Source organism: Clostridium sp. DL1XJH146, assembly GCF_054819755.1.
In genome coordinates, this window is sequence record NZ_JBTVVN010000030.1 from 1 (window position 1) to 47,415 (window position 47,415).

General features: G+C 29.0%; 35 protein-coding genes and 1 pseudogene. 7 read left to right on the forward strand and 29 right to left on the reverse strand.

Features of this window, described 5'->3' with window-relative positions; all coding sequences use genetic code 11:
• Nucleotides 1-230: 230 nt before the first annotated feature.
• A complete protein-coding gene (locus ACVHXK_RS13605) occupies nucleotides 231-2,804 on the reverse strand; it encodes an ATP-binding protein (protein WP_461206953.1) in 2,574 nt (857 codons plus the stop codon).
• On the reverse strand, nucleotides 2,801-4,090 hold the full coding sequence (locus ACVHXK_RS13610) for a metallophosphoesterase family protein (RefSeq protein ID WP_461206954.1): 1,290 nt from the start codon (nucleotides 4,088-4,090) through the stop codon (nucleotides 2,801-2,803). The genes ACVHXK_RS13605 and ACVHXK_RS13610 overlap by 4 nt, the downstream gene beginning before the upstream one ends.
• A 338-nt stretch (nucleotides 4,091-4,428) precedes the next feature.
• Here ACVHXK_RS13610 and ACVHXK_RS13615 point away from each other — a divergent pair, with 338 nt between their 5' ends.
• Nucleotides 4,429-5,061: a DUF4397 domain-containing protein gene (locus tag ACVHXK_RS13615; protein ID WP_461206955.1), complete on the forward strand. Its 633-nt coding sequence runs from the start codon at nucleotides 4,429-4,431 to the stop codon at nucleotides 5,059-5,061.
• A 333-nt stretch (nucleotides 5,062-5,394) separates the two neighbouring features.
• Here ACVHXK_RS13615 and ACVHXK_RS13620 read toward each other — a convergent pair whose 3' ends face one another.
• Nucleotides 5,395-7,665 carry an alpha/beta hydrolase gene (locus ACVHXK_RS13620; protein ID WP_461206956.1) on the reverse strand — a complete coding sequence of 757 codons (2,271 nt, stop codon included), beginning with the start codon at nucleotides 7,663-7,665 and terminating at the stop codon, nucleotides 5,395-5,397.
• Nucleotides 7,666-7,874: 209 nt separating this feature from the next.
• Nucleotides 7,875-9,728 carry a methyl-accepting chemotaxis protein gene (locus ACVHXK_RS13625; RefSeq protein ID WP_461206957.1) on the reverse strand — a complete coding sequence of 618 codons (1,854 nt, stop codon included), beginning with the start codon at nucleotides 9,726-9,728 and terminating at the stop codon, nucleotides 7,875-7,877.
• Nucleotides 9,729-10,015: 287 nt separating this feature from the next.
• On the opposite strand from ACVHXK_RS13625, the gene gltX reads away from it, so the two are divergent.
• Nucleotides 10,016-11,488 (forward strand): glutamate--tRNA ligase, encoded by a 1,473-nt coding sequence (gltX, locus tag ACVHXK_RS13630; RefSeq protein WP_461206958.1) that lies wholly within the window; start codon nucleotides 10,016-10,018, stop codon nucleotides 11,486-11,488.
• Between the two features lie 251 nt (nucleotides 11,489-11,739).
• On the opposite strand, the gene ACVHXK_RS13635 is transcribed toward gltX, so the two are convergent.
• The 12 genes from ACVHXK_RS13635 to argS all read right to left on the reverse strand — a co-directional run bounded on the left by ACVHXK_RS13635 (nucleotide 11,740) and on the right by argS (nucleotide 24,978).
• Nucleotides 11,740-12,489: a prepilin peptidase gene (locus ACVHXK_RS13635; protein WP_461206959.1), complete on the reverse strand. Its 750-nt coding sequence runs from the start codon at nucleotides 12,487-12,489 to the stop codon at nucleotides 11,740-11,742.
• Nucleotides 12,490-12,677: 188 nt separating this feature from the next.
• Nucleotides 12,678-14,141: an O-antigen ligase family protein gene (locus tag ACVHXK_RS13640; RefSeq protein WP_461206960.1), complete on the reverse strand. Its 1,464-nt coding sequence runs from the start codon at nucleotides 14,139-14,141 to the stop codon at nucleotides 12,678-12,680.
• Nucleotides 14,142-14,331: 190 nt separating this feature from the next.
• The gene (locus ACVHXK_RS13645; protein WP_461206961.1) at nucleotides 14,332-15,153 is read right to left on the reverse strand and encodes a prepilin-type N-terminal cleavage/methylation domain-containing protein; all 822 of its coding nucleotides are present in this window, start codon (nucleotides 15,151-15,153) and stop codon (nucleotides 14,332-14,334) included.
• Between the two features lie 72 nt (nucleotides 15,154-15,225).
• Nucleotides 15,226-15,714, reverse strand: a complete 489-nt coding sequence (locus tag ACVHXK_RS13650) for a prepilin-type N-terminal cleavage/methylation domain-containing protein (protein ID WP_461206962.1) — start codon at nucleotides 15,712-15,714, stop codon at nucleotides 15,226-15,228.
• An 80-nt stretch (nucleotides 15,715-15,794) separates the two neighbouring features.
• Nucleotides 15,795-16,265 carry a pilus assembly PilX N-terminal domain-containing protein gene (locus tag ACVHXK_RS13655; protein WP_461206963.1) on the reverse strand — a complete coding sequence of 157 codons (471 nt, stop codon included), beginning with the start codon at nucleotides 16,263-16,265 and terminating at the stop codon, nucleotides 15,795-15,797.
• Nucleotides 16,266-16,499: 234 nt separating this feature from the next.
• Nucleotides 16,500-17,333, reverse strand: a complete 834-nt coding sequence (locus ACVHXK_RS13660) for a hypothetical protein (RefSeq protein WP_461206964.1) — start codon at nucleotides 17,331-17,333, stop codon at nucleotides 16,500-16,502.
• Nucleotides 17,317-17,883, reverse strand: a complete 567-nt coding sequence (locus ACVHXK_RS13665) for a PilN domain-containing protein (RefSeq protein ID WP_461206965.1) — start codon at nucleotides 17,881-17,883, stop codon at nucleotides 17,317-17,319. The genes ACVHXK_RS13660 and ACVHXK_RS13665 overlap by 17 nt, the downstream gene beginning before the upstream one ends.
• An 8-nt stretch (nucleotides 17,884-17,891) precedes the next feature.
• Nucleotides 17,892-18,959: a type IV pilus assembly protein PilM gene (pilM, locus tag ACVHXK_RS13670; protein WP_461206966.1), complete on the reverse strand. Its 1,068-nt coding sequence runs from the start codon at nucleotides 18,957-18,959 to the stop codon at nucleotides 17,892-17,894.
• 525 nt (nucleotides 18,960-19,484) lie between these two features.
• Complete coding sequence (locus ACVHXK_RS13675) at nucleotides 19,485-19,913, reverse strand: type II secretion system protein (RefSeq protein WP_461206967.1); 429 nt, start codon at nucleotides 19,911-19,913, stop codon at nucleotides 19,485-19,487.
• A 299-nt stretch (nucleotides 19,914-20,212) separates the two neighbouring features.
• Nucleotides 20,213-21,418 (reverse strand): type II secretion system F family protein, encoded by a 1,206-nt coding sequence (locus tag ACVHXK_RS13680; RefSeq protein WP_461206968.1) that lies wholly within the window; start codon nucleotides 21,416-21,418, stop codon nucleotides 20,213-20,215.
• Nucleotides 21,419-21,435: 17 nt separating this feature from the next.
• Nucleotides 21,436-23,121: a GspE/PulE family protein gene (locus ACVHXK_RS13685; protein WP_461206969.1), complete on the reverse strand. Its 1,686-nt coding sequence runs from the start codon at nucleotides 23,119-23,121 to the stop codon at nucleotides 21,436-21,438.
• A 165-nt stretch (nucleotides 23,122-23,286) separates the two neighbouring features.
• On the reverse strand, nucleotides 23,287-24,978 hold the full coding sequence (argS, locus tag ACVHXK_RS13690; protein ID WP_461206970.1) for an arginine--tRNA ligase: 1,692 nt from the start codon (nucleotides 24,976-24,978) through the stop codon (nucleotides 23,287-23,289).
• A gap of 1,047 nt (nucleotides 24,979-26,025) precedes the next feature.
• On the opposite strand from argS, the gene ACVHXK_RS13695 reads away from it, so the two are divergent.
• Nucleotides 26,026-26,634 carry a hypothetical protein gene (locus ACVHXK_RS13695; protein ID WP_461206971.1) on the forward strand — a complete coding sequence of 203 codons (609 nt, stop codon included), beginning with the start codon at nucleotides 26,026-26,028 and terminating at the stop codon, nucleotides 26,632-26,634.
• 128 nt (nucleotides 26,635-26,762) lie between these two features.
• Here ACVHXK_RS13695 and ACVHXK_RS13700 read toward each other — a convergent pair whose 3' ends face one another.
• The 3 genes from ACVHXK_RS13700 to ACVHXK_RS13710 form a co-directional block, all read right to left on the reverse strand.
• On the reverse strand, nucleotides 26,763-28,097 hold the full coding sequence (locus ACVHXK_RS13700; protein ID WP_461206972.1) for an aminotransferase class III-fold pyridoxal phosphate-dependent enzyme: 1,335 nt from the start codon (nucleotides 28,095-28,097) through the stop codon (nucleotides 26,763-26,765).
• Between the two features lie 294 nt (nucleotides 28,098-28,391).
• Nucleotides 28,392-29,570, reverse strand: a complete 1,179-nt coding sequence (locus ACVHXK_RS13705; RefSeq protein WP_461206973.1) for an ABC transporter substrate-binding protein — start codon at nucleotides 29,568-29,570, stop codon at nucleotides 28,392-28,394.
• Nucleotides 29,571-29,717: 147 nt separating this feature from the next.
• On the reverse strand, nucleotides 29,718-30,959 hold the full coding sequence (locus ACVHXK_RS13710; protein ID WP_461206974.1) for a PucR family transcriptional regulator: 1,242 nt from the start codon (nucleotides 30,957-30,959) through the stop codon (nucleotides 29,718-29,720).
• A 334-nt stretch (nucleotides 30,960-31,293) separates the two neighbouring features.
• Between ACVHXK_RS13710 and ACVHXK_RS13715 the strand changes: the two genes are divergently transcribed.
• A complete protein-coding gene (locus ACVHXK_RS13715; protein ID WP_461206975.1) occupies nucleotides 31,294-32,601 on the forward strand; it encodes an ATP-binding protein in 1,308 nt (435 codons plus the stop codon).
• A gap of 279 nt (nucleotides 32,602-32,880) precedes the next feature.
• Here the strand turns inward: ACVHXK_RS13715 and ACVHXK_RS13720 are convergent, their stop codons facing one another.
• The 6 genes from ACVHXK_RS13720 to rsxC are packed head-to-tail and all read right to left on the reverse strand — an operon-like array spanning nucleotide 32,881 to nucleotide 37,819.
• Complete coding sequence (locus ACVHXK_RS13720) at nucleotides 32,881-33,747, reverse strand: RnfABCDGE type electron transport complex subunit B (RefSeq protein ID WP_461206976.1); 867 nt, start codon at nucleotides 33,745-33,747, stop codon at nucleotides 32,881-32,883.
• Nucleotides 33,748-33,759: 12 nt separating this feature from the next.
• A complete protein-coding gene (locus ACVHXK_RS13725; protein ID WP_461206977.1) occupies nucleotides 33,760-34,335 on the reverse strand; it encodes an electron transport complex protein RnfA in 576 nt (191 codons plus the stop codon).
• A gap of 27 nt (nucleotides 34,336-34,362) precedes the next feature.
• The gene (gene rsxE, locus ACVHXK_RS13730; RefSeq protein ID WP_461206978.1) at nucleotides 34,363-34,968 is read right to left on the reverse strand and encodes an electron transport complex subunit RsxE; all 606 of its coding nucleotides are present in this window, start codon (nucleotides 34,966-34,968) and stop codon (nucleotides 34,363-34,365) included.
• A gap of 1 nt (nucleotide 34,969) precedes the next feature.
• A complete protein-coding gene (locus ACVHXK_RS13735) occupies nucleotides 34,970-35,548 on the reverse strand; it encodes an RnfABCDGE type electron transport complex subunit G (protein ID WP_461206979.1) in 579 nt (192 codons plus the stop codon).
• Nucleotides 35,549-36,481 carry an RnfABCDGE type electron transport complex subunit D gene (locus tag ACVHXK_RS13740; RefSeq protein WP_461206980.1) on the reverse strand — a complete coding sequence of 311 codons (933 nt, stop codon included), beginning with the start codon at nucleotides 36,479-36,481 and terminating at the stop codon, nucleotides 35,549-35,551.
• 15 nt (nucleotides 36,482-36,496) lie between these two features.
• On the reverse strand, nucleotides 36,497-37,819 hold the full coding sequence (gene rsxC / locus ACVHXK_RS13745; RefSeq protein WP_461206981.1) for an electron transport complex subunit RsxC: 1,323 nt from the start codon (nucleotides 37,817-37,819) through the stop codon (nucleotides 36,497-36,499).
• 915 nt (nucleotides 37,820-38,734) lie between these two features.
• Here rsxC and ACVHXK_RS13750 point away from each other — a divergent pair.
• Entirely contained in the window at nucleotides 38,735-39,604 is an 870-nt protein-coding gene (locus ACVHXK_RS13750; RefSeq protein ID WP_461206982.1) for a YitT family protein, read from the forward strand.
• A gap of 231 nt (nucleotides 39,605-39,835) precedes the next feature.
• Here ACVHXK_RS13750 and ACVHXK_RS13755 read toward each other — a convergent pair whose 3' ends face one another.
• The 3 genes from ACVHXK_RS13755 to ACVHXK_RS13765 all read right to left on the reverse strand — a co-directional run bounded on the left by ACVHXK_RS13755 (nucleotide 39,836) and on the right by ACVHXK_RS13765 (nucleotide 43,712).
• Complete coding sequence (locus ACVHXK_RS13755; protein WP_461206983.1) at nucleotides 39,836-40,552, reverse strand: DUF1287 domain-containing protein; 717 nt, start codon at nucleotides 40,550-40,552, stop codon at nucleotides 39,836-39,838.
• 119 nt (nucleotides 40,553-40,671) lie between these two features.
• Nucleotides 40,672-41,421 (reverse strand): YdcF family protein, encoded by a 750-nt coding sequence (locus tag ACVHXK_RS13760; RefSeq protein WP_461206984.1) that lies wholly within the window; start codon nucleotides 41,419-41,421, stop codon nucleotides 40,672-40,674.
• A gap of 548 nt (nucleotides 41,422-41,969) precedes the next feature.
• Nucleotides 41,970-43,712, reverse strand: coding sequence for a tetratricopeptide repeat protein (locus tag ACVHXK_RS13765; protein ID WP_461206985.1), 1,743 nt, complete (start codon nucleotides 43,710-43,712; stop codon nucleotides 41,970-41,972).
• Nucleotides 43,713-44,217: 505 nt separating this feature from the next.
• On the opposite strand from ACVHXK_RS13765, the gene ACVHXK_RS13770 reads away from it, so the two are divergent.
• Together ACVHXK_RS13770 and ACVHXK_RS13775 are read left to right on the forward strand one after the other, a co-directional pair.
• Nucleotides 44,218-45,552: a DUF1727 domain-containing protein gene (locus ACVHXK_RS13770; protein ID WP_461206986.1), complete on the forward strand. Its 1,335-nt coding sequence runs from the start codon at nucleotides 44,218-44,220 to the stop codon at nucleotides 45,550-45,552.
• A 571-nt stretch (nucleotides 45,553-46,123) separates the two neighbouring features.
• Nucleotides 46,124-46,849, forward strand: coding sequence for a type 1 glutamine amidotransferase (locus ACVHXK_RS13775; protein WP_461206987.1), 726 nt, complete (start codon nucleotides 46,124-46,126; stop codon nucleotides 46,847-46,849).
• 145 nt (nucleotides 46,850-46,994) lie between these two features.
• Here the strand turns inward: ACVHXK_RS13775 and ACVHXK_RS13780 are convergent.
• Nucleotides 46,995-47,415 (reverse strand): annotated as a pseudogene (locus tag ACVHXK_RS13780) (hypothetical protein); the annotation flags it as partial.

Below are 47,415 nucleotides of genomic sequence, written 5' to 3' on the forward strand. Positions count from 1 at the left end.
TTCTCTGTGTTTTAATTCTCTGTGTTTTAATTCTCTGTGTTTTAATTCTCTGTGTTTTAATTCTCTGTGTTTTAATTCTCTGTGTTTTAATTTTTTGTGCTTCTATTTATTATGTTTTTATTAATTAAAGATTTTGCGTAGCAAAATCATCCTAAATTGTGCATTGTGCATTGTGCATTGTCCATTGTCCATTGTCCATTGTCCATTGTCCATTGTGCATTGTAATTATCCTATGGTTTCAGCATGTCTACCAGTTCTCTGCTATTAGTTTCATTAAACTTCCCTTCATCTAGCCAAAAATACTGTGCCTCTCCTATTGTTTTTTCTATCTCTTCAACTAAATATGAATGGCAAGTCAAAATAAAGATTTGATGTTCTTTTGACAATTCTTTAATTATCTCTAAGGTGTTCTTAAAGCTAAATTCATCAAAGTTGACTAATGAATCATCAATTATAAGAGGTAACTTATTTTCTAGATTATTAATTCTATTAAATCGCACACTTAAGAAAAGTTGTTCTTTAAGGCCTCTACTTAGATTTTCACTTTTTTCTATTTTCGATCCATCATTTCTTAAAGTTTTAAAGTCTAAACTAGTCAGATCCTCAGAAGGTATTATTTCGCCGTATTTACCACTTGTTATTTTATCAAAGTAAATAGATGCCTTTCTAAGCATGGTTTCCTTCTTTTTTTCTAAAAAGTCTAATTGAAGTTTCTCAATAATAAATTCTGCTGCTTTATATTTGGCATATTCTTTTGCTAATGGAGAAAGTTCTCGTCTAGCTTTATCAATTTTTCTTTGCGCTTCTACTAACTTTTCAGTAGTTTGTAATTCTTCTAGTTTAATAGATAACTGAGCTTTTTTATTTATCAATTCTTTTTCTTCTTTTTTAAGCTCATCATAATTTCGCTCTTCTTCTAAAATTTTTCTTTCAATATCATCAATTGAATAGTATTTCAACATAAACTCTTCTAAATTCATCTCATAATTTGCAAATAGTTCTATTGCTCTTTTGCTAGATGTCATTTCTAATAATGCCCTGTTTTTTAGCTTATATTCATCTTCCTTTAGCTGTAATTGCTTTTTCAAGTTGCTAAATCCCTGAAATTCTTCATAAAGCAAACTAAAACTACTTATAATTTGGATGCTATTTTTTATAAACTCGTCCTTTATACTATTATTCTTAATTTCATTATTATATTCATTAAAGCATATTATAACAGAAAGCATTTTTTTAAGATCTTCTTCTACTTTCTCTTTTTCTAAATTTAGCTTCTGTTGTAATTTTTCATATAACTGAATTTTTGATTTTAAGTTTTTAAATGACGTAAAATAATCAGTTAATATATTATAATCCAATCCTTCATTTAATCCAAATTTACACTTAAAAATATTTAATCCAGATTCTATTTCTGTAATATTATTATCTAATAATTTAATAGCTTCCTTTTCTCGACTTATTATTAATTTAATTTCTTTATATTTTCTATCTTTCTCTTCAATATTAATATTTTTACTATCATTTAAAAACTTAAATAAATACACTAAAGAATAAATGATAGAAAAAATAATTACCAAAACACCGGTTATTTTATTAAAGAAAACAAGTGCTATCCCTAATAATAATATAATAATTGATATAAAGAAATTTTTATCTAAAGATATCTTATTCTTTCTTTTTTTTAATTTTTTTAAATCATCTTCTAGAAGCTTGTGTTCATCTCTACTCTTTATATATTCATTGTCCTTAAGTTGTCTCTCTCTTTTTAAATCCTTTATTTCTTCAACTAAATTTGATAATCTTTTGTACTCTACCATATCAGTCTTAACATCAATAATCTTTTCAAATTGGCCTACCCATTTAGGGTTTAAATACTCTATGTCTTTTTCAATTTCTATTTTTTCATTATTAAGTACCGCATATTCTTCATTGATACTATTGACTCTATCTTCTATACTTTTTGTACTTAACTCTATTTTCTTAATAGCTTCTTCTTTTTCTTCAAAAATTTCATTCAATGGATCATTTAATTTTCTATTTAAACTTCCTAAATTGTCTTGTATACTTTTCAAAGAAGAATAGAGTGGAAATATGCTCTTTATTAAATCCAATCTTTTAATTTCAATGTTTTTATCTTTAATATCTTTCTGCAATCTTTCATTTTCTTCTTCATTTTTACTTAATTCAATTTTCTTTTCATTATATTCTATTAACTTTTTCTCTTCTTTTTTCTTAATATCTAAACCACTTTTTATCTCACTATTATAGCTTCTAAACTTACCTGTAGTTACTCTCCCACTTTTACCACCTATAGCGCTACTTTCTTTTCTATAAAGTGACAAAGTCTTTGGAAGATATGCTATCTCTTTGTAACCTGCACCTAAGAGAATTGTTGTTAAAGAATCTAACTCCTCTTTATCTATATTAGAATTCTGAAGTTCATCTAAACTAATAGTATACAATTGTTTATACATAGTATAGTCAATATCACCAAAAACTTCAGTCTTTGAAGTTTCAGATACTGATTTCAAATCAGTAAAACTAGGTTTTCCATAACCTTTTAAATTAATATTATAAAACTTATCTTCTTTCTCTAACTCCCCCTCTAATTCATATTGTATATTTGCAGGAGGAACTGTATTTTTTTTAGGAATTCCAAAAGGAATATAACGAAGTATCTTCATAAATGTAGTTTTTCCTGAACCATTCCTAGCTCCTATTACTATAATATTCTTATTTAAATTATCCAGTTTTTCATTTCTAAATATCCCAAAATCCTTAATATATATTCTTTTAAACCTCAATCAACATCACCCCATTCCAATAATTGTTTTGTTATCATATCTTTAGCCTCATCAATTATCGCAATAGTTAATTCATCTGTTAATTTAAATTTCTCTTCATCAATAATCTCTTCATCGAGATTTCTATCATATATTGCGCCAAAATTTTCTTTTAAATCTTCTAAAAATACCATATCATTAATTATTAATTCAACTGTATCTTGCAGTTGGGAAAGCACTTCACTTTCTCTAACTAATTGCTCTTTATTAATAAAATCTTCTTTTGTCTTTATATCAATTTCATTAATTATAATAAATGAATCCCCATTGTTAAATTGTTTATTTATACTTTCTATTAAAACTTTAGTAATTTCTACGTTATCTTCTCTAAGTTTCTTATTTAAATTTGTTTCTCCGTTAATATTTAATTTCACTATAAAACTGTACTCATAATTATTTTTTTCTAAAATATCTTCAAAAACCTCTATTATTTTAAGTTCTATTTCATTTAAATTCCTTAACCCACTAATATCTACTTCAATCTTTTGCCAAATTATTTTTGAAGTTGTTAACATTTCCATTTTACAATTTTTATCTTTTTCCACAGAAACTAGATAACAACCCCCAACTCCTTGTTCTCCAATATCTCTTCCTTGTGGTATTCCCGGATATACAATATATGGCGCTTTATTTAATATTTTTCTCTTATGTATATGTCCTAGTGCCCAATAATCTATTTCTTGTATTTCCACAAGCTCATTTAGAGAACTTGGTACATATCTACCATCCTCTTCTAGCGAAGTATGTAAAACCCCTATATTAAATGCAGAGTTATCTTTAATTAAAAATTCTTTATGCATTTTTCTCTTATCCCATTTATTCTTATAGGATTGTCCAATTATCCTCGCAACGATTTTTCCGTCTTTTTCAATTTCATATTGTATCGCTTCTTTGGAACTAAAACAATGAACATTAGGAGGTAACTTAAATAGCTCAATCTCTTCTGAAAATGGGTCGTGATTACCACTAATATAGTACAAATTAATATTATTATTATAAAGTTTCAAAGCCTCTTCATAGAAAACCTTTCTTGCTTTTATTGGTTTAATATCAGAATCAAAAATATCTCCAGCTAAAATAAGAAAATCTACTTTTTTATCTAAAGCATACTGAATTATCCTTCTAAAACTACTGTAAACCTCTTCTACCAACCGTTCATTTATTCTTACATCATTTGTGTCACAATGTATTATACTGCCTAAATGAATATCAGCTGAATGTATAAATTTAAATTCGTTATCTATCAAAAAAACACCTCTTTCTTTCGCTATATTTTAAGGAATTGTTTATATATATACTATTATTTATGAAATAAAGGTTTGCTTTAATAATAGTGTGAAATGTGAAATGTGAAATTAAGGATGATTTTGCTACGCAAAATCAACTATTTAATTTAAAGATTTACGAAGAATGAGAAAATCATCCATCACTTCACATTCCACACTGCACACTTAACACTTAACTATTAACTATTAACTCTTCACACTATTGATTCTAAAATACATCTTATTGTTAAAAGCAGGAACCATTTCCACTACAAAACATATCATATTAAGGTAAAGTAATAATACGAAAGGAAACAAGTATGTTTTTTTATCCTTATTATCGAAATGAAGAGAAATCTTTTATAAGAGTTTTTCATGCTAGTCCAGATGCTCCTGCTGTAGATGTCTATGCTAATGGCGTCAAGATTGCTGGAAATTTAAAATACAGACAATTTACTGAGTATTTAAAGGTAACCCCAGGAATATATAATATCAAAGTATACCCTGCTGGCACTAAAACAAATCCAGTAATAGCAACAAAATATAAGATAGAACCTGAAACTATAACTACAATTGCAGCAATTGGTACACTGGATTCTATACATTTATTACCGATTGATGACCCAATTCTTGCAAAAGTACCAGATAAGGCTAGCGTAAGATTTTCACATCTTTCACCAAATACACCTTCAGTTGATGTAACATTGCCTGATGGAACAATAATTTTTGAAAATGTATCCTATGAAGAAACTAGCGACTATATAGAGGTTGATCCAGGGAAATACACTCTACAAGCAAGGCCAACAGGTACTGATAAAATTGCTTTAATAGTTCCAAATATACATTTAAAACCTAATAGATTTTATACAGTATATGCAATAGGCTTACTAGGTGGAAATCCTCCACTTCAAGTTGTAATACCACTTGATGGAAACACTTATATAGACTTTTAGAAAGATTCAATTTGCAATGTGCAGAGTGCAGAGTGCAGAGTGCAGTTAAGGTCAAATTCTTATAAAAGAATAATGCACAATGCACGATGCACAATGCACAATTTCGGATGATTTTCTTCGTTCCTCTGAAAATCTTTTTTTTATAAAACAATATTTAAAACTTGATAATATTAAATACTCTCTTTATATACCTAATCTCTCAATTTAATATATATATTAAATTAACAATAATTATCTTTCGTAAGATCTTTAATTAAGTTTAAGATTTTGCGTAGCAAAATTTACCTTAATTGTGCATTGTAAATTGTGCATCGCGCATTTGTTTTATATAGTTTATTTAAGTATTCCTACATCATCCAATACAATTTTCCCATTGCCTTTAAAGTTAAACTCAATTTTTGCTAAGTTATCTAAAGAAAGTGAATTATTATTTTCTTTAAAGTCCTTTAAAGGGATAGTATATGTTTGCAATATTTGATCTATATCCGTGCCATATTTTATTTCATCATAAAATTCTAGTTTAGTTACATTTAATCTAATTGGAGGTGTCATTAAATAGTAATCTGAAAATTCCACTTCCCCTGCATTTCCTTCTTTGTCAAATAGGCTTATAGTAAAGTCTGTCTGCTTAACTTCTTCTATATTTAAATTTAATTTACTATCATCTAAGTCACACGCTGAAAAAGTAAGATTATCTTCTTCTTCGATTCTATAAAAATCAATATTACTTTCACTAAAATCTATAGAATATTTAGCCTTATCACTATCCCATTCAAGAAAAACAGCATGATTACTCCTTTTATCTCCATCTTTAAAACTAAGGCTTTTTTCTTCACATTTAGTAAAATTAATATTTTTAATTTTACCTTCATTTATTGAAGCTGTAGTTTTATTGTAGTCTTCTTCAAAATCGCTGATAACTCTATATGTAGTATCTTCAAACTTACTGTAATAAAGAGTTTGTGGCAAAATATCTTGCGCAATTCTATAATCTTTAAATAGGTCTAAATACTTGTCTTCATCTTTTAGAGTACAATCTAAGAATGCATTTAAATAAATCTTTGCTATTTCTTCTTGGTCTTTTTCCTCTATTAAATTAGCCCTATTTATAAGTGCCTTAGCAGGTGTAGAAGAATCAAAGCTTCCCCAGCTGCTATTAAATTGACCGTGGTTTGCCCCGAGTATATATAAATAAGTTTTAAAGTGGTACTCTGCATCCTTAAATTCTAATCTATCATATATGTTACTTCCAACGAAATTAGACACATCTGCATCACTAGCTCCAGACAGAGCTAAAAAATCAACATTTCTTGGTACCACATATTTATTATTAGGTTTGTATTGACCATCACTTGGAGCTATTGTAGCTATTGATTTAATGTTAAAATTGAAATTAAACTGTATATCATCATTATATTTATATCCACTGGGATCATTAAAATAAGAGGCTAAAACAACCGCTTCTCCTCCTCTAGAGTGTCCTATTAGAGCTATATTATCCATATCAACTTTTTCAAAAAAAATAGAATTTTCATCTTCACTAAAATCACTCCATAATTCTAAATGCTTAAGTAACATCCACGCCCTAGCATCATTTTCTTTACTCATTCCTCCTGACCAAGAGCCATTTAGAAAATTTTCATCCACTGAAACCACAATATATCCTTTTGAAGCTAAGAATTCACCAAGATACTCGTATCCTAATTCTGAATAATCTTCCATAGAGTGATTCCCATGAAGTATAAAGGTAATAGGGTAATTACCCTCTTCCTCTGGATACCAAACTACAGCATTTAAGGGCATTTCCTTTTGAGAAAAGCCCCAGAATAATTCTCTTATCTTTGATTGTCTTCCTTTATAATCTTCAAGAAATGGATCTGCAGAAACAGTGGTCGTTATTATATCAACATTCTCCCCATAATAATCTCGTCTATCGTCTCCACTTCCATAAAAAACCTTATCAACTGTATAATCTCCTTCATCTACCAGTTCTGAATAATTACTATTATTCACTGATGAACTGTAAAAATCCATATATGTTTCACTATTTATATAATTACTAACAACATCATCTTTTTTACCAGGTCTAAGAATCCAATAAAAGCCAAAAATATCTATAGATAATGTCATGGTTAATATAATAACCGGTATCAACTTCAATTCTTTCTTTTTATATAATAAATAAATTGTCATACCTAAAACTACTTGTACAATAATAATAGAAATAGCTAAAATCCAATTCAAATAATCTGCAAATCTTGTATACTCATCTAGCAAATAGTAGACAAGAAAAATAGAAGCTAGTGAGGCTGCAATTATCTTTCCATCAATTATTTTTATAATCCAAATAATGAAATTTAATAAATAATAAGCTCCTAAAAATACTCCTAAAACTATCAAACATAAAATAACCATATCTAATGGCACTCCAAGACCTGTAGTAATGGTTGTTCCGCATAATGCAGCAATTATTATAAGAAAAGCACATAGAAAAACAAAACTTCCTTTACCATATTTCTCATAAATACTATTAGATTTATCCAAACTATTTTTAACTTTGCTTTTTATCACACTAAATTTATCTTTTATTACATTGTTTTTCATTATGTCACCTCTGTACAATTATAAACCATTTTTATGATTTTGAAAAATCATTTCTTAATAATTATTATCCCCATTGAAAAATAATTACTTATCTGGTTTATTATACAATAAAAAAGGCAGCAAAGCTGCCTTACTAAGTAACCTTCTGTTCCTTTTGACGACGCTAACGCGTCTTAGCACCATCCTGAAAGAAGCGGGGAATGCTACAATTAAATTCCTATATCTTTTAATTTGAATTTCGCTACTTCTTGCTTTAACAATTCTGCCTGACCTGATAACTCTTCACTAGCTGCTGCACTTTCTTCTGCTGTTGCAGAGTTTGTATGAACTACTTGTGCTACTTCATCAATAGCTTTATTTATTTGTTCGATCCCTACTGACTGTTCATTAGAAGCTATAGATATTCCTTCTATAAGCTGGGTAATTTTTATAATATCTTCTACTACAATCCCTAAATCATATGCCGTTTTATTAGCTTTTTCAGCTCCGATATTGGCTTTTTGTATTGATTTATCGATCATCGCTGCTGTTTCTTTTGCTGCCCCTGCACTTTTAGATGCTAAATTTTTCACTTCCTCTGCAACTACAGCAAATCCCTTTCCATACTGTCCAGCTCTTGCCGCTTCAACGGCTGCATTAAGTGCTAAAATATTTGTCTGAAAAGCAATTCCATCAATTAATTTTATAATTCTAGCTATATTTGTTGACGATTGATTTATATCATCCATTGCCTTTATCATTTCCTTCATTTGCTCATTGCTTAACATCGTTTTATTTTTCAATCCTACTGCAAGATTATTTACTTCATTAGAATTTACTGCATTATCCTTAGTTTGTGCAGCTAATTGAGTTACTGATGATGTTATCTCCTCTATAGCACTGGCTTGCTCTGTAGCCCCTTGTGATAGTGTTTGTCCCGCTAAAGATAATTGATTTGCCCCTATAGATACCTGCTCTGATGAAGAATTTATTCCTGTTATTGCTTTATTTATTCTATCAGACATAATTTTGAATGAATTTCCAAGAATAGCTACCTCATCTTTTGTATCATAATCAATATTAAAATCAAAATTTACTACATTCAAATCGCCTTCACTAATCTTATTTGCAGCTACAACAACCTTGTTTAAAGGATTTGAAATTATTTTTCTTATAACTATATAAAGTAACACTGATATTAATAATAATAATACTACTGAAATACTTATAATTATTAAAATTATTCTATTACTTGCCTCCATGGCACTCTCAATGTCTTGTCCTGCAAAAACTACCCCTATAGATTCTCCTTCTGTATTAGTAAGTGGCATATAGGCCGTTAAGTATGGAACCCCAAGAATTTCTGCATTTCCAGTATAAATTTCTTTCTCTACTAAAACTTTTTCAGATATTTCACTATCAAGTTTAGTTCCTATTAATCGTTGTCCATCTTGAATAATTGTAGTATTAAGGCGAACATCATCTAAGAAAATAGTTAACTCAGTTTTATATATTTCTTTTAACTTATCAAGAATTTCTATATCGTCTAGTGTATAACCTATAGATATAGCCCCCACAACATTTCCTTCTTCATCTACTATAGGAGCTGCCGCTACTGCCGCTAGATCAAATTGGTTGGTTGCTTCTAATGTAGAATAAAACTCACCAATTAATGCTCTTTTAATATTAGTTTGATTTGAAATATTATCATAGTTTATTTCCGAATCATTAACAAGAATTATTCCATCTTTATCCGTAATTGTTAAAAAATCTATATCGGCATCTTTTGTGATATACTGTTGTATTTTAGTTAATCCTTCAATATCATTATCTGTTATTGCTGCCGAAATATTACTATTAGTTGAAATTACTTTAACTAAATCTAAGGATTTGGCTTTATACACCTCAATATCCTTATTTAAAGCTTCCATACCTTTTATCGCTTGCTCTTCGTTTATATCTGAACTATAATTATTAAATTCAATATAATTCATAGTAATTATACTTACAATAGTAAAAATAAAAGCTATTACTACAAAAATCAATAATTTATTTCCAATACTACTTTTTTTAAGTATTATCATATTAACCTCTTTCTATATAATTTATTTTCTGCATTTTTTTTGCTATATGATTTATTTTCTACATTTTTTTTGCTATTTCTCAGAAATTTTGATTTTTTTCATATTATATTTAATAGTATATTAAATATAATTATATTACATATCTTGTTTTATTTCAATTTATATTATTATTATTATTACTAAGTAATTGTTTTCATAAAAGAATACTTCATATATTTCCCCTACTATTGACATAAAAATATGCTTAGTATATTATAAAAATAGCGTTTAAATAGGGAGTGAAAAAAATGGAATTTAATGAAATAAGAACTAGATTTGCACCTAGTCCAACTGGCTATATGCACATAGGAAATTTAAGAACAGCTTTGTATACATATTTAATAGCAAAGCACCAAGATGGAAAATTTATTTTGAGAATTGAAGATACCGATCAAGTGAGATTTGTAGAAGGTGCAACTGATGTTATATTTAAAACATTAGAAATGACTGGCCTTAAACACGACGAAGGTCCAGATGTTGGTGGCCCTGTTGGTCCTTACGTACAAAGCGAAAGAAAAGATATGTATATGGATTACGCAAAAGAATTAGTTGAGAAGGGTGAAGCTTACTACTGCTTCTGCACAAAAGAAAGATTAGATGAATTAAAAGCTAAATGTGAAGAAAATAATAAAGTTTTTAGATATGATGGTCATTGCAGAAATCTTTCAAAAGAAGAAATTGAGGAAAACCTAAAAAAAGGTCTTTCATTTATAATTAGACAAAAGAATCCTACTGAAGGTGAAACAATTTTCAAGGATGAAATTTATGGAGATATTAAAGTTGATAACTCTGAATTAGATGATATGATTCTTATGAAATCTGACGGTCTTCCTACATATAACTTTGCTAATGTTGTTGATGACCACTTAATGGGTATAACTCATGTAGTAAGAGGAAATGAATATTTATCTTCTGCTCCAAAATACAATAGATTATATGAAGCCTTTGGATGGAATGTACCTGTATACGTCCATTGTCCACCTATTATGAAGGATGCCCATAGCAAACTAAGTAAAAGAAATGGCGATGCTTCATTCCAAGACTTACTAGAAAAAGGTTATCTTAAAGAAGCTATAGTTAACTACATAGCTCTACTTGGGTGGAATGCTGGTACTGACCAAGAAATCTTTACACTAGAAGACCTTGTAGAACAATTTGATTATAAAAACATTAGCAAATCACCGGCTATATTTGACCCTGTTAAATTGACTTGGATGAATGGAGAATACATAAAAAAATTAGATGCAAATGTATTCCACAAAATAGCTCTTCCATACTACAATGACTTTTTTACAAAAGAACAACTAGAAACATTGGACATAAAATTTATTTCAGAATTAATTCAAGCACGATTAAGTGTTCTTTCTGAAATTCCTGAAATGATTGATTTCTTCAAAGAATTACCTGAATACGAAATAGACTTATATTATCACAAAAGAATGAAAACAAATTCAGTGAATTCTTTAGACGCCTTAGAAAAATCTGTTCCAGTTTTAGAAGCTATAGATGAATGGACATTAGAAAATATAGAAAAAGACATAATGGCTCTAATTGCAACTATGGAAACTAAAAATGGTAAAGTTTTATGGCCTCTAAGAACTGCCCTAACAGGTAAAAAATCTACACCAGGCGGAGCTTTTGAAATAGCTGAAATTATCGGAAAAGAAGAAACTCTTAGAAGACTTGCCGTTGGAATTGAAAAACTTCAAAAATCACTTTAAAAGATAATGCACAATGCACAGTTCACAATGCACAATTAATGATGATTTTATTCCCTTTGGTCATAAAATCTTTAATTCAATAAAAATAAACCCCCGTTAACATTTTGTTAGTGGGGATTTTTAATATACACTATTAATTTATAAATAGCACATGCTCTATAATCAAAATTCTTTAATTCTTTATAATAAAGATTTTCCGCAGGAAAATCCTCCTTAATTGTGCACTGTGCATTGTGCATTGTCCATTTCTCTTAAAATAAGTATCCCATATACCAATTAATCAATTCATTTCCTAAAAACATAGAAACAAACGCTGCTAAGGCTATATATGGTCCAAAAGGTATATAATCCTTTCTTCCCTTAACTTTAGTTGCTATTAAGATAACTCCAATGATTGCACCTAAAACAACTGATAAAAAGAAAGTTAAAATAGTAGCCTTAAGTCCTAAGAATATACCACAAACACCTAGTATCTCAGCATCTCCCCATCCCATTCCTTTAGTTACAAGTATTATAAAAGCTATAATTGCATAACCAAAAAAGGCTCCTATATAGTATGTTGTAATTAGTTGGTCATTGAAAAAATGAACACCAGTAAATAGTACCCCTATAATAAATGCCGGCAGCGTAGTTACTAAATAAACATCTGTAGTATTAAAATCAATAAACCCTATAACAATTAAAAAACAAGCTAAAATCAAATACTTTAATGTATCTACTGAATACCCATATTTAATAAATATCAGCATAAATAATATACCTGTAAACAGCTCAATCAGAGGGTATTTTACCGAAATTTTTTCTCCACAATACCTACATTTCCCCCTTAAAATAATCCAACTTAAAACTGGAATTAAATCATAAGGCTTAATCCTATTATCACAATTAGTACAATGTGATGGTGGAAAAGCAATAGATTCTTTATTTGGTATTCTATAAATACAAACATTTAGAAAACTTCCTATTAATAATCCTAAAACAAAAATAAATCCTATCTCCATAAAAACTCCTTCTTAGATTGATGCTATTTTAAAATAATATTGATATTTAAACTATTACTTAATAAATATATTTTACTTTAATAATAATTTGTAATTTTCATAATGCAATCAAGATTAACTTACTCATTCTTAGAAATTCATTAATTGCTAATTATGATTATATCACAATTTCGCCTATTTACATAAATCTAGTATCTATCAATGTATTCTCTACTCATTTTATATAAAAACCCTAGATTAATCCAAAATATAGGTGCACAAGAAACCACACTATCATTAAATAATCCTTGTACTAAATATCCTATTATGGATACAAACAAAGCAAAAATCCATATTCTTAATTTATCTTCATCATACCTCATTTTTCTTATAACTTTTTTTGATACTGACAAAACATATCCATTTATCCATAAAAATACAGTTAGAGCTAAAACACCAATATTTATTCCAATCTGAAGATACATCTGATGTGGCTTATCCACAAACTCTTTATATCCAGCCATTGCTGTTAATAGATGTGGAAAATAGAATACAAATGTATCCGGTCCATGGCCTATTAACAACGTATCCTTTAACATGGGAAGGGAATATTTCCATATCAAAAATCTTGATGTGCCTACGCCTTCTAAATCCTTAGCATAATTTCCATTATTAAAATTAACTAGTATCCCAATATCTTTTAGCATATCAATCATTCTGCTGAATACATACCCACCACTTCTTATATCCATAATAATAAATATAGCTATCAAAGAAATGAAAAGTATAATATATTCTATTTTTCTTTTAAATATGTTCTTCCTATCAATTATTATAATAACTACAAAAGCTATAAAACTGCCTACCATACCTGACCTTGAAACACTAGACAACATAAATGTGAACATTAAACATGTAGATAAGAAAAATATTATAACATTCCTTTTTTCTCTAGCGTACAAATAAAACACCATAAAAAAAGGAAATAAGAGCGATGTAAAAGTTCCTACATAATTTGGATTGTACAATGTAGAATACGCCCTGGTCTTAGTCTTAAATATTAATTCAGGCATTTTATTCCTTACAGAATTGGGCACCGTTAAATTATACAATAATTTTGTTTCCAAAAGGTTCATCCCGAAAAATTGAAAAACACCAATTAATCCAACTATTATAGAAGTAAAAATCAAAGCATTTCTGTATATTTTAAACTTATTTAAATCAATAGAGCAAGAAATAGCTCCTATAAATAGAACCATATACCCTAGATAAGTAAACATTCCCTCACACCTATCATAATACCCCCACAAAGAAACATATCTAAAGGGTGATAAGAAACTAGCCAATACTATAAATAATATAAACAACAATATAGGTAACCTTAATTTAATATCATCATTCATTTCAATTTGTTTTCTTATATACTGATAAACAACTAATATAAACATTACAGCAGCCATTATCCATATAATTAAAGCTTTATAATAATTAAAATATGTATACTTTGTTCCTGTGTTAATATGATCAATTATTGCTCCATCAATGCCAATAAAATCAATTTTCTTTACACCTATAATTATTGCTACAATAATTACAATTAAAGATAATAGATAAATTTTTACTTGCTCAATAAATGGTTTATCAAAATAATTTAAACTTCTTCCTCTGCTCATTAATATCCTCCATAGCTAACATTAGGTATACTTTAATTAATTTCCATAACTATGAAAATTATAACATTTTTCTTTATAATAATGCTAACAAAAATATTAAAATTTATAGAAAAAGGTTCGAATACTAAAAAATAGGCAAAAATAATAGCACATATTGATTATGTGCTATAGGTATAATGAAGAATAATTACTAGTTTGTTTTATATCCACTAAAAGTATAAATAGGTTTATCTAGCTCATCAGCTGAATATATCTCTACATCAATTTTATAGAGATAACTTTTATCAGATAAGCCTTCTTCTGAAGTTCCACCATTATACTCTGTATATGACTTAATATAATTTGAATCTGAATAGTGCCAATTAATTTTCCCCGAATATTCATAATATAATATATTTTCTTGTGTACTATATGGATAAATATTAATATTACTATTCAATGAATTATCCACCTTGACTAATATATCACCAGTGCTTATAGTTACTGTATTTCCAAAAATCTCTATATTATTAGAATCACTTCTATTTATTCTTAAGCTGTTTCCACTCACCCAACCGGTAGTTACGTCATTAATTGTATAATATAAACTGTTACCACTTTTAGCTATTATCGTTATATTGATAATATTTTTAATTTCGCTTTTATTATTTTCATTACTAACTGTTACATTATACTTTACAATTGAATTAACTTCTTCTTTTATAATAAAATCATTATTACCATCATTATTAGTATCATAATCAAATAATTTCTTTCCATCATCTATTTTTTTATAAGTATCATTAATATCTAGATATTCTTTATTGTTTGTATCTATAACACATTCTTTTGATTTCAAATACTCAAAATGCTTCTGTGCAAGAGCCATAGCTTGTATATCTTCTTCTGATTTAGCATTTATCTTGTTTGATGTCAAACTCAAAGAAAGCATAGGGGTTACTATAATACCCAAAATTGCTATACTAATTATTACTTCTAATAAAGTCATTCCCTTTTTACTAGAATATTTCATAAAAACCCTCCATTTGGAACAGTTCTAATTTACCAATCAAATAATAATAACTAAGCAAGATTATTTTCACAACTAATTTCTAAAATATACGCCTGTATTTAAAACTACCTCATCATCATCTTTTTTAAGCTTTATTTCAATATTTATTCCCTTACAATTTATAAACTCTCCACTTATAGGCTCTATTTTTAAATATTCTACATTCTCTGCAATCACAGTCCCTTTTGGATTTGTAAGAGAACCATTTGACAACGTATATGTTTTATCTATTCCATTATTGGTAAATGTAATAATTGATATACTTTGATTTGTTGTTTCATTAATTTTACTACTACCATCACTTCCGACCAAGACTTTTATCCCGCTACTTTCTCTTCCTGTATTAGAAATATCCACTATGGATTTTTGAGCCATTCCTTGTAAGTCTGCCTTGTTCTCTGCAAAATTTAACTGCTTATAGTTTGTTACGAAAAAATTTGAAATTACCCCTAAAATAATAGTTAATATTGCTAAAGTAATGATTAGTTCTATAAGTGTAAGCCCTTGTTTTTTTATTCTCATATTTTTCACCCTGCTTATAGAATTTTTGTAAATTTAATAAACTTACATTCCATCAAAATTTATATTTAACTAAAAACAACTCAAAAATCTTTACTATCTAGAATTATATTAAAATCAGAGTCCACTATATATAGACCTGAAACTGTCTTCCTTTCAAATTGAGCTTCTACACGGATAGTGATTTCGTCATCATCAAAATTCAAATCGGATGCTACTTCATCAAGTCTAATTTTCAAATTCCCATCTTTAAGATCATCATAATCTCCACTTTCATCATCTGAATTGCTCTCACTATTTATTCTAGATTTAATTTCTTGAACAATAGTATCCTTATCTCCATTTGATTCTGATATGATTTTTGCAAGAACTCCATAGACTTGATCTACTCCACCCTCCGCAATATATTGATTTTCTTCAACATGGCCTATTGTTTTTCTTAGTTTATAATTGGAAGTTGTATAAGCTATTACAGCAGTTCCTATTATACTTAAAACTACTAATGAAATAAGTATCATAAGTAATGCTGCTCCTTTTTTCCTTATATATCTCATAAAATCACCAACCTATTTTCAGCACTCTGTTCTTAATTCTTGGTTAAATTATGATTCTGCCCCGCAAAATCGAATACTAAATTAAAGATTTTCTGAATAATTTAAAGCTCCTCTACTGCTGTACTCCGTGAACTGTAAACTTTCATCAACTGTTCACCGTTAGCTGTGAACAGTTATCTATATTCTTTATCTTTTCCACTGCACTCTTCACTCTAAAAACTTCACACTTCTTTATCATTGAAACGGGTTAGTCTTTCCATAAGTATCACTATAATCCCATTGCAAATAATCACTATCATCAATCATAAGTTTAGGTACAGAATAAAAATCAACATTCATAGAAGCTGTAACAGCTTCTCCTCCGTCTGCTGATATAGAAACATTATTAATTACTATTCTGTGATCATATGCTTTTAATGTTGAAATAAAGCTTGTTAAATTTGAATAAGTACCTGAGAGTTGAAGAGAAACATTCATTTTTTCAACCTCAAATATAGACTCTGTATCAGTATTTTCAGTATCTTCAGTTATATCAGTAGTCTCTTCTTCTATGCTTGTTTCTGTTTCATCTATATTATCCACTTCTTCAGATTCATTAGTATCTTGCTGCTCATTATCTTCAATAGTTTCTGTTTCTTTTAATTCATTATATTCTTCAACCAGTTCATTCAGTGTAAATATAGTATCCTCTGATACACCTTCTTCTAATGAAAGTTGCTCTATGGTACTAGGTGTAAAACTCATATTTGTGCAAGAAAGTACTGAGCTGTTAACCATAGAATCTAAAATAACAATTATTTTTTCCTGTATAACACTTGGAAAAAAATCCTCTACTTTAGTAGTAACCTTTTCTGCATATTCTTCTATATCGCTATCTAACTGTTTATCATATTCTTGATTTATATTATAACTATCCAATTTTTCATCATACATACTTAATTCATTTTGAAGTGCACTAATATTTTTTTGCTGATATTTCAAAACTAATTGGTAGTAACCAGCAAATACTAATATCCCTAATAAGACATAAATAATTATTTTATTTCTCCTATTAATTGTTATCTTCACTGCTTACTTCCTCCTCCATAATACAACTTACATCAAATGAATAACTTGTCCCATCAAATGATATATTACCAATATGAACATAGCTAATGGAATCAATTTCTTTAAGATTATGTTCTAATTCACCAATAGAAATTCTAGATGAAGCTGTACCTGTAATCGATAAAAATTCACCACTTATATTTATAGAAGCAAATTTCACTTCTTGTGGCATTGTAGAAGAAACCTTTGAAAATATCATTGAATTAATACTATCATTATCATCTAAAATCGCAGTTACTCCAGTGACAATAGTATCATATTGTCTTAATATCTGAAGTTCTCTTTCTTTTGCAGCTACAGTATTTTCTATTTCTTCACTAGCTTTATAATCAATAGATTTTTCTCTATCTTCAATGTCATATTTTAATTTTTGTATTATTCCAAAATTAATTAAGTAAACAACTATCATAGCAATCATAAAGCCACCGATAATTATAATTAAATTCATATATTTTAAATTTTTGTTTTTCTTTTTCTTTATCAGATAATTAAAAAAGTTAAAGTCTCTCATATTTCCACCTACTTCAGTCTTATTGTTGCGCCTATTGTATTTAAATATCTCTCTGAATTCTTATTAAATCTTATATCATAAGATTTAATATTTCGAATCTCATGTACTTTCTTTATAGGTAAATTCATTAAAACTTCCATATACTCCTCTAATCCATTAATATTTGAACATCCACCGTGCAAATAAACCCTGCTAAGCATTTTATCTCTATTTTCATTCCTGTAATAATCAAGCACCCTATCTATATCTCTTATCCAAGTATCCACTACCGACTTGGCTAGATTATTAACCATTTCTTTTTTAGTTGATGCTTCACCATTTTCTTTCATAAGGTCTATGAAGTTTACTTTTACATCCTCTATTTTGTCATCTTCAACAAATATTTGACCCAATATGGCTTCATCAATACTCTGACCACCATTTTGAATTATTCTTGAAAAAACTACTTTTTTATTTTGAATAATATTAATCTCAATATTAGAATATCCTAAATCTACAACTGCAAAGGCATCTTCTTGCCCATAAATTTCATCTTTAAATTTAATATGTCTACTATTAAATAATTTTTCAATGCAATTATAATTAAGGTCAAGGGCTATAGGCTTTAGCTTAAGCTGTTTAAACAATTCCCAATAACCTTCTGCTAATTTTTTAGGATATAAAATTACGTTTACTTTATAATAAGTTTCTTCTGCTTGCTTAATCTCTCCTAGTATTTTGTAATCCAAAATATATTCTGCAAGATTTATAGGAAGTTGCTCTTGTATTTCAAAACTTAAAATATTTTCTAATTCCTTCTCTTTTGCCATAGGTACATTTAATATTCTAGAAATAACCGTAGTACTCTTAGTAGTACAAATAACTTTTCGACACGAAAAAGTCCCTTTATTAATTACTTTTTCAAAAATCTTTTTTACTTTTTCACTATCAACTATGTAACCATCTTTAAAAATATCGTCTCCAACTTCTACATTTTCAATTTTCTCTATAACTATTTGTTTATTGCTCAATTTTGATTGCATTATTTTTATGTACTTACTTCCAAATTCAATTGATAAAATACTTTTGCCTAACAAAGGGAACACCTCTCTTTAGTTCAATGCACAATGCACAATTTACAATGCACAATTGAGGATGATTTTCCTCATTCTTCGGAAAATCTTTATTTAGATTAATAATCGATTTTGCTTTGCAAAATCATCTTACTAGAAAATTAAATTTCTTTATTATAAATCTTAATAACAGCTTAAAAATTATATTATTCGACAATTTTATTATAACATAATTTAGGGGTTTTTAATTAGTTTAAGTTTATTTTTAATGTAGTTTTTACTATAATATCATTTTAAATATAGCCTTGAATTATAGTCTTGATGTATATTTTTATATATTCTAAACAAATCATTCTACTATACCTTTTGTATATTAAAAAAAGCAGCTCATAATTGAGCTACTTTTTATAAACTTTTTATTTGGTAATTCTTAGACCACTGAAGTTTTCCAGAGGGCTTATATGCATTTATTTCTTGGTGTTTTATTGTTCATAAAATATTCATAACCCTCGAGGATCTTAGCAATGGTTCGAAGGTACTATTTTCCCTTTAATATGCTGAATTATCCGGATATACTTCATGACTAGCATCATCACTGTCAATCACATTAATAGTTACGTTTTTACTATCTATTACAACCTGGAAACTTCCTCCATCATGAAATTGAGGACTAGGTGTTTCATTAAGTGTTGATAACATTTCAGTTTCGTCTTCAATTGAATCTGAATCTAAATCTGTTGTATCAACAGCTCCACCTAATGTTATACTAACATCATCCGAAGAAATTGTACCATCTGCCATTAAAATCGCTACGGTATTGGCAATAGTCTTACCAGTAGCAATATCTGCACTTTTAGCTGCACTCTCTCTATAATTAGAGAACCTCGGAATAGCTATAGCTGCCAAAATACCTAAAATAGCGATAACGATAATTAATTCAATAAGAGTAAATCCTTTCTTCTTTGTGTTCTTTTTCATTGTGTTTCCTCCCTTATGATAAATTATTTTTTTATATTTTTGCAGCTAACTCAGTGCTTTTGTTATAAAACCTGTAATCTGGTCAGCTGTAAATTACTTTTAATAGTGCACAGTTATTAATAATGTGAAGTGTGAAGTTAAGGATGATTTTGCTACGCAAAATCGACTATCCAATTCAAAGATTTTCTGAAAGAAAATCCTCCACAATTACAAATTGCAAATTGCAAATTGCAAATTTCCCTTATCATTTTTCTTTTATCTTTTAATTGTGCATTGTGCATTGTTCATTGTGCATTGCCCTAAATAGTGCTATACATATCAAACATAGGAAGTGCAATTCCAAGTACTATAGTTCCAACAACTAGTCCCATTATTAAAATCATTATAGGTTCTATCATTGTTACCATTTTACTAAGTCCTTCGTCTACTTCTCTGTCATAAAATTCTGCTGTCTTTTCAAGTATTCCGTCTAGGTCTCCTGATTCTTCTCCTATTTTCACCATTGAAACAACCATTGGTGGGAATACCTTTATCTTCTCCATAGCATCTGATAGGGCTACTCCTCTTATGACTTCTTCTCTGGCACTTAGCAATTCTTTCTTCACTAATCTGTTTCCTACTAGGCCTGAGACAATTTCTAGAGCATTTATTATTGTAATACCACTATACAAGATTATTGATAAATTTTGAGTAAATCTTGCAGTGATTATTTTTCTATTTACACTTTTAAATAAAGGAAAATTTAATTTTAGTGTTTCAATTATTGTCTCACCTTTATCTGTTTTTGAAGCATATCTATATCCTATTATTAAAGCGATTATTCCTATTATAAATAAATACCAATACCCTGTTATTGCATTAGATAAAGCAATTATTCCTTTAGTAATAGTAGGTAACTCTACCCCACTTCCTTCAAACATACCTACAAAGGTTGGAAGTACAAAAGTTACTAAGAATAGTATTACTCCAATAGATGCTATTGAAAGTACAATTGGGTAAACCATTGCTCCTCTAATTTTGGCAGATAATTTCGCTTCATTTTCATAGTGATCAGTCATTTTCTGAAGTATTCTAGTGAGATTTCCTGTCTCTTCTCCAGATTCAATCATATTTACTAACAATTCTGGAAATACTTTTGGATATTCTTTCATTGAAGCGGATACTGTTGATCCTTTTTGGATTTCCTCATAAACACCATTGAGACTTTCTTTTAATGCTTTATTCTCTGATTGAAGTCTTATAATATTGACTGAATTTAATATATCAGACCCTGCGTTAAGCAAAGTAAAAAACTGCCTACAAAATACTGAAATCTCTTTAGAATTAACTTTATTAAAAATAGCTGGTAATTCAATATCTTTCTCAAGTATAGCTTCTTTAACAGAAACAGGATATAAATTATTTTGTCTTAGTATATTTAATACTTCTCCACTTGAAGAAGCTTCTACCTTGCCATCAATCTTTTTCCCATCCTTCTGCACAGCTTTATATCTAAATAACGGCATCTATATCACTCTTCCTATTACTCTTTAAGAAATGCTACTTTGGCTAATTCTTTTATTGTAGTTTCGCCTTCTAAAACAAGTCTTGTGCAAGCTTTCTTCAAGGTAGTAATTTCATTCTTTTCGTTTATCTTTTTAATTTCTTCCATGTCGGCACCGTTTTGCAAGGATTCTCTTATTTCCTTTGTTATTTCCATGATTTCATAGATACCTTTTCTACCACTATAACCAGTATCGTTACAATGAGAACAACCTTTTCCTCTATACAACTTAACTTGTCTAGTTTCTTCAACACCTAATATTCGTTTTTCATAGTCAGAAGCTAAATATTCTTCTTTGCACTTAGGACATATTTTTTTAACAAGTCTTTGTGCTATTACACCAGACATTGATGCTGCTATCAAATATGAATCAATACCCATGTCCATAAGCCTTACAACGGCTGAAGGTGCATCATTTGTATGTATTGTACTTAAAACCAAGTGTCCAGTAATAGCCGCTCGTACAGCTATTTCTGCTGTTTCATTATCTCTAATTTCACCAATCATAACTATATCAGGGTCTTGTCTTAAAATAGATCTTAATCCTGATGCAAAGGTCAATCCTGCTTTTTTATTTACATTTACTTGATTTACACCCTCCATCATATACTCAACAGGGTCTTCGACAGTAACAATATTCCTATCTTGTTTGTTAAGTTCATTCAAAATTGTATATAAAGTAGTAGATTTACCACTACCTGTTGGTCCTGTAACTAATATAATTCCATATGGACTCTTAACAACTGAATCCAACTTTTCAACATCTTCTTTTTGCATGCCTAATTTTTCTTTGCTAATTAAAAAGCTATTCCTAAAAAGTATTCTAATAACTATTTTTTCTCCATGTATAGTAGGTAAAACAGAAACTCTAAGGTCAACAGTAACACCTTCAACAGTAGTTATTATCCTACCATCTTGCGGAATTCTCTTCTCAGCTATATTTAAATTTGCAAGAATTTTAATTCTAGTTGTCAATGATGCTAAGTTTTCTATAGGTGTCCTTAAAACTTCTTGCAGTGTTCCATCTATTCTATATCTAATTCTTATGTATCGTTCAAATGGTTCTACATGTATATCTGACGTTTTTGATTTTACTGCATTCTTTATAATAGAGTCAACCAGTTTTACAACTGGTGCATTTTTTACATCTTCATTTTCTTCAATTAAAATATCTTGTACAGCTGCATTTCTACTTTTTGACAATTCTTCTGCAGCACTTTCTACATATTGTGATGAATAATACCTGTCTATAGCTACTTCAATCTCATTTTCACTAGCAATAACAGCTTGTACATCAAGTCCTGATACTATATTTACGTCGTCGATTGCAAATATATTTAAGGGATCTGCCATAGCAACTACTAACTGATTTTTATCAAATGCAATTGGTATCAAATTATATTTTTTTGCGAGACTTTCTGAAATTAATCTTACAGCTCTTTTATCTATTTCAACATCTTCAATATATACTCTTTCAAGATTAAGCTGAACTTTCAATATATCAATTATTTCGTCTTCTGTCAATATTCCATCTTGTATTATTACTTGTCCAAGTTTTAATCCTAAAGTTTTCTGTTTCTTTAATGATTCTAAGAGTTGTTTTTCAGTTATTTTACCACTTTCAACTAACAAATCTCCCAATCTACGTTTTCTTAGACTCTTCATTATAATTCTCCTACTTTTTATAACTTTTATAATTACAATTAAATACCAACAAAAATATATAATTTAATTATAACTCACTCTTACATTATTTTCAATAAATAATAAAACACTTAAAAGTAAAATTCAAGAAAATAATAAACCACCGAATAAATCGGTGGTTTATTACTACATTTTTTCTACAACTTCTATCCCCAATAAACCTAATCCATTTTTTATAACTTGGCAAGTTGCTTCTACTAGTTTTAATCTAGCTATTTTTACCATTTCATCTTCTGTATTCATTATATTATGTGCATTATAGAATTTATTAAATGCCTTTGCAACATCTACTACATATCTTGTTACTATAAAAGGCTCCAATTTATCTATTGAATCTAATACGTTATCACCAAATTTTGAAATAATTTTTGCAAGCTCAAATTCTTCTTTTGATGTTAGTCTTGTTAAATCGAATTCTCCATTTACTTCTCCAGCTTTTCTTAAAATACTCTTTCCTCTTGCATAAGTATATTGTACATATGGACCTGTTTCTCCTTCAAAGTTTAGCATTTCTTCCCAATTAAATACTATATCTTTACCTCTTTTAGTTTTAAGATAAGTAAATACTACTGCTCCTATACCAACTTTCTTTGCAACGTCATCTTTATTTTCAAGGTCAGGATTTTTTTCTTCAATAACTTCTGCAACTTTATTGATTGATTCATTTAAAAGCTCTTCTAAAAATACAACTCTACCTTTTCTAGTAGAAAGCTTTCTATCTGCAAATTTCACCATTCCAAAACTTATATGTTGACAATCTTTTGCCCAGTCATATCCCATTAACTCAAGTGTTTTAAATAATTGTGTAAAATGAAGTTTTTGATCTTGACCTACCACATATATATTCTTATAAAAATCATAAGTATCTTTTCTGTATAAAGCTGCTGCTAAATCACGCGTAGCATAAATTGTAGCACCATCTGCTTTCTTAATTATACATGGTGGCATATTATAATCTTCGAGCATTACTACTTTAGCTCCTTGTGAATCAACTAGCAGATTTTTTTGAGTTAGTTCATCAACAACTCTATCCATTTTATCATTATAGAAACTTTCACCTGCAAATGAATCAAATTCAACTCCAAGCATTTCATATATTTTCTTAAACTCTTCTAAACTTAGATTCTTAAATCTCTCCCAAAGCTTAACCTCAAATTCATTACCATCTTCTAGATTTTTAAAATGTAGTCTTCCTTCATCTATTAATGATGGGTCTTTTTCAGCTTCCTCGTGAAACATAACATAAATTCTAAGTAGCTCTTTTATAGGATCTTTAATTAAATCATCTTCATTTATCCATCTTTTGTATGCAGCGATTAATTTGCCGAATTGAGTTCCCCAATCCCCTAAATGATTAATTCCTATAACATTATATCCCGCAAATTTCATTGATTTATAAAGCGCATTACCAATTGATGTACTACATAAATGTCCTACATGGAATGGCTTTGCAATATTAGGAGATGAAAAATCTATAGTTACATTTTTTCCTTCTCCATCTTTAGATGACCCATAATTTTCTTTTAAATCTAATACCTCTTCAATTGCAGCTTTTACGAAACTCCCTTTATCCATAAAGAAATTAACATAAGGACCTGCTGTCTCAATTTTTTCGAACCCCTCTTTGTTTATATTCTTACTTAAATCTTGAGCTATAAGATTTGGAGCCTTCCTCAAAGTCTTCGCTAACTGAAAACAAGGAAAAGCAAAATCTCCCATCTCTGGTTTAGGTGGAATTTCAACCAACTTATCCACAAATTCTCTTTCAAGTTCAACTTGCTCAATTATTTTTTCCACAACTAACTCTTTATAATCCACTATTCTCTCACCTCTTAATTTATTTTAACTATTGTTTAACTATTGTTTAACTATTGTTTAACCACTATTTAACTATCGTTTAACTATCGTTTAACTATTGTTTAACCATTGTTTAACCATTGTTTAACCATCGTTAAACTATTGTTCAGCTATAGGTTAACGATCATTTACCAATGCCATCCCGAAGGCAAACCAAGTATTAGCCCAAAGATTTTGTGACTGCAAAGAACAAAATATCCCTCTTTACTAATTGCACATAATCCTTTAATCTTTTAACTGCACTCTGCAAATTGCACTCTTCTTTTCAAAAAAGTATTCCAAAAAAACAAAAAACGCCCTGTATTAAAACAGAGACGGTTGTCCGCGGTACCACTCTTATTGAATAAATCCACTCAAAACCCTAACGCGGTTAACGACTTACCTCATCTTTCTTTATAGGCTATATTCTAAAATATTGTTATTATTAATATTATTATTTCAAAATAAAATTTTTATTCTAATACAAATAAAAACTTATTAATATAACAATACTTTATAAATCAACAATGCTTTATAATATAACTTTTTCAAAAATAAAAAAGACTTAGTAGCTTCTCCTAGGTTCTTTTCACATTAATCTATTTATAGAGCTCACACCTTCCTCTACTCGCTTAAAAATAAAATCATGCTACTCTCCTATTCACTGAATCATTATTTAAATATATAATACTATTAGTATACTCATAGTATTATATATTTAAATAATTTTATTTGTCAAGAAAAATTCTCATAATTAATTGACATAAAATATAATGTGATACATCATTTCCATTAGTAAATTTTGGTATAGTCGTATGGTTTTCTTCAATAACCCATAAAGCCCATCTATCATTACAATTAGTTACTTTTTAATTCAAAATGTTTCACAATTCTGTATTAATTATTATTTAATAATAATTCTTGACATTTTTCTCTTTACCCATCATAATATAATTACAATAATAGTAATTAACACAAATTTCCATACAAAAGGTTATTTATTAATTTATAAAGAGGGAAGGTGTTTCAATGAAAAAGTACTATGATATTATTAAAGAATCCGAAAAGGAGCTAGATTTACCTGTTTTAGAAAAAACTTATATTGGCTGGCATAAAAACACAAAAGAAATGATAGATAGAACATGGGAAGAACTAGCAAATTATCAACTAATGAAATTTGCATCAGATATTCATTTAGATTTATTGGGCAAAGATTATCAAAGACAAATGCTTTACCTTGCATTTTTGAGAACTTATATGAAAGATCTAATTAATCATAGTGAAGACACCTTACTTGCAAACGATAAAACTTTTAGTGAAATAGAAAACTTAATGATTGAAAAAAATATAGTCATTGAGTTCCCTCTTCTTACTATAAATAAATTAGATCTATTTTTATACTTAGATAACTATTTCATCGAAGCTTGCTCTGGTAAAAAATTAAACTTACCCTTTATGCTGTGTATAAATTATTCCGACGAATTGCCCGATGACCATTTCTTTGAATTTAGAAAATATAGAAATCTAAATTTACTTACACTTAATAAGAATAAGAATGGCGAAGAGATTTCCTTTGCGCTAAAAAAAGCAGATGAAGAACTATCTGCTCATTGCTATACTAATAATGAATTTGTTTAGTAAGGCGATATTTTATATGTGAATATTCCATATTTATAAATCCTATATTCTTGAATATTGACTAAAATAAAAGTAAAAGCTCTCAACAATTAAGTTTTGTTGATCTTTTACTTTATAAGAGGAAATACTTATATTAACTTGTCAACATAACATAATACTTCATCTAATATGACCATAGCTTCTTTTAATTCTTCTTCTTTAATTATTAGAGGAGGTGCTACTATTATAATATTTTCATGAGAATAAGTAGAAAAGCCTTGTTTCTTTAACATTCCTATTATTTTACCCATTAATCCTTCTTTATCGTTACCATAAGGTATTAAAGGTTCAGCTGTATATTTATCCTTAACTAATTCTAATGATGAAAATAGGCCTATATATCTAACTTCTCCAACAGATTTATGATTTTCTCTTAATTTCTCTAATTCTTGACCTAATATTAAACCCATTTCTTTGCAATTTTGCAGTAAATTTTCTTCTTTATATACATCAATAGCTGCTATTCCTGCTGCACAACCAACTGGATGTCCACTATATGTGAGTCCGCACATTAATGCTTTGTCATCAAAATATTCAGCTATTTCTTTTGAAACTATGTCTCCACCTAAAGGAACATAGCCACATGTAATTCCTTTAGCAAATGTAATAATATCTGGTTTAACCCCCCAGTTATTACAGGCGAACCATTCTCCTGTCCTTCCAAACCCAGCCATAACTTCATCACATACCATCATTATTCCAAATTCATCACAGATATCTCTTACTCCTTGTAGATACCCATCAGGTGGTATTATAACTCCATTACTTCCAGTTACAGTTTCTAAAAATATCGCAGCGACACTTTCTCTTCCTTCATAAGTAATCTGTTCTCTTAATTTACTAAGATAAAAATCTGCTGCCACTTTTTCACTTTCAAATTTTATAGGTTCTCTATAAATGTAAGGATCAAAGAACTTAATAAATCCTGGTATGCCTGGTTCTGACGGAAATCTTCTTGGCTCTCCTGATAGGTTTGCAGCTCCGTAAGTAGCTCCATGATAGGATCTATATCTTGAAAATATTTTATTTCTACCTGTATACATCTTAGCCATTTTTATAGCATTTTCATTTGCATCTGCTCCACCTAATGTAAAAAAAACTTTACCCATATTATCTGGTGCTATTTCAATTATTTTAGATGCAAGTTCTGACCTAACATCAAGAGCATATCCAGGTCCTATAAAAGGAACTGTGTCTAATTGTTCTTTAATTGCAGCAATTACTTTTTTATTACCATGACCAAAATTAGAATTTACTAATTGTGAAGACATATCAAAATACTTATTTCCTTTATCATCCCAAAAGTAAATACCCTCAGCTTTTGTAACTACAATAGGATCTAATTTACCTTGAGCACTCCATGAATGAAGATTATATTTTTTGTCTAATTCCTTTATTTTTTCACCCGAAATTGAAGTAATCATTTTATCCCTCTTCTCATATATTTTGCAAATCTTATTACTAGATTATTTTTTAAGATATTATTGATATATATCTTTCAATTGCATGTGTTAGCGCATCCATACCCGTAGCCCACGTAACAGCAGGAGGGGCCGTTACAGTAAGCTGCGGGTATTGAATTGCTCCACTTAGTATAATATATTCACTACCAATTAGCATTTTTATTTTTATTTCTTCATCTGTAATAATAGAATATTTATTATCTTCATTACCAGTACCTGCATTATTAGGTATGGCTTTTTTCTTAATTTTTATTATTATGGTTCAACTTTTGTAACAAATTCTTGCTTTCCATTTTCTACTTTCATAATAACAGCCTCTTTAATAGGGTCGCCATTTTCATCATATTTTACATTTCCTGAAACTACTTGTATCTCAATAGCTTGTATAGCATCTTTTATTTTCTCTGTATCTGTTGTCCCTGCTTCTTCTATAGCTGTTAGTAGAATTACGGCTGCATCATAAGATAAAGTAGCACTAACATCTGGAATTTCGCCATAAGCCTCTTTATAAGCCTCTACAAATGTAGCAACATTTTCAGCAGTATCATCAGGTGAAAAGTGAGTAGAGAAATAACTACCATCAATAGCATCTCCACCTATTTCAAATAAGTCAGGAGAATCCCATCCATCTCCACCAAGTAAAGGAACATCATAGCCTAACGCTTTAGCTTGTTTTGCGATTAATCCAACTGAATTGTACATATTAGGTAAGAATAAAACATCTGCATCTAATGCTTTAAGCATAGTAAGCTGTGCATTAAAATCTTGATCACCTTCGTTGAAAGTTTCAACACCAACTATTTCTCCTCCCATATTTGCAAATTCTTCTATGAATACTTCTGCAAGTCCTTTTGCATAATCATTTGAAACATTGTAGAGAACAGCTGCTTTTTTTGCTCCTAATTCTTCTGTAGCAAATTTAGAAATTACCACTCCTTGGAACGGATCTATAAAACATGCTCTAAATACGTAATCTCCTCCTTCAACAGTTACTTTTGCATTTGTTGCATAAGGTGATATTATAGGTATTTTATTATCACTTGCAACAGGACCATCAGCTAGCGAGCATGGACTTGTAAGTGCCCCAACAATACCTATTACTTTATCGTTATTGATTAGTTTTTGTGTAACAGAAGCTGAGTTTGCTGGTTTGTTTTCATCATCTTCATAAGCTACGCTGATTTGTTTATCTAACACTCCACCTTTTTCATTAAATTCTTTTACGGCTAGATCGACACCATTTTTTGCAGTTTGTCCAATAGCTGCAAGCGGACCAGTCAAAGGAAGGACAGCACCAATTTTTATTTCTTCAACAACTTCCTCGCCCGTTCCACTTCCACTTGCTCCATTATTGGAATTATTTCCACACCCAGTTGTTAAAGTCATGATCATCATAGTCCCTAGTATAATTGCTAACATTTTTTTTGATTTCATTAGAATAAACACCCCTTTGCTTTTTATAATCCTTAATAAATACTCTAAATTTTATTAAATCAATAATTATTATATATATAATTTATCATATTATCAATAATAAAGCATTGTTTACTCTGCACATAATTATACCTACTTTGTTGTGCACTATTTTTCTTCTAAGAATTTCTTTATCTTTATAGCCATAAGAATATTGAATCTATTACTCGTTTCTTTGATATCTAAATTCAAAATCTCTTCTATCTTTGCAAGTCTATAATTCAAAGTATTTCTATGCAAATATAACTTAGCAGCTGTTTGAGTTATATTACCTCCCTCATATAAATAAACTTCCAGCGTTTCCATCAAGTTCTGCTCATTAACTTCATCGTATATCAACAATTCCTTCAAATACTCATAGTAAAGAGCTTTTAATTCTTGTTTGTTCTCAACATTAAAAAATAATCTATAAATACCTAAATCTTTATAACTTCTTATGCAATCTATTTTCTTACACATTTTAAGGATTTGTAATACATTTTCTGAATTAATAAAATTAGTTTTTATATCTTTTATCCCATAGCTTACTCCACTGATACCAATACTAACTGTCATTCCTTCAATCCTTTTCATAATATCATTTTGAATATTTGAAAGTATTACTTTAATTTCTTCTTCTTTTATATTAAGATTTCTTTTATCTTCATCATCGTTCTTATCATCTATTTGTATTATTAAATAAAAATCATCACTTTGATTCAAAATCATATATTTCAATAATTTTCCTTCAATATTATTTTTAATAATTCTATTTATAATGTACTTAAATTGAATTATCTCATCTTCTTTATTTATATTTTTCATTTTAATAAATTCCGAAAACCCATCAATATCTATAATTGCTGTGAAATACTTTTTCTTAAGACTAAATCCGTGAAATTCAGCTCTTTTATCCATTTCTTCCCTATAATCTTGAAAAATTAGTTCTCTTAAAAATTCTTCTTTGGATTTGCTCTCAAGCTGTCTTTTAATGATTGTTTTGCTAATATACTCAGTTAACTGAACTAATCTGACATCAAAAGGTACCTCGAATATAGGGAAATGGAGTTTATTTCCTAAATCAACTACTTCATTAGGTATCTTTTTAATATATGGGCCAACATTAACAACAATTCCTGCTAAATTTTTGTTATTAATATCTTGAATAAGCTTTAAAAAAGCTTCATTATCATCTTTTATACTTATTCCTGTAATAAATAGAAGAACTCCTTCACCTACCCACTCGCTTCCTTCCGGAATATCAACTATATGAACCCATCTAATTAATCTATCTAATCCATTCTCACCTGCAACAACTTTCATAGCTTTCAATTTTTCATATTTTAATAACTCTCTACAACTTAAAAACATAGATATTCCCCCTTTAATTCAATGCACAATCATTGTAATTTCTCTTGTGTTGAAAATACTACAATTTGTTTTTTTATTAAACTCAATTAATTATACTATATATTTTGTTAAATTATCAATTTTAAGTCTCATTATTTCGTAATATGTTATAAATCCTGGCGACTCTTTTCTTTATAGATAATCAAATTTATGTTTTTAAATTTGTTATTAATACTTTTTACTTTTTACTTTTAATTTAAACTGTTGACTATAAACTTTTCACTGTAACTATACTGTATTTCCGGCTCTATGTATGATATAATTACGGAATAATTTGTATTATAGGAGGTATAAAATGTCAAAGTTCAGTAAAAAAGAACTCTATCTAGAAGTTCTAAATAATTTAGATAGTCTAATAGTTTATAGAAATATTTTATCTGACAAACTTATCATTGCTTTAAAAGAAATCATTGAAAATATTGATAAAAACGAATTCAAATCAAAAGTTATAAATAATATAAATGAAATAAATTATTTACTTATAACCAATGCCGAAAATAAGAGTCATGATGGTAATATATTTAAAAAATATATAATTGACCTTATTTTAGAAGATGAAAATACTTTTTCTTTAAGCTGTGAGAATTCAAATCATGAATTTGGAACTTCAATTTTCGATATAGGTAAGAAAGATCTATCTTTACTATTTAAATTAACTAAATTAGATTTAAACAGCTTATACTTATATTTAGATTGCAATTGTGATTACATATTCAAATATAAACATTCATCGTATATAGAAAAAAATATAATATTTAAAAACAAAAAAGAATCTATATATAAAGCTAAAAATTCATCTCAATTCCAAACCTCAACAATTTATTTTTATCATAAATGTGGAAGTGGAATTTTATCAAATTCAATAGCTTTTGGTTGGGATAACGAAAAAGGACTTTCCCCTATTGATAATTATCATAAAATATACCTAAAAGATATTGTTGGTTATGAAAGTCAAAAAAATTCACTAGTTAATAATACTATTTCATTTATTGAGGGTAAAAAAACAAATAATTTACTTTTAGAAGGTGCACGTGGTACAGGTAAATCCTCTCTTGTAAAAGCTCTTGTAAATGAATATTATAAAGACGCCCTCTCCATCATTGAAATCGAAAAAAGCCAACTTTTAAGCCTTAATAAAGTAATCGACAGCGTGAAAAACAGAGGCAAGAAATTCATTATATATATAGATGATTTATCCTTCGAAGAAACTGAAATAGAATACAAACAATTAAAATCAATATTAGAAGGTGGCCTTTACGCAAAACCTGATAATATTATCTTCTATGCTACTTCAAACAGAAGGCATTTAGTAAAGGAAAAAATGAGTGATAATGATACTATAGATCCTGAAATCCATACTTCAGACACTATAAATGAAAAACTTTCACTAAAAGATAGATTTGGAATAACACTTACTTTCCTTCCTCCAAATCAAAAAGAATACCTTGAAATAGTTCACGAAATAGCTACTAAAAGAGCATTAAATATAGATAAAGAAACACTCGAAAAAGAAGCTATCACTTGGGAACTTAAACAGAATGGAAGATCTGGAAGGACTGCTGAACAATTCGTGAACTACTTTCAAAACATAATTAACAATTAGCAATTAGCAATTAGCAATTAGCAATTAGCAATTGATGATGATTCTCTGCTTGCGCCGAGAATCTTTTATTTTATTAAACATAATAATTAAAATACATATAACTAACATACCAATATAAAATTGACTCTCACTGAAAAAATAATGTTTTAGCAACGCTAAAACGAATGCTTAATTCAAAGATTTTGTGACGTAAGGAACAAAATCCTCCTTAATTGCAAATTGATAATTGCTAATTGCAAATTTAAAAAGACTATCCCCTTAAAGGGCATAGTCTTTAAATTAAGCTTCAGTTTTTTCTTCAGATACTGCAGTTTCAGCCTTCTTAGCTGGTGCAGCTTTTTTAGCTTTTGGCTTTCTTAAATTAATAATTGCACCTGTTGGACATTTTTTCTCACATAATCCACAGTTTTTGCAAGTTTCATCGTTGATAACTGGTAAGTTACCTTTCATTTCAATTGAATCAAAAGGACATGCTTTAACGCATAATGTACATCCGATACATCCAACTTCACAAGCTTTTTTAACTTCTGCACCTTTGTTTTGAGAAGTACAAGAAACTCTCACTAATTGTTTCTTTGGTAATAAATCGATTAAATTCTTAGGACATGCAGTTACACAAGCACCACAAGCTACACAATTATCTTCATTTACTACTGCAACTCCATCAATAACATCAATTGCATCAAACTTACAAGCTTTAACACATGAACCGAAACCAAGACATCCATATTCGCAAGCTTTATTTCCTCCACCTGGCACAACCATAGCTTGTGAACAATCTTCAACTCCGTAATAATCAGCTTTATCTTTAGCCTTAGATTTACTTCCCTTACATCTTACAAAAGCAACCTTTGGCTCTTCTGCTGATACTTCAACACCCATAACTGCTGCTACTTTTTCAGCACATTCCGCACCACCAATAGGACATCCATTAGCTGGTGCTGCTCCATTTGCAACAGCTTCAGCAAATGCATCACATCCAGCAAATCCACATCCACCACAGTTAGCTCCAGGTAAACATTCCCTAACTAAAGGTACTAGAGGATCAACTTCTACAGCAAACTTTTTTGAAGAAAACCCCAAAACTAGACCAAACAAAAGTCCAAGTCCACCTAAACAAAGAACCGGTAATAGTATCTCGCTCAATTTAAATCCTCCTTAAACAATACCTGAGAAGCCAAGGAATGCAATAGCCATTAATCCTGCTGTGATTAATGAAATAGGTAATCCCTTAACTGCTTCTGGCATATCTGTATTTTCTTCCATTCTTTCTCTTAAACCAGCAAGTAAAACAATTGCTAATAAAAATCCTAAACCTGTAGCAATACCGTAGATTAAAGAGTATATTAAATTAAATTCTGATTGCATATTGATAATAACAGCACCTAAAATAGCGCAGTTTGTTGTAATAAGTGGTAAATAAATACCTAATGCTTTGTGTAAATCCGGGCTTAATTTCTTTAAAGCCATTTCTACGAATTGTACTAAAGCTGCAATAACAAGAATAAATGCTATTGTGTATAAGTATTCAATACCAAGTGGAACTAATAAAAATTGATATACAAAATATGATATAAAGGATGCTAAGCCCATAACGAATGTAACAGCAGCTCCCATACCTGCAGCTGTATCAATTTTCTTAGAAACTCCTAAGAAACCACAGATGCCTAAGAACTTTGATAACACAACGTTATTTACGAGCAAAGCAGATATAACCAATGCGAATATATTCATTTATCTTCTACCTTCTTTCTCGTATTATTAGTTTGCTTTTTTCTTTTTAGCATTATAAACATTTAAACCTGCAAGCATTAATCCTAGTGTTATAAAAGCACCAGGTGCAAGTACAAATATTAATATTGGCTTATAAGATGCAGGCATTACTTGCATATTGAAGAATGTTCCTGCTCCTAAAATTTCTCTTACAACACCTATTACTGTTAAAGCTAATGTAAATCCAAGACCTACTCCTAAACCATCAAACAAAGATGCTATAGGACCATTTTTTGAAGCAAAAGATTCTGCTCTTCCTAAGATTACACAGTTAACAACTATAAGAGGAATAAATATTCCTAATGATTTGTATAAATCAATTAAGTATGCTTGCATGAAAAGTTGTAATACAGTAACAAAACTAGCTATTATTACGATAAATGCAGGTATACGAATTTTATCTGGTATTAGTTTTCTAACTAATGATACAAATATGTTCGATCCAATTAATACAACTGTTGTTGCCATACCCATACCGAAACCATTCTCAGCACTTGATGTTACCGCAAGTGTAGGGCACATTCCAAGAGCTTGCACAAATATAGCATTTTCAGAAAAAATTCCATTTTTTAATCTTGACAAAGCTTCCTTCATGCTATTTTCCTCCCTTCAATTCAGAATTATAAAATTCAATTGCAGCATTTACACCGGTTGTTACTGCTTTCGAAGTAATTGTAGCTCCAGTTAAAGCCTGTATTTCATTGTCATTTACTGGTTCTGTTTTAACAACAGTAAGTTCTTCTTCTACAGATTTATCATTGTATTGAACTCTAAATTCATCTTTTTCAGCATTAGCTCCTAGACCTGGAGTTTCAGAATGCTCTAATATTTTCATACCTTGTATAGTTCCCTCTGCTGATATACCAACTATCAAAGTAACATCCCCACCATAACCAGCGGTTATTACTTTAATACTATATCCAGCTATTTCTCCAGCAGCTTGTCCTTCATTTACTTCTTGTATCATACTATCTTCAGGAATTTCTATATCTAAAAGTGAAAATTCTTCTGCTGAAGGAAGTACTTCTTGCATTGCTTCATTATTAGTTTTTATAGCTTGAATAGCAATTGGCTCGGCAGTTATTTTGTGAACACCGCCTAAAACAGTCCCTGCTACTGCAGTTACTATAAAAAGTATCAATCCTAATCTTAAAATACTATCTTGTTTTTCCAACTACTTCACCTCCCCAAATACTCTAGGAGTTATATATCTATCAATTATAGGTACAAATAAGTTCATTATTAATATTGAATAAGATACACCTTCTGGAAATCCTCCAAATAATCTAATAACAGTTGTTAAAAGACCACACATAACAGCGTAAAGTATCTTACCATTTTTAGTCATTGGAGAAGTTGTATAGTCAGTTGCCATAAATATAGCTCCTATCATAAGTCCACCAAAAACTATTTCATATAATCCATTTCCAGTCATAAATCCATCTCTACCAATAACTGTAGTTAAAACAAGTACAGTACCGATATAAAATACAGGAATATGCCAAGAAATAACTCTTCTATAAAGCAAGTAAGCAAATCCAATTAGTAATGCAAGTGCTGAAGTTTCTCCTATACATCCACCAACATTTCCTATGAAGCCTGTCATAATACTTGGTAGTTCTGCTCCACCTTCTTTTAATATTCCAAGTGGTGTTGCCCCTGCTATTCCATCTAATGTCCAAGTCGTCATATCACCTGGGAATGATGAAACCAAGAAAGCACGCGCTGCTAGAGCTGGGTTAACAACATTTTGTCCAAGACCTCCAAATAACGCTTTTACAATAACTATTGCAAAAAATGATCCAATAACAACCATATATACCGGAAGAGATGGTGGTACGTTCATAGCAATAAGTAAACCAGTTACTACTGCACTTAAATCAAATATTCTTACAGGTTTTTTAGTAATCTTTTGCCATAAATATTCAAATAAAACACAAGAGATTACAGCGGTAAGCATTAAAACTAATGCTTGAATTTTGAAGAAGTATACACCAGCTATAGCTGCTGGCAATAATGCTATTACAACATCTCTCATAATAGTTTGTACTGAGTCGTTTGATCTAATATGAGGAGATGAAGATACGGCAAACATCTTATCAGCCATTTATTTCACTCCTTATTATTTTTTCTTTCTTTTTTCTGCTATTACTGCTCTTTTTGTAGTTCTTATAGATTGTATTATATGTCTCTTTGCAGGACATACAAAAGAACAAGACCCACATTCTATACAAGCAAGTCCATTATTAGCTTCAAAACTACCAAGTTCATTTCTTCTTGATAATGAATCAAGTTTTGATGGAATTAAATTCATAGGACATGCATCAACGCATTTACCACATCTAATACATCCTAATTCTTCTGGAAGTACTGCTTGTTTTTCTGTAAGCGCTAGAATACCTGAAGCCCCTGCTACAGCTGGAACATCTAAAGATGGTATAGTCATACCCATCATAGGTCCACCTGAAATTACTTTTGCTGGCTCTTCACTAAAGCCTTCACATTCTTCTACTAATTCTCTAAAAGACATACCCATTCTAATTCTCATGTTTTTAGGGTTTTTAACTGCCTCTCCAGTTACTGTAACAATATTGAATATAGCTGGAATACCTTCAACTACTGCTCTATAAACATCTAAAGCCGTGTGTACATTTTGTACTATACAACCAGCATCAGCAGGTAATTTACCTGTTGGAACTTCTCTTTTAGTGATTGAATAGATTAATTGCTTTTCAGCACCTTGAGGGTACTTAGTTTTTAATACTTTAACTTCGATATTTGGAATATCTTTAACTTTTTCTTTTAAAACTTGTATTGCGTCCATCTTGTTGTTTTCTACTCCTATATATCCCATTGCTTCAGGATACATATGAAGAATAATTTTCAAACCTTCGATTATTTTCTCAGGCTCTTCTAGCATAAGTCTGTGGTCACAAGTTAGATATGGCTCACATTCTGCTGCGTTTAATAGAATAGAATCAATCTTCTTGTCCGGTGGTGGTGATAACTTAACATTAGTTGGGAAACATGCTCCACCAACTCCTACAACACCAGCTTCTTTTACAATTTCAACTATTTCTTCTTTAGTCATTTCTGTATAAGCTTTGTGTTTTGGAAACTCAACAGTTTCATACTGGTAATCGTTTTCCACTATCACTGCTAGCGAAGTCCCACCTGAAGGTAGTTTAACCTTCTCTAATTTTTTTACTGTTCCTGAAACACTACAATGGATGTTTGCAGAAATAAAACCCTTTGCTTGTCCAATCTTTTGACCTACAAGAACCTTGTCACCTTTTTTAACAAGTGGTTCTGCAGGTGCACCAATATGTTGTGACATCGGATATGTCAAAATATCCTTAGGTTCAACATCCTCAATCGGCTTACTTTCTGTAAAATGTTTGCCGTGAGGAGGATGAATGCCTTTTTTAAATGTTAACAGTTCCATATAGCTCCTCCTATCTATTTTTGAATTGCCTTTTGGTTGGCATAAACAAGGTAAAATAAATTAATAATTATTAATTGCACACTTTTATCTTATCTAAGTAAAATAAAAAGTTCAAAGGAAATTTGTTTGATTCAAGGGATAAATTAACAAATTTCATAATTTATTCACCATCATCATTCCAAATTAATAATACCACAAAATTTTAAGATTTAAACAATATATTCATAATTATCTTTAATTTTTTCTATGAATATTTTTTTAAATAATTAAAAAATATTATAGTATATAAATCCTCACGTATTATAATATCACATTTCCATAGATTTTTGCATGTTTACACAATAAAAAGATTTTTCTGACAATTTAATGTAGAGATTGATACTATATTCACAATTTATTCATTATCCACTCTATAATATTCAATATTTAGGTATATATGTACTTTTTATTATTTATATAAATTTTAATTTAATTAGAATATTCTCTATAATATTACCATCAACTTTTTTAATAAAAAAGATGCTAATTTTAATATTTTTTATTATTAATGTATTTTTTCTATTTTTTTCTGAAATATTTCGCAAGCTAAAAATCATCGGATAATTATTTTTGCAAGTTTACCATTCATTTTTAGCGTTTTTATGCTACTTTTCAATAAAAACATGGCCATTTTATATAAATATATTTTTAAACATTTAATAATATATTTATTTTGCAAGTACTTTCTTTCGATATTTCAACATTATATAAACAAAGAGGATTCTAGACTATACTTGTCCATTTGATTACTAACCTCGCTACATCTTAGATACATTAAGAAATCAGCAAATTACAGAGATTTTCAAACAATGCTCAATAGAAAAAAACATGCTAATATATTCCCGAAATAAAAAAATACAATCTGAGGAGATTCAAATGGATAAGAAATCAAATAAATTAGATATATTAAAAAATATTGGAATGTTTTTAGTAGGCTGTTTACTTTACTCTTTTTATATGTCAGCTCTTTTAATTCCAAATAATGTAGGCACAGGTGGACTAGCAGGTATAGCTCTAACCTTAAATCATTTATTCAATTTTCCAGTAGGATCACTTTTAATTATTCTAAATATTCCTTTATTCATCTTTGGATATAAATTAATAGGAAAAAAATTCATACTAAAAAGTTCAATCTTTGTTATTTTATCTTCAATATTAATAGATTTATCTAATAAATTTATGTACTTTCCTGCTACTGATGAAAAAATAATTGCAACAATCTTTGCTGGTGTAATTTCCGGAATAGCTATGTCCTTACTTTTTATGTCAGGTGCAAGTACTGGTGGCCTAGATATTTCAGCAAAAATGATAAAAAACAAAGCCCGTAACCTAGACCTTACAAAAATACTTTTAACTCAAGATATAATTGTTTATATTTTAGTTGCCTTTACTATGGGAATAGATTCCGTTTTATATGCCGTAATTATGAGTTTTATAAGAACAAAAACTATAGATGCAATTCAAGAAGGAATGGCCTCCTCAAGACAATGTATAATAATAAGCAATAAAGCTGATGACTTAGTTCATGCTATACAAATAAAATTAGGTAGAGGAGTAACTTTACTAAATGCTGAAGGCTGCTATACACATTCAACTAAAAAATTTATCTATGTAGTAGTTCAAAAACACCAATTAATGCCCCTTAGAAAAATAGTAAGCTCTATAGATGAAACAGCCTTTGTAACAGTATCTCCCGTTAATGATATACTTGGTAACTTTAAGCAAAAGAGCTATTCGGTGCAGTAAGAGCAATGCACAATGCACAATGCACAATGCACAATCAAGTTCAAAAGATAAAATCAGTTTCAAAAGGAGCTCAACACTAAGTTAAGCTCCCTTATTACCATATCAAAATTTATTGAACAATTACTAGTTATTAAGTTCTAATCTTTTAATCTTTTAATCTTTTAATCTTTTAATCTTTTAATTGCAAATTGCAAATTGCACATTGCAAATTGCACATTGCAAATTATTCTTTTAAAAAGAGCTCCATCTAAAGTGATAACTTATGTCCGAAATATACTCATCCCATGAAATTAGTGCATCTTCTTCTTTTGTATATGGGCCTGCATTATGAATTATGTATGGCACGCCATCTTTAGTTCTTTTGTCTGATACTATAGCTATGTGGTCATATGGATTTGTGAAAATCACAATATCTCCACCCTGCCATTCTTTTAAATTATCAATATCTCCAGGAATTATTTCCGTTGTTAATGATTCTGCGTATTTTTCAAAAAAGGGGATAAGATTCTTTACTCTTCTAAAATCTATATTTGGGTCTGGATTTCCTTCTACTCTTGGATAATCATCTGTAAAATTTGCTATATCCTCGTCTACTAGGTCTTTTAAATTATATCCTGCATTTTCAAAAGCTCTCCATATAACATCAGTACAAACCCCTTCATTATCTGGTGGATATCCCCCATTATAATATGCACTTTTATATTTTGGCTTATTTTCTGCATCTATTCTAGCCCCTTGCAGAATATCCTCCATATCATTAATGCCATCTCCATCTTCATCGGAATTAATTGATATTTTAGGGACTTCTATCTTTTCTTCTAAAGTTATATCTGGCAGTTTTTTATCAATTTTATACTTTACCCATTTGCTAGAATTATTAAAAAATAAAAAGAAAGCCGATATAGCTATTATACTTAATAAAAATACAATTGGAATAATTTTTTTCATTCTACATAATCCACCTCTCTCATTAGAAAATGCACAATTCTAAATTTAATCAACGATTTTCTTCCACAGGAAGAAAATCATCATCAATTGTGCATTGTGCATTGTGCATTGCTCTAAAACTATTTATCAAATATAAAAGATTTAACAAAAGCAAAGTATTCTCTGACATAAAAATTAGGAACAGCAGGAAGATATGATTTTGCAGGCATGGAGCTAACCTCTAGTCCAACTCTTTTAGCAAGAAATTTAGCTCTATACATATGGAAACCATTTGTTATTAATGAAATAGTAGAGTCTGTGCTTCCCCCATCCTCAATAATTTTTTCCTTTGAAAACTGTAGATTCTCCATAGTACTTGTAGATTTATCTTCCATTATAATTTTTTCTTCATCAACTCCATTGTTAACTAAAAATTCTTTCATGGCAGCCGCTTCTGAAACAAGTTCATCTGGTCCTTGTCCACCAGATACAATAATAGTAGTATTTGGATATTCCTCTACATATTCCACACATTTTTCTAACCTATATTGCAAAGATGCTAGTATAATATTACCTCGTAATCCTGCCCCTAAAACTATGACATAATCACTTTCACTCATTTCCTTTTGACGCCCTTCATGGATTATTATCCCTTCAAATATCAAAAAAGAAGCCAAAACAATTGTAACGACTGTTGTAAATAAAATTTTTATGTTTCTATTTTGAAATATTATTAGCTCAACACCAAAAATTCTTAAAATACCAATAGCAATCAATACTATACCTAGTACAAGCCAAATCTTAGCAAAACTCATCCAATTGATTGCAATATAATATACTAAACTTATAATTCCGATTACTATACAAAGTTTTGAAATAAATCTATCCATAGTACTATCACCACTTCCTTTTTTATTTTATTTTATTTTTTAATCTTTGTTTTAGAGTATTATTGATATTCATACTATTATTTACAGGATAAAGTTTTTTACTTTAATACTAATGTGAATGTTGAAATGTGCAGTGCACAACTAAGGATGATTATTAGATACAGAGCTTTATAATAATTTTATCAATATATCAATCTTTATTAATTACTAAAGAGTAACAAAAACTCAATGCACAATGCATAATTAAGTTCAAAATATAAAACCAAATTCAAAACCAAAAATTAAGAAAAATAGAAAATGAAGAACTCAACTGCCACTTCACACTCCACACCATCACAAATAAAATGTTATCACTGAAACAACACCTTATAAATCAACTATCCTTAATAGATAGACTAATTATAAAGAACCGCTAACATAAATGCTAACGGTTCTTGTTATTATAATTAAATTCAAAGATTTTGCTACGTAAAATCTTCCTTAATTGCAAATTGCAAATTGCTCATTGCTCATTGCTCATTGCTCATTGCTCATTGCTCATTATTATTCTAAAAAAGAAGTACAAAGTCGGGAACTTCCACTTTAGTATTAGCAGCTCCATTCTCAATTTGATCTATTACTCCTTTTGCTTTCTCATAGTTTTCAGTTATTACTTGCCTATAATATTCATCAACATCATCATTTAATCCATCATAAGCTTTCATTAGATTATAATACCCTCTATATATATCGTCTGTAAATGTAATATAATAACATGCAGCATTATTAAGTGTAAGTATATCCTCTTCATCTAATTTATAGGCTGTTCTAAGAGATTCAATACCTTCATCATTCATACCAGCTAAAAGGTATAGTGACCCTAACATTCTGTGATAATTACCATTATTTTCGTCAAGAGTAATAGCTTCTTTCAATAGCTCAATTGCTTTATCTTGTTCTCCATTATTAGCGTCTAATATTGCTAAGCTATACAATATTTCCGCTTCTTCTGGATTCATTTTATTTGCATCTAAATAATATTTTTCAGCAACTTCTAATCCACCATCTATCATTATATAGTAGCTTGCTATTCTGTCTAAAATAAAATAGTTATAAGGTTCTTTCATTTTAGCTATTAAGAAATTAGCATCTATTGCAACAGTGTTTTCTTGTGCTATCAAAATTTCTGGCATTAAATATGCATAGTTGTCTGAATAATCCTTGTTTTCTTCTATTGACTTTTCGCAATACTCTAAAGCCTTTTCGAAATCATTATTTGAATAATAGTACCACGCTGCTATATGATTCACTATATAATTATCTTTTTCAGTAACTAGTTCTTCAATTATACTGCTCCCTTGCTCTTTCTCTCCTAAATTATTTAAAGCTGTAGCTTCTATAGATTTCAATATAAAATTACCAGTGTTTTGGTCCTTTATCTCATTTACTAAGTCAATTGCTTTAGATGAATTATTTATACTACCAGAATATATCTTAGCTAACCACATTTTATATGCAATCTCGTCAGGATTTTCTTCTATCTTTTTATTTAATGTATCTATTACATCTTTTTCATGAAATAAAGCCAATTGAACTAATGCGTCATATATTTTTATCTCATCTTTATCAATATTCCACGCATCATATAGATACTTATATCCATCCTCATCTTTATTCATCACAAAATTAATCAAAGCAAACTGTGCTAAATCTGTTGCTGATGTTGTATCTAATGGATAAGAGCCCAACAATTCCTCTGCCTTTGTTATATCTTCATTATATAGATTAGCTGCAATAAGAGTCTTTATTAATTCTTTATTTTGATTATTTATTTCTAAATACTCTTCTCCTTTAGCCAAAGCTCCTTCAATATCTCCAATTGCCAATTTAAATGAAGCTAGAGAGTTTAAAACTTGATCATCTTGACAAGCTAGTTCTTCTGTCATTTCATAATATTTTTGACTATTTTCATTATCACCTTTTAAGTAATATGCTTTTGATAAACTTATGTCTGTAAGAGATTCTGTTTTCTTTTCATCTTCAACTTTTTCAACATCTATTGAATCATAAATCTCTATAGCCTTATCATAGTCTCCTTGATAAAGATACTTATCCCCTTCTTCAATTAGTAAAGCACCTTCTTCTATTCTATCTAAGTTTTTCTCGTACATATTTACCTTAATTACCTTTGCATAAACTATGTAAATAGTAATAATTGCAACTAACGTTGCTATAACGCCAATTAATATTTTTTTATCTATCTTCTGCATAAATGCCTTTAACTTGTCCAAAATCTCATTAAACTTTTCCATAAATTCTCTCCTTTATAATAGGCTCTTCTTTAATATTACCAAATTTTTAAGAAAAATTCTATTAACAAATTTTTAATAGTCAAAAGATTATTTAAAAATTCATAATATTTTTTAAATCGCTATCACTTTATGTTGTTAAATATTTACTTTTGAATGCAAATGTAATTATTCATAAATAATTGTATTTTTCTGTCTAACTGTTAATTATTCCCATGTAACTCATTAAGTGTTACAATTTTTATATAATATTTTCATAATATCAGTAATAATCTGCGCCTAATGGGAAATACTTATATTAATAGGAGTTTATTCAAAGATACTTTACATTATTACTTAACATTATTACTTAACATATTGTTTGAATCTATAAAAATCTTTCAAAAACATTTTAAACTACACATTGTATATATAAAAGCCATGATAATAACAATACTTTATTATCATTTATTTTTTAATGTATTTAAGTTTTAAAGTACACTTTTTTATTATTTGAGGAGGGTTTATATTGAGATTTTTATTTGCATTATTCTTTTCTAAAGCAGTCTTATTTTTATCAAATTTATTTTTTAATGGTGGAACTAATTTCCCAGGAAAAATTGCTTTAAAACTTGATAAAAATATTTTAAATAAATTATCTGAAAATTATAAAGTTATTATGATTACTGGTACAAACGGTAAAACTACTACTACAAGTATGATTTATAATATTTTAAAGAATAACAATGATAAAGTAATAACAAACAGCACTGGAGCAAATATGCTTACTGGCATTGTTTCTTGTTTTGTTAAGAATTTTTCTTTTAGCAAAAGTAGTAAAACCGCTATTATCGAAGTTGATGAAGCAAATTTAAAGCTAGTTACTGAATATATAAAACCTGAAATAATAACTATTACTAATCTTTTCAGAGATCAAATGGATCGTTATGGTGAAGTTTATACAACGCTTAAAAAAATTGAAGAAGGAATAAAAAAAACACCTGACTCTATCTTGGTTTTAAATGGAGATGAATCTTTTTTTGGTGATATGAATGTATCCAATGAAAAAGTTTTTTATGGATTTAAATGCAAACTCGATACTAAAGAAACTAACAACAATGTTGATGCTAAGTATTGTATTAAATGCAAAACACCTTACGATTATGAATTCACAACTTACAATCACTTAGGTAATTACACTTGTCCTAATTGTGGATATAGTAGACCAAAATTAAATTTCTTTGTTGATAAAATACAATATTTAAATCCAAAGGGTTCCCATGTGAAAATTTGTAATAAGGATTTTTATATAAACCAACCTGGCTCTTATAATATATACAACGCATTAAGTGCATACAGTACTGTAAAACTTCTAGGTATTGATGACGAAATAATAGATGTTTCTTTTAGCAATCTTAAAAGTTCCTTTGGAAGACAAGAATCCATAAATATAAAGGGTAAAAATTTAAAAATAATCCTTGTAAAAAATCCTGCTGGCTTTGATGAAGCCATTAATTCTGTTAATCTAGATGAATGCACAAAAAGCCTAGCAGTACTTTTAAATGATAATTATGCAGACGGGAAAGATGTTTCTTGGATTTGGGATGTAAATTTTGAGACATTAGATAAATCCGAAATAGATGACGTACTTATATCTGGTATAAGACTATATGATATGAGCATTAGATTAAAAGTAGCTGGCCTAAACGAAAACATGTTTAGACTCTGTAATTCTTACGATAAACTACTTAATTCTATAGAATCAAATAAGAACGAAAACATCTATATGCTTGCAACTTATACTGCCATGACAAGTTTTAGAAAATTTCTTAATAACAAGGGATATCTTAAAAAACTATGGTAATCACCACCTTTTGAGTTTTATATAAAATTATTGTTTGAGCTGTAAGTGATGATAGTATTATTAATGCACAATGCACAATTTACAATGCACAATTATGGATGATTTTCTTCCCTTTGGTCAGAAAATCTTTAATTTATTAAAGATTCTCACGAGAATTAAGTTGCTTTATTAAATTGTAAAATTTGCATTGTGAACTTAAAACTTTAAATATTCAAGTTAAAAACAAATAAATATTAACTAAACATCTTTGATTGATTTACTGTTTTATTGTTTTTTTGATTTATTGTTTTATCGATTTAATGATTTATTGATTTATTGATTTATTGATTTATTGATTTGATGATTTATTGATTTATTGATTTATTGATTTGATGATTTAATGATTTAATGGTTTTGGTTTTGGTTTTATTAAATAAAGAAATTTTTTAGCTTCGCTAAAAAATTTCATCCTTAATTGTGCATTGTGCATTGTGCATTGTGCATTTATTTTCAAACGTGCATTGTGCATTGTGCATTTATTTTCAAACGTGCATTGTGCATTAATCTTTTAATTTAGGAGGTCTTCAAAATTATGGAACTAAACATATGTCATCTATATCCTGATTTACTAAATGTCTATGGCGATGTAGGTAATATTTTGATTTTAAAATATAGAGCTGAAAAAAGGGGTATAAAGACAAATATTATTAATTTATCTCTAAATGATAAGTTTGAAGAAAATAAATATGATATTACTTTCTTCGGAGGAGGGCAAGATTACGAGCAAACTATCGTATCTAAAGATTTAAAGGAATGTAAAGCAAAAGATATAAAAAAGTACATAGAAAACGGTAAAGTATTTTTATCTGTATGTGGAGGATATCAATTATTAGGTCAATACTACGAAACTCCAGATGGTGAGAAAATTAGAGGAATAGAAATACTCGATATTTATACTAAGAGTGGTGATAAAAGATTTATCGGAAATACTGTAATATATAATAAAGAATACAACGAAACCTATGTAGGCTTTGAAAATCATTCTGGACGAACCTTTATCGGAGACCTTAACCCACTAGGAAAAGTTCTTGCTGGTTACGGAAATAATGGAGAAGATGGCTACGAAGGATGTATCTACAAAAACACTTATTGTACCTACTTTCATGGATCTCTATTATCAAAAAACCCAGAATTAGCCGATAGACTTATCCATACTGCTTTAAAGGAAAAATATGGTGACTTTATTCTACCAAAATTAGATGATAGTCATGAATTTAAAGCTAAAGAATTTATACTTAGTAGGGAGAAAATAATATAAATTCAATGCACAATTCACAATGCACAATGCACAATTGAGGTTGATTTTCTTCCCTTTGGTCAGAAAATCTTTATTTATAAATAATAAAAATAAAAATGGAGTCTACAGCTTCGCCGTATGCTCCATTTTTTGTTCATATCCTATTTTAAGCATTTGCTTGTTTCTTAATAATCTTAAAATCTTTTTTTAACTCATACAAATCTTTTTCTGTTTCGTACTCTCTATGTTTCATAAAATCAACATCTGTGACAACTTCATCTATTTTAGTATTAATTGCTGTAATATCTTCAGTAATTTTCACTGTATGGTCATATATAGAATCTAATTTTTTCTCCATAGTAATTTGTCTTTTTTCAAGACGAGTTTGTCCTTGCTCAAGTTTGGTAACTTTATCTTCGAGTCTTTCTTGTCCTTCTTCAAGTTTAGTAACTTTTCCTTCGAGTCTTACTTGCCCTTCCTCAAGTTTTGTTACTTTACTTTCGAGCCTTTCTTGCCCTTCCTCAAGTTTTGTTACTTTACTTTCGAGCCTTTCTTGCCCTTCCTCAAGTTTTGTTACTTTACTTTCG

Excerpts from the sequence above, each read along its gene's own strand:
- ACVHXK_RS13615 (WP_461206955.1), top strand. The coding sequence starts at position 4,429 with ATGTTTTTTTATCCTTATTATCGAAATGAAGAGAAATCTTTTATAAGA.
- ACVHXK_RS13620 (WP_461206956.1), bottom strand. The coding sequence starts at position 7,665 with ATGAAAAACAATGTAATAAAAGATAAATTTAGTGTGATAAAAAGCAAA.
- ACVHXK_RS13625 (WP_461206957.1), bottom strand. The coding sequence starts at position 9,728 with ATGATAATACTTAAAAAAAGTAGTATTGGAAATAAATTATTGATTTTT.
- gltX (WP_461206958.1), top strand. The coding sequence starts at position 10,016 with ATGGAATTTAATGAAATAAGAACTAGATTTGCACCTAGTCCAACTGGC.
- ACVHXK_RS13635 (WP_461206959.1), bottom strand. The coding sequence starts at position 12,489 with ATGGAGATAGGATTTATTTTTGTTTTAGGATTATTAATAGGAAGTTTT.
- ACVHXK_RS13640 (WP_461206960.1), bottom strand. The coding sequence starts at position 14,141 with ATGAGCAGAGGAAGAAGTTTAAATTATTTTGATAAACCATTTATTGAG.
- ACVHXK_RS13645 (WP_461206961.1), bottom strand. The coding sequence starts at position 15,153 with ATGAAATATTCTAGTAAAAAGGGAATGACTTTATTAGAAGTAATAATT.
- ACVHXK_RS13650 (WP_461206962.1), bottom strand. The coding sequence starts at position 15,714 with ATGAGAATAAAAAAACAAGGGCTTACACTTATAGAACTAATCATTACT.
- ACVHXK_RS13655 (WP_461206963.1), bottom strand. The coding sequence starts at position 16,265 with ATGAGATATATAAGGAAAAAAGGAGCAGCATTACTTATGATACTTATT.
- ACVHXK_RS13665 (WP_461206965.1), bottom strand. The coding sequence starts at position 17,883 with ATGAGAGACTTTAACTTTTTTAATTATCTGATAAAGAAAAAGAAAAAC.
- ACVHXK_RS13675 (WP_461206967.1), bottom strand. The coding sequence starts at position 19,913 with ATGAAAAAGAACACAAAGAAGAAAGGATTTACTCTTATTGAATTAATT.
- ACVHXK_RS13680 (WP_461206968.1), bottom strand. The coding sequence starts at position 21,418 with ATGCCGTTATTTAGATATAAAGCTGTGCAGAAGGATGGGAAAAAGATT.
- ACVHXK_RS13685 (WP_461206969.1), bottom strand. The coding sequence starts at position 23,121 with ATGAAGAGTCTAAGAAAACGTAGATTGGGAGATTTGTTAGTTGAAAGT.
- ACVHXK_RS13695 (WP_461206971.1), top strand. The coding sequence starts at position 26,026 with ATGAAAAAGTACTATGATATTATTAAAGAATCCGAAAAGGAGCTAGAT.
- ACVHXK_RS13700 (WP_461206972.1), bottom strand. The coding sequence starts at position 28,097 with ATGATTACTTCAATTTCGGGTGAAAAAATAAAGGAATTAGACAAAAAA.
- ACVHXK_RS13705 (WP_461206973.1), bottom strand. The coding sequence starts at position 29,570 with ATGAAATCAAAAAAAATGTTAGCAATTATACTAGGGACTATGATGATC.
- ACVHXK_RS13710 (WP_461206974.1), bottom strand. The coding sequence starts at position 30,959 with ATGTTTTTAAGTTGTAGAGAGTTATTAAAATATGAAAAATTGAAAGCT.
- ACVHXK_RS13715 (WP_461206975.1), top strand. The coding sequence starts at position 31,294 with ATGTCAAAGTTCAGTAAAAAAGAACTCTATCTAGAAGTTCTAAATAAT.
- ACVHXK_RS13725 (WP_461206977.1), bottom strand. The coding sequence starts at position 34,335 with ATGAATATATTCGCATTGGTTATATCTGCTTTGCTCGTAAATAACGTT.
- rsxE (WP_461206978.1), bottom strand. The coding sequence starts at position 34,968 with ATGAAGGAAGCTTTGTCAAGATTAAAAAATGGAATTTTTTCTGAAAAT.
- ACVHXK_RS13740 (WP_461206980.1), bottom strand. The coding sequence starts at position 36,481 with ATGGCTGATAAGATGTTTGCCGTATCTTCATCTCCTCATATTAGATCA.
- rsxC (WP_461206981.1), bottom strand. The coding sequence starts at position 37,819 with ATGGAACTGTTAACATTTAAAAAAGGCATTCATCCTCCTCACGGCAAA.
- ACVHXK_RS13750 (WP_461206982.1), top strand. The coding sequence starts at position 38,735 with ATGGATAAGAAATCAAATAAATTAGATATATTAAAAAATATTGGAATG.
- ACVHXK_RS13755 (WP_461206983.1), bottom strand. The coding sequence starts at position 40,552 with ATGAAAAAAATTATTCCAATTGTATTTTTATTAAGTATAATAGCTATA.
- ACVHXK_RS13760 (WP_461206984.1), bottom strand. The coding sequence starts at position 41,421 with ATGGATAGATTTATTTCAAAACTTTGTATAGTAATCGGAATTATAAGT.
- ACVHXK_RS13765 (WP_461206985.1), bottom strand. The coding sequence starts at position 43,712 with ATGGAAAAGTTTAATGAGATTTTGGACAAGTTAAAGGCATTTATGCAG.
- ACVHXK_RS13775 (WP_461206987.1), top strand. The coding sequence starts at position 46,124 with ATGGAACTAAACATATGTCATCTATATCCTGATTTACTAAATGTCTAT.